General features: G+C 74.2%; 57 protein-coding genes, 1 pseudogene and 2 riboswitches (1 of these 60 running past the window's edge). Of the genes and pseudogenes, 28 read left to right on the forward strand and 30 right to left on the reverse strand.

From position 1 onward, the window contains the following. Both ACSNN8_RS20480 and fsxC read left to right on the forward strand, forming a co-directional pair. Positions 1-342, forward strand: a pseudogene (locus ACSNN8_RS20480) (hypothetical protein); the annotation flags it as partial. After that, positions 339-1,457, forward strand: a complete 1,119-nt coding sequence (gene fsxC, locus ACSNN8_RS20485) for an FxsC protein (RefSeq protein WP_436650882.1) — start codon at positions 339-341, stop codon at positions 1,455-1,457. The pseudogene ACSNN8_RS20480 and the gene fsxC, both read left to right, overlap by 4 nt. Here fsxC and ACSNN8_RS20490 read toward each other — a convergent pair whose 3' ends face one another. The 9 genes from ACSNN8_RS20490 to mgrA form a co-directional block, all read right to left on the reverse strand. After that, on the reverse strand, positions 1,458-2,348 hold the full coding sequence (locus ACSNN8_RS20490; RefSeq protein ID WP_436650883.1) for an AraC family transcriptional regulator: 891 nt from the start codon (positions 2,346-2,348) through the stop codon (positions 1,458-1,460). A 1-nt stretch (position 2,349) separates the two neighbouring features. Then, positions 2,350-3,030, reverse strand: coding sequence for an alpha/beta hydrolase (locus tag ACSNN8_RS20495; RefSeq protein WP_436650884.1), 681 nt, complete (start codon positions 3,028-3,030; stop codon positions 2,350-2,352). A 16-nt stretch (positions 3,031-3,046) separates the two neighbouring features. Beyond that, positions 3,047-3,715, reverse strand: coding sequence for a response regulator (locus ACSNN8_RS20500; RefSeq protein WP_436650886.1), 669 nt, complete (start codon positions 3,713-3,715; stop codon positions 3,047-3,049). Between the two features lie 635 nt (positions 3,716-4,350). After that, positions 4,351-6,834, reverse strand: a complete 2,484-nt coding sequence (locus ACSNN8_RS20505) for a DEAD/DEAH box helicase (RefSeq protein ID WP_436650887.1) — start codon at positions 6,832-6,834, stop codon at positions 4,351-4,353. A 19-nt stretch (positions 6,835-6,853) separates the two neighbouring features. Further along, positions 6,854-7,498 carry a nucleotidyl transferase AbiEii/AbiGii toxin family protein gene (locus tag ACSNN8_RS20510; RefSeq protein WP_436650888.1) on the reverse strand — a complete coding sequence of 215 codons (645 nt, stop codon included), beginning with the start codon at positions 7,496-7,498 and terminating at the stop codon, positions 6,854-6,856. Between the two features lie 169 nt (positions 7,499-7,667). Then, positions 7,668-8,030, reverse strand: a complete 363-nt coding sequence (locus ACSNN8_RS20515) for a hypothetical protein (protein ID WP_436650889.1) — start codon at positions 8,028-8,030, stop codon at positions 7,668-7,670. 383 nt (positions 8,031-8,413) lie between these two features. Then, the gene (locus ACSNN8_RS20520; protein ID WP_436650890.1) at positions 8,414-9,166 is read right to left on the reverse strand and encodes a nucleotidyltransferase domain-containing protein; all 753 of its coding nucleotides are present in this window, start codon (positions 9,164-9,166) and stop codon (positions 8,414-8,416) included. After that, positions 9,163-9,837 (reverse strand): nucleotidyltransferase domain-containing protein, encoded by a 675-nt coding sequence (locus ACSNN8_RS20525; RefSeq protein WP_436650891.1) that lies wholly within the window; start codon positions 9,835-9,837, stop codon positions 9,163-9,165. The genes ACSNN8_RS20520 and ACSNN8_RS20525 overlap by 4 nt, the downstream gene beginning before the upstream one ends. Before the next feature lie 40 nt (positions 9,838-9,877). Further along, entirely contained in the window at positions 9,878-10,873 is a 996-nt protein-coding gene (gene mgrA, locus ACSNN8_RS20530) for an L-glyceraldehyde 3-phosphate reductase (RefSeq protein ID WP_436650892.1), read from the reverse strand. A gap of 51 nt (positions 10,874-10,924) precedes the next feature. Next, positions 10,925-11,017, forward strand: a riboswitch (glycine riboswitch). 75 nt (positions 11,018-11,092) lie between these two features. On the opposite strand from mgrA, the gene gcvP reads away from it, so the two are divergent. Further along, positions 11,093-13,897, forward strand: a complete 2,805-nt coding sequence (gene gcvP / locus ACSNN8_RS20535) for an aminomethyl-transferring glycine dehydrogenase (RefSeq protein WP_436650893.1) — start codon at positions 11,093-11,095, stop codon at positions 13,895-13,897. A gap of 194 nt (positions 13,898-14,091) precedes the next feature. Here gcvP and ACSNN8_RS20540 read toward each other — a convergent pair whose 3' ends face one another. Continuing rightward, positions 14,092-14,292: a DUF5999 family protein gene (locus tag ACSNN8_RS20540; RefSeq protein ID WP_436650894.1), complete on the reverse strand. Its 201-nt coding sequence runs from the start codon at positions 14,290-14,292 to the stop codon at positions 14,092-14,094. A 166-nt stretch (positions 14,293-14,458) separates the two neighbouring features. On the opposite strand from ACSNN8_RS20540, the gene ACSNN8_RS20545 reads away from it, so the two are divergent. The 6 genes from ACSNN8_RS20545 to def all read left to right on the forward strand — a co-directional run bounded on the left by ACSNN8_RS20545 (position 14,459) and on the right by def (position 19,005). Then, on the forward strand, positions 14,459-15,763 hold the full coding sequence (locus ACSNN8_RS20545) for a chorismate-binding protein (protein WP_436651086.1): 1,305 nt from the start codon (positions 14,459-14,461) through the stop codon (positions 15,761-15,763). After that, positions 15,760-16,149, forward strand: a complete 390-nt coding sequence (locus tag ACSNN8_RS20550) for a DUF2255 family protein (protein ID WP_436650895.1) — start codon at positions 15,760-15,762, stop codon at positions 16,147-16,149. Before ACSNN8_RS20545 ends, ACSNN8_RS20550 begins: the two co-directional genes overlap by 4 nt. A gap of 40 nt (positions 16,150-16,189) precedes the next feature. Continuing rightward, positions 16,190-16,963 carry a maleylpyruvate isomerase N-terminal domain-containing protein gene (locus ACSNN8_RS20555; RefSeq protein ID WP_436650896.1) on the forward strand — a complete coding sequence of 258 codons (774 nt, stop codon included), beginning with the start codon at positions 16,190-16,192 and terminating at the stop codon, positions 16,961-16,963. Positions 16,964-17,103: 140 nt separating this feature from the next. Beyond that, positions 17,104-17,985 carry a hypothetical protein gene (locus ACSNN8_RS20560; protein ID WP_436650897.1) on the forward strand — a complete coding sequence of 294 codons (882 nt, stop codon included), beginning with the start codon at positions 17,104-17,106 and terminating at the stop codon, positions 17,983-17,985. After that, complete coding sequence (locus ACSNN8_RS20565; RefSeq protein WP_436650898.1) at positions 17,982-18,473, forward strand: SigE family RNA polymerase sigma factor; 492 nt, start codon at positions 17,982-17,984, stop codon at positions 18,471-18,473. Before ACSNN8_RS20560 ends, ACSNN8_RS20565 begins: the two co-directional genes overlap by 4 nt. A 43-nt stretch (positions 18,474-18,516) precedes the next feature. After that, a complete protein-coding gene (gene def / locus ACSNN8_RS20570) occupies positions 18,517-19,005 on the forward strand; it encodes a peptide deformylase (RefSeq protein WP_436650900.1) in 489 nt (162 codons plus the stop codon). Here def and ACSNN8_RS20575 read toward each other — a convergent pair. Next, positions 18,966-19,493 carry an Lrp/AsnC family transcriptional regulator gene (locus ACSNN8_RS20575; RefSeq protein WP_436650901.1) on the reverse strand — a complete coding sequence of 176 codons (528 nt, stop codon included), beginning with the start codon at positions 19,491-19,493 and terminating at the stop codon, positions 18,966-18,968. The two genes, def and ACSNN8_RS20575, sit on opposite strands and share 40 nt — an antisense overlap. Before the next feature lie 66 nt (positions 19,494-19,559). On the opposite strand from ACSNN8_RS20575, the gene ACSNN8_RS20580 reads away from it, so the two are divergent. Next, entirely contained in the window at positions 19,560-20,399 is an 840-nt protein-coding gene (locus ACSNN8_RS20580) for an EamA family transporter (RefSeq protein WP_436650902.1), read from the forward strand. 55 nt (positions 20,400-20,454) lie between these two features. On the opposite strand, the gene ACSNN8_RS20585 is transcribed toward ACSNN8_RS20580, so the two are convergent. Next, positions 20,455-21,123 carry a uridylate kinase gene (locus ACSNN8_RS20585; protein ID WP_436650903.1) on the reverse strand — a complete coding sequence of 223 codons (669 nt, stop codon included), beginning with the start codon at positions 21,121-21,123 and terminating at the stop codon, positions 20,455-20,457. Between the two features lie 38 nt (positions 21,124-21,161). Continuing rightward, on the reverse strand, positions 21,162-22,166 hold the full coding sequence (locus ACSNN8_RS20590) for a GlxA family transcriptional regulator (RefSeq protein ID WP_436650904.1): 1,005 nt from the start codon (positions 22,164-22,166) through the stop codon (positions 21,162-21,164). A 52-nt stretch (positions 22,167-22,218) separates the two neighbouring features. Between ACSNN8_RS20590 and ACSNN8_RS20595 the strand changes: the two genes are divergently transcribed. The 4 genes from ACSNN8_RS20595 (at position 22,219) to ACSNN8_RS20610 (ending at position 24,054) form a co-directional block, all read left to right on the forward strand. Continuing rightward, entirely contained in the window at positions 22,219-22,593 is a 375-nt protein-coding gene (locus ACSNN8_RS20595; RefSeq protein WP_436650905.1) for a cupin domain-containing protein, read from the forward strand. Positions 22,594-22,641: 48 nt separating this feature from the next. Continuing rightward, positions 22,642-23,274 (forward strand): hypothetical protein, encoded by a 633-nt coding sequence (locus tag ACSNN8_RS20600; RefSeq protein ID WP_436650906.1) that lies wholly within the window; start codon positions 22,642-22,644, stop codon positions 23,272-23,274. A gap of 53 nt (positions 23,275-23,327) precedes the next feature. Further along, positions 23,328-23,495 (forward strand): hypothetical protein, encoded by a 168-nt coding sequence (locus tag ACSNN8_RS20605; protein ID WP_436650907.1) that lies wholly within the window; start codon positions 23,328-23,330, stop codon positions 23,493-23,495. A 310-nt stretch (positions 23,496-23,805) separates the two neighbouring features. Then, complete coding sequence (locus ACSNN8_RS20610; protein ID WP_436650908.1) at positions 23,806-24,054, forward strand: hypothetical protein; 249 nt, start codon at positions 23,806-23,808, stop codon at positions 24,052-24,054. 99 nt (positions 24,055-24,153) lie between these two features. Here ACSNN8_RS20610 and ACSNN8_RS20615 read toward each other — a convergent pair whose 3' ends face one another. Next, a complete protein-coding gene (locus ACSNN8_RS20615) occupies positions 24,154-24,504 on the reverse strand; it encodes a hypothetical protein (protein ID WP_436651088.1) in 351 nt (116 codons plus the stop codon). Here ACSNN8_RS20615 and ACSNN8_RS20620 point away from each other — a divergent pair. Then, on the forward strand, positions 24,418-24,615 hold the full coding sequence (locus ACSNN8_RS20620) for a hypothetical protein (RefSeq protein ID WP_436651098.1): 198 nt from the start codon (positions 24,418-24,420) through the stop codon (positions 24,613-24,615). The two genes, ACSNN8_RS20615 and ACSNN8_RS20620, sit on opposite strands and share 87 nt — an antisense overlap. 53 nt (positions 24,616-24,668) lie before the next feature. Here ACSNN8_RS20620 and ACSNN8_RS20625 read toward each other — a convergent pair whose 3' ends face one another. Genes ACSNN8_RS20625 through ACSNN8_RS20635 form a run of 3 tightly spaced genes read right to left on the reverse strand, consistent with a single transcriptional unit; the run spans position 24,669 to position 28,790 of the window. Beyond that, a complete protein-coding gene (locus ACSNN8_RS20625) occupies positions 24,669-25,784 on the reverse strand; it encodes an alanine racemase (protein WP_436650909.1) in 1,116 nt (371 codons plus the stop codon). Continuing rightward, on the reverse strand, positions 25,771-27,249 hold the full coding sequence (locus tag ACSNN8_RS20630) for an IucA/IucC family protein (RefSeq protein WP_436650910.1): 1,479 nt from the start codon (positions 27,247-27,249) through the stop codon (positions 25,771-25,773). The genes ACSNN8_RS20625 and ACSNN8_RS20630 overlap by 14 nt, the downstream gene beginning before the upstream one ends. Then, positions 27,246-28,790: an IucA/IucC family protein gene (locus ACSNN8_RS20635; protein ID WP_436650911.1), complete on the reverse strand. Its 1,545-nt coding sequence runs from the start codon at positions 28,788-28,790 to the stop codon at positions 27,246-27,248. Before ACSNN8_RS20635 ends, ACSNN8_RS20630 begins: the two co-directional genes overlap by 4 nt. 205 nt (positions 28,791-28,995) lie before the next feature. Between ACSNN8_RS20635 and ACSNN8_RS20640 the strand changes: the two genes are divergently transcribed. The 6 genes from ACSNN8_RS20640 to ACSNN8_RS20665 all read left to right on the forward strand — a co-directional run bounded on the left by ACSNN8_RS20640 (position 28,996) and on the right by ACSNN8_RS20665 (position 34,973). Further along, positions 28,996-29,610 (forward strand): chemotaxis protein CheB, encoded by a 615-nt coding sequence (locus ACSNN8_RS20640; protein WP_436650912.1) that lies wholly within the window; start codon positions 28,996-28,998, stop codon positions 29,608-29,610. Positions 29,611-30,055: 445 nt separating this feature from the next. Next, a complete protein-coding gene (locus tag ACSNN8_RS20645; RefSeq protein ID WP_436650913.1) occupies positions 30,056-31,594 on the forward strand; it encodes an ABC-F family ATP-binding cassette domain-containing protein in 1,539 nt (512 codons plus the stop codon). Between the two features lie 12 nt (positions 31,595-31,606). Next, positions 31,607-32,536 carry a tyrosine-type recombinase/integrase gene (locus ACSNN8_RS20650; RefSeq protein ID WP_436650914.1) on the forward strand — a complete coding sequence of 310 codons (930 nt, stop codon included), beginning with the start codon at positions 31,607-31,609 and terminating at the stop codon, positions 32,534-32,536. 54 nt (positions 32,537-32,590) lie between these two features. Further along, positions 32,591-33,427, forward strand: coding sequence for an undecaprenyl-diphosphate phosphatase (locus ACSNN8_RS20655; RefSeq protein WP_436650915.1), 837 nt, complete (start codon positions 32,591-32,593; stop codon positions 33,425-33,427). Next, a complete protein-coding gene (locus tag ACSNN8_RS20660; RefSeq protein WP_436650916.1) occupies positions 33,424-34,374 on the forward strand; it encodes a DUF3626 domain-containing protein in 951 nt (316 codons plus the stop codon). The genes ACSNN8_RS20655 and ACSNN8_RS20660 overlap by 4 nt, the downstream gene beginning before the upstream one ends. Before the next feature lie 89 nt (positions 34,375-34,463). Then, a complete protein-coding gene (locus ACSNN8_RS20665) occupies positions 34,464-34,973 on the forward strand; it encodes an NUDIX hydrolase (RefSeq protein ID WP_436650917.1) in 510 nt (169 codons plus the stop codon). A 45-nt stretch (positions 34,974-35,018) separates the two neighbouring features. Here the strand turns inward: ACSNN8_RS20665 and ACSNN8_RS20670 are convergent, their stop codons facing one another. The 5 genes from ACSNN8_RS20670 to ACSNN8_RS20690 all read right to left on the reverse strand — a co-directional run bounded on the left by ACSNN8_RS20670 (position 35,019) and on the right by ACSNN8_RS20690 (position 40,643). After that, on the reverse strand, positions 35,019-35,375 hold the full coding sequence (locus ACSNN8_RS20670; protein WP_436650918.1) for a GntR family transcriptional regulator: 357 nt from the start codon (positions 35,373-35,375) through the stop codon (positions 35,019-35,021). After that, positions 35,375-36,754 carry an MFS transporter gene (locus ACSNN8_RS20675; RefSeq protein WP_436650920.1) on the reverse strand — a complete coding sequence of 460 codons (1,380 nt, stop codon included), beginning with the start codon at positions 36,752-36,754 and terminating at the stop codon, positions 35,375-35,377. Before ACSNN8_RS20675 ends, ACSNN8_RS20670 begins: the two co-directional genes overlap by 1 nt. A 78-nt stretch (positions 36,755-36,832) precedes the next feature. Next, positions 36,833-37,348, reverse strand: a complete 516-nt coding sequence (locus ACSNN8_RS20680) for a hypothetical protein (protein ID WP_436650921.1) — start codon at positions 37,346-37,348, stop codon at positions 36,833-36,835. After that, complete coding sequence (locus ACSNN8_RS20685) at positions 37,345-39,150, reverse strand: dynamin family protein (RefSeq protein ID WP_436650922.1); 1,806 nt, start codon at positions 39,148-39,150, stop codon at positions 37,345-37,347. Before ACSNN8_RS20685 ends, ACSNN8_RS20680 begins: the two co-directional genes overlap by 4 nt. Beyond that, on the reverse strand, positions 39,147-40,643 hold the full coding sequence (locus tag ACSNN8_RS20690; protein WP_436650923.1) for a dynamin family protein: 1,497 nt from the start codon (positions 40,641-40,643) through the stop codon (positions 39,147-39,149). Before ACSNN8_RS20690 ends, ACSNN8_RS20685 begins: the two co-directional genes overlap by 4 nt. Before the next feature lie 193 nt (positions 40,644-40,836). Here ACSNN8_RS20690 and ACSNN8_RS20695 point away from each other — a divergent pair, with 193 nt between their 5' ends. Together ACSNN8_RS20695 and ACSNN8_RS20700 are read left to right on the forward strand one after the other, a co-directional pair. Then, on the forward strand, positions 40,837-43,758 hold the full coding sequence (locus tag ACSNN8_RS20695) for a LuxR C-terminal-related transcriptional regulator (protein ID WP_436650924.1): 2,922 nt from the start codon (positions 40,837-40,839) through the stop codon (positions 43,756-43,758). A 27-nt stretch (positions 43,759-43,785) separates the two neighbouring features. Beyond that, positions 43,786-44,325, forward strand: a complete 540-nt coding sequence (locus tag ACSNN8_RS20700) for a LuxR family transcriptional regulator (RefSeq protein ID WP_436650925.1) — start codon at positions 43,786-43,788, stop codon at positions 44,323-44,325. A 36-nt stretch (positions 44,326-44,361) separates the two neighbouring features. On the opposite strand, the gene ACSNN8_RS20705 is transcribed toward ACSNN8_RS20700, so the two are convergent. Continuing rightward, positions 44,362-45,516: an erythromycin esterase family protein gene (locus ACSNN8_RS20705; RefSeq protein ID WP_436650926.1), complete on the reverse strand. Its 1,155-nt coding sequence runs from the start codon at positions 45,514-45,516 to the stop codon at positions 44,362-44,364. 59 nt (positions 45,517-45,575) lie between these two features. Between ACSNN8_RS20705 and ACSNN8_RS20710 the strand changes: the two genes are divergently transcribed. From ACSNN8_RS20710 to ACSNN8_RS20725, 4 genes are all read left to right on the forward strand, one after another. Then, positions 45,576-46,301 (forward strand): TioE family transcriptional regulator, encoded by a 726-nt coding sequence (locus tag ACSNN8_RS20710; protein WP_436650927.1) that lies wholly within the window; start codon positions 45,576-45,578, stop codon positions 46,299-46,301. Between the two features lie 644 nt (positions 46,302-46,945). Next, complete coding sequence (locus tag ACSNN8_RS20715; RefSeq protein ID WP_436650928.1) at positions 46,946-47,545, forward strand: shikimate kinase; 600 nt, start codon at positions 46,946-46,948, stop codon at positions 47,543-47,545. Between the two features lie 69 nt (positions 47,546-47,614). Beyond that, positions 47,615-48,466 (forward strand): phosphotransferase enzyme family protein, encoded by an 852-nt coding sequence (locus ACSNN8_RS20720; RefSeq protein ID WP_436650929.1) that lies wholly within the window; start codon positions 47,615-47,617, stop codon positions 48,464-48,466. 148 nt (positions 48,467-48,614) lie between these two features. Continuing rightward, on the forward strand, positions 48,615-49,397 hold the full coding sequence (locus ACSNN8_RS20725; RefSeq protein ID WP_436650930.1) for a lysophospholipid acyltransferase family protein: 783 nt from the start codon (positions 48,615-48,617) through the stop codon (positions 49,395-49,397). Between the two features lie 89 nt (positions 49,398-49,486). On the opposite strand, the gene ACSNN8_RS20730 is transcribed toward ACSNN8_RS20725, so the two are convergent. The 6 genes from ACSNN8_RS20730 to ACSNN8_RS20755 all read right to left on the reverse strand — a co-directional run bounded on the left by ACSNN8_RS20730 (position 49,487) and on the right by ACSNN8_RS20755 (position 53,416). Continuing rightward, on the reverse strand, positions 49,487-50,206 hold the full coding sequence (locus tag ACSNN8_RS20730) for a hypothetical protein (RefSeq protein ID WP_436650931.1): 720 nt from the start codon (positions 50,204-50,206) through the stop codon (positions 49,487-49,489). A 104-nt stretch (positions 50,207-50,310) separates the two neighbouring features. Then, positions 50,311-50,625, reverse strand: a complete 315-nt coding sequence (gene sugE, locus ACSNN8_RS20735; protein WP_436650932.1) for a quaternary ammonium compound efflux SMR transporter SugE — start codon at positions 50,623-50,625, stop codon at positions 50,311-50,313. A gap of 18 nt (positions 50,626-50,643) precedes the next feature. After that, positions 50,644-50,711, reverse strand: a riboswitch (guanidine-III (ykkC-III) riboswitch). 8 nt (positions 50,712-50,719) lie between these two features. Further along, a complete protein-coding gene (locus ACSNN8_RS20740) occupies positions 50,720-51,448 on the reverse strand; it encodes a VOC family protein (RefSeq protein ID WP_436650933.1) in 729 nt (242 codons plus the stop codon). After that, on the reverse strand, positions 51,445-51,798 hold the full coding sequence (locus tag ACSNN8_RS20745; RefSeq protein ID WP_436650934.1) for a hypothetical protein: 354 nt from the start codon (positions 51,796-51,798) through the stop codon (positions 51,445-51,447). The genes ACSNN8_RS20740 and ACSNN8_RS20745 overlap by 4 nt, the downstream gene beginning before the upstream one ends. 208 nt (positions 51,799-52,006) lie before the next feature. Beyond that, positions 52,007-52,300 carry a hypothetical protein gene (locus tag ACSNN8_RS20750; protein ID WP_436650935.1) on the reverse strand — a complete coding sequence of 98 codons (294 nt, stop codon included), beginning with the start codon at positions 52,298-52,300 and terminating at the stop codon, positions 52,007-52,009. A 384-nt stretch (positions 52,301-52,684) separates the two neighbouring features. Beyond that, on the reverse strand, positions 52,685-53,416 hold the full coding sequence (locus ACSNN8_RS20755) for a VOC family protein (protein WP_436650936.1): 732 nt from the start codon (positions 53,414-53,416) through the stop codon (positions 52,685-52,687). 547 nt (positions 53,417-53,963) lie between these two features. On the opposite strand from ACSNN8_RS20755, the gene ACSNN8_RS20760 reads away from it, so the two are divergent. Beyond that, on the forward strand, positions 53,964-54,920 hold the full coding sequence (locus tag ACSNN8_RS20760) for a tyrosine-type recombinase/integrase (RefSeq protein WP_436651089.1): 957 nt from the start codon (positions 53,964-53,966) through the stop codon (positions 54,918-54,920). A gap of 3 nt (positions 54,921-54,923) precedes the next feature. Here ACSNN8_RS20760 and ACSNN8_RS20765 read toward each other — a convergent pair whose 3' ends face one another. Further along, positions 54,924-55,097, reverse strand: the final stretch of a protein-coding gene (locus ACSNN8_RS20765; RefSeq protein WP_436650937.1) for an organic hydroperoxide resistance protein. It continues 252 nt past the right edge of the window; the window shows 174 of its 426 coding nt (coding positions 253-426); its start codon lies beyond the right edge, outside the window; it ends in the stop codon at positions 54,924-54,926.

The following is a 55,097-nucleotide window of genomic DNA, read 5'->3' on the forward strand; positions in this document are numbered from 1 at the left end:
CCGTCCACGGCGTACCTCACCGGCAACCGGCGGTGCGCCCGCGAGGTCGAGCTGTTCGGCCGGCGGCCGGTGGTGCCGCGGCACGGGACCGCCCGCCCCGGCGAGACGATGATCGTGCCGGTGCTGTGGACGCCGCCGGCCGTCGCGCTGCCCGCCGAGATCGCCCGGGCCGGCGTTTTCGTGCCGTCGCAGCTCAGCGGGGACCACCGCGCCGGATACCGGGCGGCGGGGCTGCTCGGGCTGCTGCGCAGTGGCAAGGAGCAGGTGTTCCAGGCGATCGTGTGGCGCCTGGCGCAGCACGTCGACGCGCTGTGGCGCGACCACCGGGTGGAGCCGCTGTGACGGGGCGGTGCTACTTCTACCTCAGCTACGGCCACTCGGTGCGGCTGCGCGCCGACGACCGTCCCGGCGGCGACCACTGGGCCGGCAAGCTGTTCACCGAGCTGTCCGTCGAGGTGGCGCGGCTGGTCGGCGCCGACCGGCGCGCCCCGGTCGGGTTCTGCGACAACCTGCTGCCGCCGATGACCGACTGGCGCACCGCGCTGCCCGCCGCGCTCGGCCGCGCCGACGTGTTCGTGGCGCTGTGCTCGCCGGACTACCTCACCAAGGGGTGGCCGCTGCGCGAGCGGGCCTCGTTCGCGGGCCGCTACGCCGACCCGGGCACCGCCGAGCGGTTCCAGGTGCCGGTGTTCTGGGTGCCGTGGCCGCGCGGGGAGCACCCCGGCGAGCGGGCGGCCGCGCTGCGGCTGGGCGCCGGCATCCCCGAGTACGCCGACGAGGGCCTGCAGGCGCTGACCCGGCTCGCGATGCACCGCCGGCCGTACCGGGCCGTGCTGCGCCGGCTGGCGTACCGGATCGTCACGCTGGCCGCCGAGGCGCCCCGCCCCGCGCCGCCGGCCGTCGCGTTCGACCGGGTCACCGCGGAGCCGGGCGTGCCCACCGGGATCTTGTTCACCGTCGCGGTGCTCGCCCCGCAGCGCAGCGACGTGCCGCCGGGCCGCTCACCCCGGGCGTACGGGCCCGCGCCGCGCGCCTGGACCCCGCATCGCACCGGGCTGCCGGTCGCCCGCTTCGTGGCCGACGTCGCCGAGCGGCTCGGTCAGCCCGCCCGCGTGGTCGACCGGCCCGGCGACCTGGCGCTGCTCGCCGACGGCGCGGCGCTCGTGCTGATCGACCCGTGGTCGGCGGCCACCCCGGACGGGCTCGAACGGCTCTCCGGGCTGGCCACGCGGATCCCGGCGTGGGCCACCGTGCTGCTGGTCGCGGACCGGACCGACCCCCAGTACGCCGCCCGGGGCGCCCGGCTGCACCACACCGTCGCCGACACGCTGGTCGCCGCCGGGATCGCGCGGCAGCGCATCGCCCTGCTGCGCGACGCCGACCGGCTGGTGGAGCGGGCGCCGTCGCTCATCGACCGCGCGTGCGCCGCGTACCGCCGTACGGCATGGTGCTGGTAGTCAGAGGGCCTTGGCGCGCGTGCCGGGGGTGAAGCGGGCCCGGTAGTCGGTGGCGGTCAGCCCGTAGTGGGCGCGGAAGCGGCGGGCGAAGTAGTTCTGGTCGGGCCAGCCGACGTCCTCGGCGATCGCGCGGACCGTGCGGTCGGTGTGCAGCAGCATCTCGGCGGCCAGCTCGACGCGGTGCCGCGACAGGAACGCCATCGGGGGCAGGCCGGTGGCCGCCTTGAACAGCCGCACCAGGTAGCCGGGCGCCAGGTGCAGGCCGTCGGCCAGGTCGGCCAGCGTCCAGCCGCGGGCGGGGTCGCTCTCGATGCGGCGCATCACCTGCATGACCGCGGGATGCAGGGGCTCGGCGCGCACGCCGGCGCCCAGCGCGCGGGCGACGCAGCCCAGCGCGAGCACCACCCGGGCGATCAGGTCGGCGCGGTGCAGGTGCTGGGGGCGGTGGCGCAGCTCGGCGATCGTGTCCAGGTGCCCGACGTACGCGTCCCGCTCGTCCGCCGGCAGGTGGACGCTCAGCAGGCCGCGGCGCCGCTGCGCGTACGGGCCGGTCCACAGCAGGTGCCCCAGCAGCGGGTCGTCGCGGGTCCAGGCCAGCTCGCGGCGCAGCAGCTCGGCGGAGAAGCAGAAGTTGTAGACCTCCAGCGCGTCGCTGTCCTCGTAGCCGTGCCAGACGCCCGGGCGCAGCAGCACGACGTCGCCGACGCCGATCGGCTGCCGGCCGGTCAGGCTGTGGTGGACCGCGCGGCCGCGGGTCACGACGGCCAGCTCCACGAAGCTGTGCGTGTGCACCGCCATCCCGTCGTCGTGGGCGTGCCGGCCGGCGTACACGAACGAGTCGTCGCCGAAGTAGACGAGCGTGTACTTCTGCTCGATCGTGGCGCCGGTCATGTCAGAGGTCGCGCAGCAGGCCGAGCACCCGGTCCGGGCCGTCGCGCAGCACGTTGTGGCTGACCGGCCATTCCTCGTAGTGCCAGTCGGGGTCGTCGCGCAGCCGCTCCATCGTCACCGGCGCCTGCAGCCCGCCCGGGGTGTCCAGCGCGGCCGCGTACCGCTTGATCGGGACCTGCCGCCACGCGCCGGTCAGCCGGCTCTTCTCCAGCAGCGTCGCGAACGGGTGCGGCTTGGCCCGCTCGTCGAAGAACGGCATCGGGGCCAGCCCCAGCCCGTCGCCGCCGACCGACTCCAGGAAGTACTGCTTGTTGGCCTCGGTGCTGACGTCCCAGCACGACTCGCCGTCCTCGACGATGTCGCTGTCCAGGTGCACCAGCGCGCTGACCCGATCGGGATGCCGGTCGGCCGCCCCGTTGATCACCAGGCCGCCGTAGCTGTGCCCGACCAGCACCACCCGGCCGCCGCCCGCGGTGAGGTCCTCGACCAGCTCGCTGACCTGCTCGACGTGGGTGGTGAGGTTCACCGGGCGGCGGGTCAGGTCGTCGTCGGGCCACAGCCCCGCGAGCGTGACACAGTGCGCCCGGTGGCCGAGCTTCTCCAGCTCGGCGGCGAGCGGCTCGTACCACCACCCGCCGTGCCAGGCGCCGGGGACGAGGACGAAGGTGCTGGCGTCGGTCATCCCAGAAGTATCGCCTTCACGGCTGGAAACGGTAGCCCATCCCCGGCTCGGTGATCAGGTGCCGCGGGCGGGCCGGGTCGTCCTCGAGCTTGCGCCGCAACCGGGCCATGTACTGGCGCAGGTAGTTGGTCTCGGTGCCGTACCGCGGACCCCACACCTCCTGCAGCAGGCTGCGCTGGGTGATCAGCTTGCCCGGGTTGCGCAGCAGCCGTTCGAGCAGCTGCCACTCGGTCGGCGTGAGCCGCTGCTCCGGGGTGATCGTGTGCCCGGTCAGGTCGACCGTGTAGCGGCCCACGGTGACCGGCCCGGCCGGCGCGTCGGACGGATGGATCCGCCGGGTGACCGCCCGGATGCGGGCGAGCAGCTCGTCCACCCCGAACGGCTTGGTCACGTAGTCGTCCGCGCCCGCGTCGAGCGCGCCGACCTTGTCGCTGCCCTCGGCCCGCCCCGACAGCACGATGATCGGCACGGTGCTCCACCCGCGCAGCCCGCGGATCACGTCGGTGCCGTCCATGTCCGGCAGCCCCAGGTCGAGCACCACCAGGTCGGGCGCGTGGGCGGCCGCCGCCGCGAGCGCCTCCGCGCCGTCCGCCGCCACGTCCACGTCGTACCGGCGGGCGCGCAGGTTGATCCGCAGCGCCCGCAGGATCTGCGGGTCGTCGTCGACCACCAGGATGCGGGTCACGGCCTGCCCATCGGCAGTGTCAGCAGCATGGTGAGCCCTCCTCCGGGCGGTGGTCCGTCGTGTGCCGCCGCGCCCGTCGGTGTCGCGTCGGCGGGCCGGGCCGTCGTGAGCTGTCTCGTCTTCCGTCGCGGCGATGCGGGGCGCACGCCCGCGCGCCCTGCGCCGACAGCCGCCCCGCCCAGCAGCCGGCCGGCCCGGCTCCGGACAGTCGCCCCGCCCGGCGGCACCGGACAGAACGGCCGGCTCGGCAGGTCGTTCGCGCCGCCCCGCCAGGCACTGGACAGCCTCCCCGCCCGGCAGCCGCCCCGCCCGGCGGCACCGGACAGAACGGCCGGCTCGGCAGGTCGTTCGCGCCGCCCCGCCCGCCACTGGACAGCCTCCCCGCCCGGCGGCACCGGACAGAACGGCCGGCCCGGCACGTCGTACGCGCCGCCCCGCCCGCCAGCCGCCCCGGCTGGCGGAGCCTGTCGGCAATCGGACAACCCAGCGCCCCCGCCGCGGCGCTCCTTGCCTGTGGATAGTCCGGTTTGTCCGCGCTGCCGGGCGTAGATTCCGCTGCACCCGGATGGGTGGGGGAGGCGGTGGCGCACTACCAGAAGATGTTTCACGTGAATCGGAAATGTCGGAAAAGGGGCTCAGTGCGGGCCGACGGCGGTGACGACGATCGCCGCCGCGCCGATCTCGTCGGAGGCGGCCAGGTCGACGGTGGCGTCGATGCCCCAGTCGTGGTCGCCCTCCGGGTCCTCGAAGACCTGCCGGACCACCCAGGCGCCCGGGCCGGCGTCGATGTGCAGGAACGCGGGCCCCCGCGCGGACGGCCCGGTGCCCAGTGAGTCGTACTCGTCGAAGTAGTCCTCGATCGCGTCCTGCCAGCGCTGCGCGGTCCAGCCGTTCTCGCCGTCGAGCTCGCCGAGCTCGTCCCAGCGGCGCAGCGCGGCCAGCTCGACGCGGCGGAACATGGCGTTGCGTACGAGCACCCGGAACGCGCGGGTGTTGCGGGTGACCGCGGGCGGCTCGTCGAGGCGTACCTCGGGGGCCTCGTCGCCGGGGTTGCGCAGCCGCTCCCACTCGTCGAGCAGGCTCGAGTCGACCTGCCGGACGAGCTCGCCGAGCCACTCGATCAGGTCGGTGAGCTCCTCGGTGCGCGAGTCCTCGGGCACGGTCTGGCGCAGCGCCCGGTACGCGTCGGCGAGGTAGCGCAGCACGAGTCCCTCGGAGCGCGACAGCCCGTAGAACGAGACGTACTCGGTGAAGGTCATCGCCCGCTCGTACATGTCCCGCACGACGCTCTTGGGCTTGAGCTCGTAGTCGGCGACCCACGGGTGACCGCGCCGGTAGGTCTCGTACGCGGCCTCGAGCAGCTCGACCAGCGGCCGCGGGTGGGTGACGTCCTCGAGCAGCTCCATCCGCTGCTCGTACTCGATGCCCTCGGCCTTCATCGCGTTGACGGCCTCACCGCGGGCCTTCTGGCGCTGCGCGGAGAGCACCTGCCGGGGATCCTCCAGCGTCGACTCGATCACCGAGACGACATCGAGGGCGTACGCCGGGTCCTGCGCATCCAGCAGCTCGAGGCACGCGAGGGCGAAGGGTGACAGCGCCTGGTTCAGCGCGAAGTCCAGCTGCAGGTCCTCGGTCAGGCGGTACGTGCCTTCGGGCGTCCGTTCGATGACCCCGCCGGCGACGAGCGCGCGCGCGATCGCGATGGCCCGCCGGATGTGGCGGCGCTGGGCCGCCGGGTCCTCGTGGTTGTCGGTGAGCAGGTGCCGCATCGCCGCGAACGGGTCCCCGCCGCGCGAGATGACGTTGAGCAGCATCGCGTGCGACACCTGGAACGAGCTGGTCAGCGGCTCGGGGTCGGCGGCGACGAGCCGGTCGAAGGTGGGCTGGCCCCAGCCGATCGAGCCCTCGGGCGGCTTCTTGCGGACGACCTTGCGCCGCTTCTTGGGGTCGTCGCCCGCCTTGGCCAGCGCCCGCTCGTTGTCGATCACGTGCTCGGGCGCCTGCACGATCACGGTGCCGAGCGTGTCGTACCCGGCGCGGCCGGCGCGCCCGGCGATCTGGTGGAACTCGCGCGCCTTGAGCAGGCGGGTCTTCACACCGTCGTACTTGGAAAGGCCGGTGAACAGCACCGTACGGATGGGAACGTTGATCCCGACGCCGAGTGTGTCGGTGCCGCAGATCACCTTGAGCAACCCGGCCTGGGCGAGGGTCTCCACCAGGCGGCGGTACTTGGGCAGCATGCCCGCGTGGTGCACACCGATGCCGTGCCGCACGAGCCGCGACAGCTGCTTGCCGAAGCCCGCGGTGAACCGGAAGCTGCCCAGCGCGGTGGCGATCGCGTCTTTCTCGGCGCGGGTGGCCATGTTGATGCTCATCAGCGACTGCGCCCGCTCCAGCGCGGCGGCCTGCGTGAAGTGCACGATGTAGACCGGCGCCTGGTGCGTCTGGAGCAGCTCCTCGATCGTCTCGTGCAACGGCGTCATCGCGTACGAGAAGATCAGCGGGACCGGCCGCTCCACGCTGCTCACCACCGCGGTCGGCCGGCCCGTACGGCGGGAGAGGTCGTCCACGAAGCGGGTGGTGTCGCCCAGCGTGGCGGACATGAGGATGAACTGCGCCTGCGGCAGCTCGATCAGCGGCACCTGCCACGCCCAGCCGCGGTCGGGCTCGGCGTAGAAGTGGAACTCGTCCATCACGACCTGGCCGACGTCGGCGTCCGCGCCCTCGCGCAGCGCCAGGTTCGCCAGCACCTCGGCGGTGCAGCAGATGATCGGCGCGTCCGCGTTCACGCTGGCGTCGCCGGTGAGCATGCCGACGTTGTGCGCGCCGAAGACCGCGCACAGGGCGAAGAACTTCTCGCTGACCAGCGCCTTGATCGGGGCGGTGTAGAAGGTCGTGCGGCCGTCGGCCAGCGCGACGAAGTGCGCGCCGGTCGCCACCAGGCTCTTGCCCGAGCCGGTCGGGGTGTTCAGGATGACGTTCGCCCCGGTGGCGATCTCGATGAGCGCCTCCTCCTGATGGGTGTAGAGGGCGAGGCCCTGCTCGGTCGCCCACTTCTGGAAGGCGTCGAACACGGCGTCGGGCTCGGCGGTGCCGGGCAGGCGGTCGGTCAGCGTCATGATGCGTTCACTATATGGATCAGCTCCGTGGCCATTGCGCGAGGCGTTGCCGCAGCTGGCCGATCTGCTGCGGGGAGAGGCCGTACAGCGCGAAGCGCGCGTCGTCCAGCCGGTCCAGGTACCGCCCCGCGTCCGCCACGTCTTCCGGGTCCAGCGCCGGGTCCGCCGCGCGGCCCAGCGCCAGCACCTTCTCCAGCGGATAGCGCTCCAGCGCCGCTGCCACGTCGATGTAGTCGCGCACCTCGCGCCGGTTGACCAGCGCCGCGACCTTGGTGGCCACCAGGTCGTCGAGGTGCATCACCGGCCCGAGCCCCATCACCACCGGCTTCTTCGAACGGTCCAGCCGGCACAGCGTCAGCCGCAGCGCCTGGTGCTCGCTGGCCACCAGGAACTCGCGCAGGTCCTCGTCCATGCCCTCGAAGAGCTCGTCGCCCTCCTCGCGCACCACCCGGTAGCCCGCCGCCCGCAGCGCCGCCGTGACCTCCCCGGCCGCCGCCGCCACGCCCCCGGCCGTGTCGGTGAACAGGTCGACGTCCTCGGTGGGGCGCTGCACCAGCCCGTTGACCAGCCAGGCGAACCCGCCGCCCAGCACGAACCCGTGCTTGGTCGCCACCGCGAGCGCGATGCGGGCCACGTCGGAGTAGAAGTCGTCGACGCTCGCCACCGGCCCAGGCTATCCCGCCCCTCCACGCCGGCTGTTTCGTCGATCACCGCTGTCGATCACCGCTGTCGATCACCGGTGGGGCCATCCCTACCCCCCACCCACCCGGGGAGCTGTGCGGCGAGCCTACGCCGCCGGCCCGCCCGGCGCGCCGCGTTGTCCACAGGGTGCGCTATGCGCAGACGGCTCTGTCCACAGCCCGCCATGCGTGCCGCAGCTGGGCGTGGCGAGCCTCCCAGGCGGCGCGCACGCCGCGGGGGAGGTTGAGCTCCGGCCAGATGCGCACCAGCGTCGGGCCGTGCAGGTAGGTGCGCAGCTCCTCGACGCGGATGGCCTCGCGCAGGACGTTCTCGTACATCCAGGCGAGCATCGTCGGCTCTTCCAGGTCGAACGCCCGCCGCGGGCCCCACCACAGCCGCAGCGGGAGCTCCACGAGCCCGTGGGTGGGGCCGGCCAGCTCGACCAGCGTGCCCGCCACCAGCACCGGCCGGTGGGGCCGGGCGAGGTGCACAGCGGCACGGGTGGCGGTGGTCATGCGATCAGCGTAAACCGACATGCCGCTCCCACCGAGTTCCTAGCCTCCTAGGATGCTCTAGCGGCGGAGCCGCAGACCGCAGAACTGACGCCTTCGGCGACTCACCAACCACAAGCGGAACCGGCACCGGGGACGGTACGGCCGGTGCCTGCGGCGTGGCGGCGGGCGGCGGGCGGTGCGGCCGGGAGTCGGCGCGGCGGCGAGCGGGGGTTGGAGCAGCGCCGGGCGGCGGGCGGGAGTCGGCGCGGCGGCGAGCGGGGGTTGGGGCGGCGGCGGGCGGAGTCGGCGCGGCGGCGTGGCGGCGGGCGGGAGTCAGCGCGGCGAGGGGGCGCCGGGCGGCGTGGCCGGGCGTCGACGCAGCGGGGGCGCCGACTCCCCACTGCCTACACGGTCGCGAGGCGCGCCGCGACCACCAGATCGTGCAGCTCGGCAACGGCGGACGGCGCCGGCCGGGCGGGCAGCCGCGAGGCGTCCCGGTCCTCCTCGAGCCCGGCCCGCAGCGCCGCGGCGTCGGCGTACAGCCGGTCGAGCAGTTCGGCCGGGAACGGCGCCTTCTCGGCGGAGCGCTTCAGCTCGATCAGCGCCGGCACGTACGGCACCTGCGCTCCGAGCACGCCGAGGTCGGTCTCCAGCTCCCCGGTGCGCATGAGGTGGCGGCCGGTGAGGAGCACGCGCAGCCAGTACAGCGCGGCCTTCAGGCGGCCGGTGCGGGCGAACAGCCGTTCCTGCGAGGTGGCGAAGCCCAGGTAGTGGTGGGCGTGCCCGGAGGTGACGAACGACGGCGCCAGGGCCACGAGGTCGCGGTGCAGCGAGGTGGTGGTGACCACCAGCGGGGAGAGCAGCTGTTCGAGGACGTAGCCGTTGCGGCTGTTGAGCAGCCGGGCGAACTTGTGCAGGTCGTGGCTGACCACGTCGAGTTCGACGCCGTCGCGGACGCCGCCGGTCTGCAGCGTCGACGGGCCGGTGTGCAGGCCGACGACCTCGGCTACGGGCAGCACGTGGGCGGCGCGCAGGTCGAGGTCGGAGTCGACGGAGGCGAAGCCGTAGAGGTGGGCGCCGCTGACCGTCGCGAACACGACCGGATACGGCAGCTCGGCGACGACCTCGGCGGACCAGGCGGGCACTGTCGTGGTCACTGCAGACCCCTTTCCCGTACGCCGGAGAGCAGTCGGTCGACGGCGGCCCGGTCCGGCGAGGCGGGCAGCGTGGTGGAGGCGAGCGCGGCCGCGAGATCTTCCTGCAGGTCGCCGGCCCAGCCGGTCACGGCGTCCCAGGTCAGCGCGCCGTTGCGGACGTCGAGCAGCCGGGTGCGCAGCGGCCGCACGTCGACGAGCACGTCGCCGGTGCGCAGCACGTGCGCGCCGGCGATCAGCAGCCGGATCATGTGCATGGCCTGCTTCCAGTTGGTCTCGCCGGTGCGGGCCCGGCGGGCGGCGACCCGGGCGAGCTGGTCGCGGGCGTACTCGCCGTACGTGTCGCCGACCCGGCGGGACAGGAACGCGTGCCGGGCGGCGAGCAGCTCGGCGCCGTCGGGGGTGAGCCGTTCGACCACGGGCGACCAGAGCACTTCGAGGACGGTCGGGTTGGCCTGCAGCGCGAGCGTGCAGAACCGTTCGATCTCCCACGAGAACTGTTCGGGCTGCGGGCCGTCGAGGTGGGTGGGCGGCTTGTCGAGCGGGAAGAACAGGCGGGTCGGGGCGGCGTAGACGCCGCGGCGGTCGTGGTCGGAGGCGGGCCCGGACAGTCCGTAGGCGCGCGACCCGACCACGACCCCGAGGATCGTGTGCCGCTCGACCAGTTCGATCATGCGGCGACGATACGGAGAACGGGGCGGCGCCGCCGCCGATTTACAGGTCGAGCACGGTGCCGTCGATGTCGCCGAGCTCGGCCTCGCTCAGCGCGAGGTTGCCGATGGCGGCGACGTTGTTCTCGAGCTGCTGCACGCTGCTGGCGCCGATGATGAGGCTGGTCATCCGCTCGTCGCGCAGGCCCCAGGCGAGCGCCATCTGGGCGAGCGACTGCCCGCGCCGCTGGGCGATGTCGTTGAGCGCGTGCAGCCGGGCGAGGGTCTGCTTGTCGAGGTCGCTCTCGTTGAGGAAGGTGCTCGTGCGCACCCGGGAGTCGTCGGGGATGCCGCCCAGGTAGCGGTCGGTGAGCAGGCCCTGCTGCAGGGGGCTGAACGCGATGCAGCCGGCGCCGGCGTCGGCGAGCGTGTCGAGCAGGTTGTCCTTCTCGATCCAGCGGTTGAGGATCGAGTACGACGGCTGGTGGATCAGCAGCGGCGTACCGAGGTCCTTGAGGATCTTCGCCGCAGCAAGAGTCTGCGCGGACGTGTAGTTGGACAGACCGACGTACTGGGCCTTGCCCGCGCGGACCACGGCGTCGAGCGCGCTCATGGTCTCCTCGAGCGGGGTGTCCGGGTCGGGCCGGTGGTGGTAGAAGATGTCGACGTAGTCGAGGCCGAGCCGCTTGAGCGACTGGTCGAGCGAGCTGACCAGGTACTTGCGCGAGCCCCATTCGCCGTACGGGCCGGGCCACATGTAATAGCCGGCCTTGGTGGAGATGACGAGCTCGTCGCGGTGCGCCCGGAAGTCGGTGGCCAGGATGCGGCCGAAGTTGCTCTCCGCGCTGCCGGGCGGCGGGCCGTAGTTGTTGGCCAGGTCGAAGTGGGTGACGCCCAGGTCGAAGGCGCGGCGCACGATGTCGCGCTGGCGCTCCCAGGGCCGTCCGTCGCCGAAGTTGTGCCACAGGCCGAGCGAGATGACGGGCAGGCGCAGGCCGCTGCGCCCGGCGCGCCGGTAGGGCATGGTGTCGTAGCGGTCTTCCGCGGGGGTGTAGGTCACAACCCCACCCTAGAGACACGGGTCCGCACCATGATCGCTGGTAGGTTGGGTGCCAGCCATGCGGGAGAGACCGAGGGTTCACCTCGGCGCCGAAGGGGCAAATCCTCCCCGGAACCTCTCAGGCAAAAGGACCGCGTGGGCGAGCGACTCTGAAGCCGTGCGCGTGCGCGCCGGTGACAGAGGGGGAGGCCGCCTTGTCGACCTCTCTAAGGAGCCGTCATGACGTTCGCTGACCGGCACATCGGACCGGACACCGACGAGCAGACCCACATGCTCAAGACCATCGGCTACGCGTCGCTCGACGCGCTGATGGACGCCGCGATCCCCGAGGTGATCCGGTGGCACGGGTCGCTGAACCTGCCTGACGCCGCCTCCGAGGAGGAGACGATCGCGGAGCTGCGCGAGATCGCGGGCCGCAACCAGGTCACCACCTCGATGATCGGGCTGGGCTACTACGGCACGCACACCCCCGCGGTGATCAAGCGGAACGTGCTGGAGAACCCCGCCTGGTACACGGCGTACACCCCGTACCAGCCGGAGATCAGCCAGGGCCGGCTCGAGGCGCTGCTGAACTTCCAGACGATGGTGACCGACCTCACCGGCCTGACCACGGCGAACGCGTCGATGCTCGACGAGGGCACCGCGGTCGCGGAGGCGATGACGCTCGCTAAGCGCGCCTCCAAGTCCAAGTCCCAGGTGTACGTCGTGGACGCCGACACGCTGCCGCAGACGCTGGCGATCCTGCGGACCCGCGCCGAGCCGCTCGGCATCGAGCTGCGGCTGGTGGACCTGGACGCCGGCGACGAGCTGCCCGGGAAGTTCTTCGGGCTGCACCTGCAGTACCCGGGCGCCTCCGGAGCCGTACGGGACCACGCCTCGCTGGTCGCCGCGGCGCACGAGAAGGGCGCGCTGGTCACGGTCGCCGCGGACCTGCTGGCGCTGACGCTGCTGCGCGCGCCGGGCGAGATCGGCGCGGACATCGCGGCCGGCACCACCCAGCGGTTCGGGGTGCCGCTGGGCTTCGGCGGCCCGCACGCCGGCTACCTGGCGGTACGCGCCGGGCTCGAGCGCTCGCTGCCCGGCCGGCTGGTCGGGGTGTCCAAGGACGCCGACGGCGCCCCGGCGTACCGCCTCGCCCTGCAGACCCGCGAGCAGCACATCCGCCGCGAGAAGGCGACCAGCAACATCTGCACCGCGCAGGTGCTGCTGGCCGTGATGGCGAGCATGTACGCGGTCTACCACGGCCCGCGGGGGTTGCGGGAGATCGCCAAGCGGGTGCACGACCACGCCCTCACGATCGCCGGCAGCCTGGGCGCCGCCGGTGTCGAGGTGGCGCACGACGCGTTCTTCGACACGGTGACCGCCGTGGTGCCGGGCCGCGCCGCCGAGATCGTCGCCGCGGCCGCCGGCCAGGGCGTCGACCTGCGGCTGGTGGACGCCGACCGGGTCTCGGTCTCGGCCGACGAGACGACCACCGCCGCGCACGTCGCGACCGTGCTGGGCGCCTTCGGCGTGCCGGTGGCCGCGCCCGCGGCGTGCGGCGCGAAGCCGCTCGGGCGCACGAGCGATTACCTGACCCACCCGGTGTTCAACACCCACCACTCCGAGACCAGCATGCTGCGCTACCTGCGCAAGCTGTCCGACCGTGACTACGCGCTGGACCGCGGCATGATCCCGCTGGGCTCCTGCACGATGAAGCTCAACGCGACCACCGAGATGGAACCGGTCACCTGGCCGGAGTTCGCGAACATCCACCCGTACGCCCCCGCGTCCCGCACCGCCGGCTACGAGCAGCTCGTGGCCACGCTCGAGGGCTGGCTGGCCGAGATCACCGGGTACGACGCGGTGAGCGTGCAGCCCAACGCGGGCTCGCAGGGTGAGCTGGCCGGGCTGCTGGCGATCCGCGGCTACCACCGCGCGCGCGGCGAGGAGCACCGCACGGTGTGCCTGATCCCGTCGAGCGCGCACGGCACGAACGCGGCCAGCGCCGTGATGGCCGGCATGCGCGTGGTCGTGGTGGCCTGCGACGACGCGGGCAACGTCGACATGACCGACCTGCACGCCAAGATCGAGGCGCACGCCGCGAACCTGGCGGCGATCATGGTGACCTACCCGTCGACCCACGGCGTGTACGAGACCTCGATCGCCGACCTGTGCGCCGCGGTGCACGAGGCCGGCGGCCAGGTGTACGTGGACGGCGCGAACCTCAACGCGCTGGTCGGCTTCGCCCGGCCGGGCAAGTTCGGCGCGGACGTGTCGCACCTGAACCTGCACAAGACGTTCTGCATCCCGCACGGCGGCGGCGGCCCCGGCGTCGGCCCGGTCGCGGTGCGCGCGCACCTCGCCGAGTTCCTGCCCGGCGACCCGCTCGAGCCGGGCGAGCACCACGCGGTGTCCGCGGCGGCGCACGGCTCCGCGGGGATCCTGCCGATCTCGTGGGCGTACCTGCGGATGATGGGCCCCGACGGGCTGGCCGCGGCGACCGGCACGGCCGTGCTGACGGCCAACTACGTGGCCGCGCGGCTGCGCGAGCACTACCCGGTGCTGTACGCGGGCAACAACGGGCTGGTCGCGCACGAGTGCATCCTCGACCTGCGGCCGATCACCAAGGCGACCGGCGTCTCGGTCGACGACGTGGCCAAGCGGCTGATCGACTACGGCTTCCACGCGCCGACGATGTCGTTCCCGGTGGCCGGCACGCTGATGGTGGAGCCGACCGAGAGCGAGGACCTGGCCGAGCTCGACCGGTTCATCGCCGCGATGATCGCCATCAAGGGCGAGATCGACCAGGTGGCGGCGGGGGTGTGGCCCAAGGGCGACAACCCGCTGTCCAACGCGCCGCACACCGCGGCGGCCGTGTCGGCCGACGAGTGGGAGCACCCGTACCCGCGGTCGGTGGCGGGCTTCCCGGCGGGTGTGGACCGCACGGCCAAGTACTGGCCGCCGGTGCGCCGCATCGACGGCGCCTACGGCGACCGCAACCTGGTCTGCTCGTGCCCGTCGCCGGAGGCGTTCGAGGACTGAGCTGTTCAGGACCGGGCGAGTGCTGGGGCCGTCGCTGCTGCGGCGGCCCTTTTCGCTGGTCGTCCGGCCGCGCGGGGCGTCGTCGTCCGCGCGGGCCGGTGGGAGCGCGACCACCGGATTCGATCAACTACGATGGGTGACGACCTCGTCCGGTGGCGAGCCCGTTCGCGACGGCCCCGCGGGGGCCGTGCGGATCAGGCGGCGAGCGCGTGGCGGGCGGGGCCCCGGTGCGGCTCGATCATCGTGCCGTCGGGCAGGATCTCGCCGGTGTCCTCGAAGACGATGACACCGTTGCAGAGGAGGCTCCAACCCTGCTCCCGGCAAGAAGCAACGGTTTTGGCGGCCTCGCGGTCGATGGCGTGTGAGCTGGGGCAAGGAGTTGCGTGCTGGCACATCGGTGGTTCTCCGGTCGGGGGTTTGTGTGATGACTCACAACAACGGTGACGGACGTTACCTCACATCGAACGACGACGGTTCAACCCGGTGACGGTGTCCCCGTTGACAGAGTCCTCGTCTCCGATGGTCCACGGAAGCCGGTCGTTCGGCCACTTCCCGTCACCCCTGTCCGTCGCGGCGCCGGCGTCTCCGGCGTCCTGCCTGGGCCGTCACCGTCCGTCGAACTTCTTCCAGTGGTCCAGGTGGGACGGCGGCGACCCCGCAGAGCTTGTCGCCGAGTACCTCGCCGCCAACGGACTAGGCGTGCGAAATATCGGCCGAACGGCCAGTGAGATCCACCCGACCGGCGCGGGGTCGCTCTGCGGCGCCGCACTGTATGTGTCCGCCGATGCCGCCTGCGTGATGGCCGGCGGCGCCCCCGGAGCCCCGACCCCGATCCCCGCCGTCCCGGACGTCTACGCCGTCGTCTTCGAGCACTACGACCCCGACGGTGGGCTGCCGGGAGGTGCGGGAGCTGGTAGTCAGCCGGGTTCCGCCGCCGGCCGGTCGCCGGATCCTGCCGCCATCCGTCCGGGCCCCCCGCCGGGTTCCACGGCCGGCTGCCCGCCGGGTTCCGCGGCCGACTGGGTGCCGGATTCCGCCGCGGCCGGTTGGTGGCTGGGGGAGTGGACGCCGAGCTGGTCCGAGGCCGAGCACGCCGCTGCCGTCGAGGCCGCCCGGCGCGCCATCGGGCGTGGCGACGTCTACCAGGTCAACGTCGTGGGTCATGCCTCGGCCCCGTACGCCGGTGACCCCCTTGCGGCCCTGCGGCGGGTGGCCGCGCTGCCCGGCGCCCGCTACGGCGGCGTGCTGGCGGGCCCCGGCTGGGCGATGGCCACCGCGTCCCCGGAGACCCTGGTCGAGGTGCGCGACGGCCGCGTGATCACCCGGCCGATCAAGGGCACGCGGCCCGCCACCGAACGCGGTCGCGCGGAGTTGCTGGCGTCGGCCAAGGAACGGGCCGAGCACGTCATGATCGTCGACCTGTCCCGCAACGACCTCGCCCGCCTGCCCGGCGTGGGCGCGGTCGAGGTGGACGAGCTGTTCGCCGTACGGCGCTGGTCCGGTCTGTGGCAGGCCGAGTCGGTCGTGTCGGCGCCCGTGGTGGGCGACCTGCCGCTGCCGGAGCTGCTGCGCGCGCTGGTGCCCGGCGGTTCGGTCACCGGCGCCCCGAAGCTGGCCGCGCTGGCCGAGATCGCCCGCCTCGAGCCGGTCGGCCGCGGCGTGAGCATGGCCGCGGTCGGCTGGATCGGGCCCGGCCGGTTCGACCTGGGCCTGACCATCCGCACCGTGGCCGTCGACGGCCACCGCGTGCACGCCTGGGCCGGCGGCGGCATCACCTGGGACAGCGACCCGGCCGCCGAGGTGGCCGAGGCCGCCGCCAAGCTGGCTCCGATCAAGGCCGCCTTGGCCGGAGGGGACCCCGCATGACGTGGACGACCGGGGAGCTGCAGCGGATCGCGGCCGCCGAGGAGCTGGAGATCGCGGCGCGGCGGGCCGACGGGACCCCGCGCCGTCCGCTGCCGATCTGGGTCGTGGTGGTCGGCGACGCCGTGTACGTGCGCACCTGGCACCGGCGCGGCACCGGCTGGTTCGGTCACGTGCTGGCGACCGGACGGGCCGGCATCCGGGTGCCCGGCCTGGCAGCCGACGTGGCCGTCGAGGACGTCGGCGCGGGACCGGACGAGCTGCGTGCCGGCATCGACGCCGCCTACCGCGCGAAGTACGGCCGGTACGGGGCGGGCGCGGTGAGCGCCATGGTGTCGGACGCGGCCGCCGCGGCGACCCTGCGGCTCGACAAGCAGCCGCGCGAATAAGCGTTGGCGGCCGGCCCGGCCCGGTGGTAGACAGCCCGACGTGGAAGAGATCCTGGAGTTTGCCGACCGGCTGCGGCTGATCGACGAGCGGTCGGCCGCGTTCCGCGCCGCGGTGGCCGCCGCGCCCGATCCGGGCGTACGGGTGCCGTCCTGCCCGGACTGGACGCTTGCCGACCTGGTGCAGCACCTGGGGGAGGGGCGGCGCAGGTGGGCTGCCACCGTCGCGGCGGGGCCGGCCGAGGCGCCGCCCCCGAAGCCGGTGTGGGCGAGCGCCGCGCCGCAGGGCCGGGAGGCGCAGCTGGAGTGGCTGGCCGAGGGGACGCGGCAGCTGCTGGCCGCCCTGCGCGAGGCGGGCCCCGGCCGCGGGGTCTGGGCGTGGTGGGACGAGGTGCAGTCCCCGCGCACCTGCGCCACGGTGGCCCGGCACCAGCTGCAGGAGATCGCGGTGCACACCTACGACGCGCAGCTCGCCGCGGGCGCGCCGCAGCCGCTGCCGGTCGAGGTGGCGCTCGACGGGGTCGAGGACTTCCTGCTCACCTGCGTCGCGACGACGTCCGCGTGGCCGCACGAGCCCGCCGTGGTGCACTACCACGCCGCGGAGGGCCGCTCCTGGCGCATCGAGCTGTCCGCCGACGGCGCCCGCTCCCGCCGCATCGCCCCGCCCGGCGCCGACGCGCCGCCCGCCGACGCCACGGCCGCGGGCACGGCCGGCGAGCTGGTGCTGTGGTTCTACGGCCGGATCCCGACGGACGCGCTGAAGCTCGACGGCGACCGGCGGGTGTTCGACCGGCTCATCGCCTGGGAGCCCGCCTAGACGGAGCGCGGGACCTGGCCGTGGGCGGGGTGAGCGGGCACCATGGGTGGCCACCGAGCGGGCCGGCTTGGAGGTCGGAGCCGTGAGGCGGTCACCGGATGGCCCGGCCGGCTCGTCTAAGGGTGCGGGAGGGTTTGCCGGTGACTGAGGATCTGCGGGCGCTGCTGCGCGCCGAGCTCGACGAGCAGCGACCGCCGCCCGTCGGCGACCTGGTGGGCGCGGCCCTGCGCGACGGCCGGCGGATCCGTCGCCGCCGGCGGCTCGGCGCTGCTGGAGCCGGCGCGGCGGGCGCGCTCGCGGTCGTGCTGTTCGGCAGCCTCGCCGCCCATTCGGAGCCGCGCCGCGCGCCGGGGCTCGAGGTCGCCGCCCCGGCACAACCGGAGTCCGCCCCGGCCGCCGGGCCGGAGTCCGCCCGGCCCGAGCCGGCCGCGCCCGGCCGGGCCGAGGCGAAGGGGGTCGCCGCGTCACCTCCCGGATCTGTGCCGTTCCGCACGACTGCCCCCACGGCGGGCGCCCCGCCGCGTACTTTGACGGTCCTCAGCGGCGATCACCGAGCCGCCGGACCGCAGAAGAAAGCGACGACGGGGGCTATGCTTCATCTTCTGACCGAACTCCTGCCGCCCGGGCGCATCAGCCACCGGGCCGTCGCCGGCACCGGCGACCTCTCCGTCCGGCTGCACCTCGACCAGGGCGACGGGCCGGGCCTGCTGCAGGTCACGCTCGGCCGGCTGCCGGTCGAGGGCGCCCGCCCGCCGCGCGGCGACACGGCGACCGTGACGTTCGCCTCGGCGCCGGGCAACTGCCGCCAGCACGCCGTGGTGATCTCGCGCTGGCCCGACGGCACCGCCGTGCAGATGGACCTCGCGTCGTGCCTGACCGACGGCACGGACGGCACGCCGCCGCTGGACCTGGACACGGCGGCGAGGATCGCGGCCGACCCGCGGTGGGGCGTGGTCATGGACGCCGGGCTGGTCGAGGCGGGCGCCCGGGAGTTCCGCGGCACGCCGGAGTTCGCGTCATGACCGACGACGAGCAGTTCGCCGAGTTCGCGGGGGCGCACGCCGAGCGGCTGCGCACGACCGCGTTCATGCTGTGCCGCGACTGGCACCTGGCGCAGGACCTGACGCAGACGGCCCTGACCAAGCTGTTCCTGAGCTGGCGCCGGGCCGTGCAGTCCGACAACCTCACGGCGTACGCGCAAAAGATCTTGTTCCGGGTGTTCCTCGACCATCGCCGGCGGCGCTCCTCGACCGAGACGACGCCCGGGGTGCTGCACGAGCCGGCGTACCGGGAGAGTCCCGAGCTGCGGCTGACGATGCTCGACGCGCTGGGCCGGCTGCCCGAGCGCGACCGGGCGATCGTGATCCTGCGCTACTTCGAGGACTACAGCGTGGAGCGGGTCGCCGACGTGCTCGAGCTGCCGGTCAGCGTCGTCAAGAGCCAGACCCGGCGGTCGCTGGCGAAGCTGCGCGAGCTGCTGGCGGAGGAGCAGCTCGCCCTGTTCGCGTGACCTCGCGACCCGGCCGCCGTAACGGGCCGATAGCCTGTCGGGCATGACAGTCCGGCCCATCAGGATCTTCGGCGACCCGGTGCTGCGCACCGAGGCCGACCCGGTCACCTCGTTCGACGCCGAGCTGCGCGCGCTGGTCGACGACCTGGAGGACACCGTGCGCGAGCCGGGCCGGGCCGGGGTGGCGGCGCCGCAGATCGGCGTCAGCCTGCGCGCGTTCTCCTACAACGTCGACGGCGTGGTCGGGCACCTGATCAACCCGGAGCTGTCGGACTTCGAGGGCGAGCAGGACGACGACGAGGGCTGCCTGTCGATCCCGGGCCTGTACTTCCCGACCCGCCGGGCGCTGTCGGTGACCGCGCGCGGCGTCGACCGCAACGGCGAGCCGCTGACCCTCCACGGCACCGGCTTCCTGGCGCGGGCGTTGCAGCACGAGACCGACCACCTGGCGGGCACGCTTTACATCGACACGCTGACCGGCGACGTACGCCGTCAGGCCCTGCGCGAGATCCGCCGCATCCCGCGCCCCTGATCGTCCGGCGCGGGCGCGCGCGGCGCCACCGGGGTGGCGACCACGAACGAGCTGTGCGTCTGGCCGTGGATCAGGAACCGGTCGAGCACCGTCTCGAGCGCCTCGATGCTCGCGACGTGCACCTTGAGCAGGAAGCAGTCCTCGCCGGAGATGCGGTGGCACTCGCTGACCTGCGGGGTCCGCTCGGCCAGCTCGGCGATCTTGGGGAGCTGGCCGGGGCCGGGCCGGATGCGCACCCAGGCGGCGACCGGCAGCCCGTACGCGGCGGGGTCGATGTCGACGTGGTAGCCGCGGATCACGCCGGAACGCTCGAGCCGGCCGAGGCGTTCGCGCACCGCGGGCGCGGACATGCCGATGCGGCGGGCCAGCGCGGCGGCGGTGGCGCGGGGGTCGCCGGCGAGGGCCGCCAGCAGCCGCCGATCGGTGGCATCCAGCGGTGACTTTCCCGCGGGAAAGCCGGACGGGGTCGCGCTTTCTCGTACGGCCATGGCAGGCCTCCGCAGTCGTCGATCGCGTATGGTCGCGGGGCGCGTCCTTTGTCGAGACTAGGGGGCGTGCCGGCGCATGTGTACTTCGTCGTCAGCGCGGTCTTCCACTATCTGGGGCCGGCGCTGGCGGTGCTGCTGTTCGCGCGGATCGGCGCGCTGGGTGTGGCGTGGCTGCGGATCGTCACGGCCGCGCTGGTGTTCCTGGCGGTGCGGCGCCCGCTGCGGCTGTGGCGCGGCCTGGACCGCCCGGCCCGGTGGCTGTTCGCGGGGTGGGCTGCCGTGCTCGCGGCCATGAACAGCGTGTTCTATCTGGCGATCGACCGGTTGCCGCTGGGCACGGTCGCGGCCATCGAGTTCCTGCCGGTGATCGTGCTGGCCGCGTACGCCGCCCGCTCGGCCCGTAACGTCGCCGCGCTGGTCGCCGCCACCGCCGGGGTGTATCTGCTGACCGACGTGCGGCTGGTCGCCGAGCCGCTCGGGTTCGTGTTCGCGGGCCTCAACGCGGTGCTGTTCGCGCTCTACATCGTGCTCGGCCACCGGGTGGCCCGCAGCGAGGCGGACGGCATCGACGGCCTGGCGCTGTCCATGGTGATCGCCGCGGTGCTGGCGCTGCCCGCCGGGATCGGGCAGGCGCTGCCCGCGTTCGGCGACCCGGTGCTGCTGGCCGCGGCGGCGGGCGTGGGCGTCTGCTCGTCGGTGATCCCGTACGTGTGCGACCAGCTCGCGATGAGCCGGCTGCCGCGGTCCACCTACGCGCTGATGGTGTCGCTGCTGCCCGCCGTCGCCACGGTCATCGGCGTCCTCGTGCTGGCCCAGGTCCCCAGCGTCCTCGAGATCGCCGGCGTGGTCCTGATCGTCGCGGCCGTCGCCGTCCACCGGCCCCGCACCCGCGAGCATTCATCCTAGGATGCTCTAGAGGCGGAGATCAACGGCACAGCGGAAGAGCGACCCTGCGGGCCGCTCACCACTTCGACAAGACCGGACGCAAGGCATCGTCGTTGTGCACGACGATGTCGGCGCGCTCGTGCGGGCGGACCGTGGCGAAGTAGAGCTGCTGCGCGGGGAGGTAACGCTCGCGCCAGCGTCGTTCGACCTCGGCCCGGGCCGACACCCGGCGCTCCCGGATCACGGCACGATCGACGGTCCTCCCGGGCGCGGCCGACACGAGGACGCGCAGGTCCCACCGGTCGACCAGTTCCGGGCGCATGAGGAAGACGCCGTCGAACAGCAGCACGGCGTCGGCGGGAGCGGTGGCGACCGGCGGCAGCACGGCGGCGTCCGTCTGGTGGTCGTAGGCGGCGTGCCGGAAGCGCCGGCTCCCGCCCGGGCCGAGCGGATCGAGCAGGACCCGCTGCAGCGCCCCGTGGTCGTGGGCGTCGAAGTAGCAGCCCTCGGCCGAGAGTTCGCCGCGCCGGTAGCGCTGCGCCCGGGGGACGAGGAAGTCGTCGATCGTCGCCCGGACGACGTGGCGGCCCCGGGCGCGCAGGACTCCGGCCAGCTCGTCGGCGAGGGTGGTCTTGCCGGCCGCGGGCGGTCCGTCGACGCCGACGCGCGTCGGGTGGGCGACGGGAACGGCCTCGACGGCGTCGGCCAGGCGGCGGAGCAGCTCGCCCCGGGTGGTCCGGTCCATGTGGTGCCCCGATCTCGTCGAGCCGGGCCCCGAGTGAATCAGATCGCCGCACCCGGCGGCCCCGGGCGGCCTGGTGGGGCGGCCGGGCCGCGGCCGAAGCGGCGGCGGTACTCGGTCGGGGTGAGGCCGGTCTCGCGGCGCAGCAGCGTGCGCAGGTTGGTCGCCGTGCCGAGGCCGCTGCGGCGGGCGACCACGTCGAGCCGGGACTCGCCGCGCTCCAGCAGGCGGCACGCGAGGGTGACGCGTTCGCCGGTCAGCCAGGCCAGCGGCGTCGTGCCCAGCTCGGCCCGGAACCGCCGGTGCACCGTCGCCGGGCTGACCGCGGCGTGCCCGGCCAGGTCGGCGACGGTCAGCGGGCGGTCGAGGTGCTGCTGCACCCAGGCCAGCAGCGGCCCGAGGGAGTCGTCCGGGACGGCGGGGATGGGGCGCTCGACGAACTGCTGCTGGCCGCCGTCGCGGTGGGCGAACACGAGCCGGCGGCTGACCGCGTTGGCGATCTCGGCGCCGTGGTCGCGGCGCACCACGTGCAGGCCCAGGTCGAGGGCGGCGGCGCTTCCGGCGGCCGGGAGGATGTCGCCGTCGTCGACGAACAGGACGTCGGTCTCGAGGCGTACGCGGGGGAAGCGGGTGCGGAACCGGTCGGTCCACTGCCAGTGGGCGGTGGCCCGTCGCCCGTCGAGCACGCCGGCCTCGGCCAGCGTGAAGGCCCCGCTGCAGAAGCCGATGAGCCGGGCGCCGCGGGCGTGGGCGCGGCGGATCGCGTCGAGGACGGCGGGTCGGCGCGGGACCTCGACGTCGGGGCGGTTCGGGACGATGACCGTGTCGGCCTCGTCGACCGCGTCGAGGGGGGCGACGCCGGTGAGCTGGAAGAAGCCGTCGCGCATGCGGGTGGTGCGGGTGGTCGCGCAGAGGCGGAAGTCGTACAGGTCGCGGCCGAGCTCGGGGCGGCGCAGCCCGAACACCTCGGTGGCGCAGCCCAGCTCGAAGGGGTTGGAGCCGGCGTCGACCAGGGCCACGACGCGGTGCAAGGATTCTTGCGTCATGTGCGATTCCTAGCACTTCCGGCGGGCTCGTGGCAGGCCCGACGATGGGGACGTGACCGAACCGATCTCCCTGACCGCCGCCCTGGCGTCCTTCGAGCAGCTGTGGAGCCCGCGCATCGTGACGCGGGTCAACGACTACGACATCCGCGTCGCCAAGGTGCGCGGCGAGCACCTCTGGCACAGCCACGAGCACACCGACGAGTTCTTCCTGGTGCTCGACGGCGAGCTGACGATCTCGCTGCGCGACCGCACCGTGGTGCTGCACCGCGGCGACGTCTTCACCGTGCCGCGCGGCACCGAGCACAAGCCGTCGTCCGAGGCGGGCGCGTCGATCCTCATGGTGGAGCCCACCGGCACCCCGACCGTGGGCGACCGGCACGAGGACGTCCCCGCCCACGTCGACGCGACGACCGGGCACGCCCTCTAGCACGACCCGCCGCGTGGTCCCGGCTCCGCCCCGGGGGAGGATCACAGGGTGACCATGCTCTGGCGCGATGTCTTCCTCCCCGACCACGTGGTGGGCAGCGACGAGTTCACCGCCGAGGTCGGCGGCCGGGTGGAGATGCCTCTGGCGTTGTACTGCCAATTCCGCACCGGGGCGAGCAGGGATGACCTACGCCGGCCGGCGGTGAGCTCGATGCCCGGTGATGCCGGGCACCCTGACCGCCGCAGCGTCCACGACCTCGTCGGCCGGGCCGTCGCCATGCAGAGCACGGTCCGGGCGGCCGGTTGGATGCTCGACGTCGACGGCCTGGGGATCTATGTCAGCGAGGCGGACGCGGGGCCGTCGCCCGGCTTCCCGAGCGCCGGGGTGTACCGGGAAGCCGGCTCGGATCCCGCCGCGCCGGTTCCGGAGCCGGGCACGTGGACGCGCGTGCGGGGCCGGCTGAGCATCGCCGAGCCGTACGAGACCGGGGCCTACCAGCCCGAGGCCGACCTGCTGCGTCACGCCGTACGGACGTGGGTCGTCCGCCGGGCCGTCCGGCTGGACGGCGGGCCCGGCAAGGGCCGGGAGGTCGCGGTCGTCCGCCCGGCGGCCCGTCGCGGCAAGGCCGCCCGGATGACCTTCGGCTACCTGCTGGATCTGGAACCGGTCGGCCGCGCCTGACGGGCGGCGGTCAGCGGCTGTCCTTGAACCCGAACCGTCGCGGATTGCAGAGAATGCGACCTCGCGACGACGGAATCATCTGCCCCCGCTGCCACCTCACCGAGAAAACGACGGCAGTCCGGGACGACGGCACCGGCCGGGTCGCGCCCGCCCTGGCCACCTTGGACGCGCATCCATCGCCGCAGACGGCGAAGCAGCTGCGCGACATGCTGATGCAGTAGCACCCTGGTCCTCGACATGCCCCCAGCCATCGCGGCACAAGCTCTCGGCTACACCCCCGAATGCGCCGAAGACCACGACGCCCCCGCCGAGCAACCTGGGCAAGCTGCGCCGCCCACCGATGACAACGCAATGGCTCTGAGGCCTGCCAGCTACAGGCAGGCGACGACGCAATTGCGGATGCTTACCGTCTGAGGCTGGTGAGATGATCACGGCATGCACGCAAGACCGCTGACCCAGCGAGAGCGAGCTGTGCTCGACGCGCTTCTGGCGGTTGACTTCCCTGACGTTGCAACTCTGGGGCGCTAGGCGATGGAAGTAGCCGTCGTCGACACGTGCGGCTGCGGGTGCCCTTCCATCGACTTCCAGCAGGGCCGCGGGCTCGGGATGACGATACGAGTCAACGCCGGCGTCCGAGGCTCCGATAACGGTCTGTTCCTCTACACGATCGAGGACTCGCAGCGCGGTGAAGTCCTCGGCGGCATCGAGTGGGTCGGCGTCGAGGAGACGGATCCGGACGAACTCCCGTCGCCGGAGCTACTCGACATCAAGGCTGCTTGATCGAAGAGCCCGCCAACCGCCCGCAGGCAGGTTCCGATGCCCTCTGGGCTGAGACCGACACGCCGCGGCCCATCTCGAACACTTCAATACGCGATGCCGTCAGTATTTCCGCGGGCCAGCTCTCGGAGGATCGCCATGTCGGCGATGTCCTTCTGCCGACATGGCTGGCCGTTGCGCAGACGGGGGAACTGCTCCTTCATGGCGAGCATGCCGGCGGCGCTCATGGCCAGGACCGCCGTGCCGTCGAGCGTCACGGGCTCCTCGTCGAATGATCCTGGTGGGAACAGCCAGTCGGAGAACCGTCCCAGGGGCTGACTGAACGATTCGTCCGGCTCCTACGAGAAGTGTCTTCGAGCGTTCGGCATGGATGCGCTCGACCCAGAACTCCACATCGCCGTGCTTGCGTGTGATCCGGCCGAGCCTCGCATCGAGGCCCCAACCGCCGAACAGCCATGCCGGGACATCACCGGCCCGCAGGACTGCGGCGACCTTGCGGATGACGCGCAGTTGCGCTTCGGTCTTCTCCTCCATGCTTGTGACCCTGCCAGGCATGAACTGTGATGTCGGCCCAGGCGATGGGGACTTCGGCGTGCTCGGGGAGGCGGGACAGGCGCTCAGAGGATGACGAACTGCGGGGGGTCGTGGCGCAGGAAGTCGTGGTGGGAGATGTCCCAGCCGTAGGCGCCGGTGCGGCCGAAGACGAGCAGGTCGCCGGCGCGGACGCGGCGGACGTGACGGCCCCGGCAGAGCACGTCGCGGGGAGTGCAGAGCTCGCCGACGGCGTCGACGGGGGTGTCGAAGGCGGCGGGGCGGGGGTAGGGGTGGGGCCAGTCGTCGACGGGGACGACGGTGAACGGGTGGTCGTAGCCCCAGGCGGCGGGCAGCCGGAAGTGGTGGGTGCCGCCGCGCAGGACGGCGAAGGTGCGGCCGTGGGTGGTCTTGACGTCCAGGACGGTGGCGGCGTACCAGCCGGCGTCGGCGGCCAGGTAGCGGCCGGGCTCGAAGATCAGGTCGATGCCGCGCGGGACGTCGATGGCGCGCAGCGGATTGAGGTCGATGGCGGCGTCGCCGAGGTAGTCGACGCCGAAGCCGCCGCCGACGTTGACCACGCGCGGGTCGATGCCGGTGGCCACCGACCAGCGCAGCGCCTCGCGGACGAAGGCGGCGTGGGCCCGCCCGTCGAGGTTGTTGGAGACGGCGTGCAGGTGGAAGCCGATGATGCGGACGCCGGGGACGGCCAGCGCCTGACCGAGCTGGGCCTCGTCGACGCCGAACGGGGTGGGGGCGCCGGTCATGCTGTGGCTGCCGGTCAGGGCGGCGCCGGCGCGGTTGACGCGCAGCACGACCTCGGCGCCGGGGCGCAGGGCGGCGATGCGGTGCAACTCGTGGATACTCTCGGCGTTGATCTGGGCGCCCGCGTCGAGGGCGGCAGCGAGCTCGGCGTCGGTCTTGGCGGGGCCGCCGAACACGATGCGCCGGGCGCCGGCGCGCAGCGCGAGGGCCAGTTCGCCGCCGGAGGCGACTTCGAGGCCGTCGCACGCGCGGGCGAGGGTGTCGAGCACCGACGGGTGGCCGTTGGCCTTCACGGCGTACAGCAGGGAGGCCGCGACCGGCAGGCTCTGCCGGACCGAGGCGGCCCGCTCCCGCAGCGCGGCGGTGTCGTAGACGTAGGCGCAGGCCGGGCCCGGCAGCGCCCGCAGCGCCCGGACGACGTGCTCAGGCGGGCGCATGCAGCGGGTTCCGGACGGGCACGTAGATGTCGCCCGCGCCGGCCAGGCGCATCCGCACGAGGGCCTTGTGCGCGGCGGTGGGGGCGGTGAACGCGGCGTGGTCGTCGCCGGTGGCGTGCTCGTCGACGACCTCGCGCACGATGCGCCAGGCGTGGTCCTCGTCGAGGTCGAGGCGCATGACCAGTTCGCCGAGGTGGGCCTGGAACAGCGTGTAGCCGAGCTTGGCGCGGAACACGTCGAGGTCGTCGGTGCCGACCACGGAGCCGGGCCACAGCTGGAGGGTGTGCCCGGCGGCGGCCAGCCGGGGCAGGTGCAGCCGCAGCCCGGCGAAGTCGCGCAGGGCGAGCCGGTGGGGGCGGCCGTCGACGAAGGTGGGCAGGCAGTTCTGCAGGTGGGCCTCGAGCGCGACGCCGCGGGCGGCGAGCCGCAGCAGCGGCGGGACGACCAGTTCGGCGTACGCGCGGAGCCAGTCGGCGGGGTCGCCGGTGACCAGCTCGTCGAGCAGCAGCGGCAGCGCGCCGCCGGGGATGGCGCGTTCGCCGGGTTGCAGGCGCCCGGCGAGGCCGTCGCGGCGGATGGCGGACAGGTCGCGTCCGGAGCCCACGGGCACGGCGGCGCCGGCGGTCTCGGCCATCAGCAGGATGCGGTCGTCGTCGACGAGGCGGTGCAGCAGCGCGGAGACGGCCGGGCCGTTGCGGGTGCTGGCCACGCTGATGCTGCGCCGGGTGGAGGTGACCTGGATGTCCAGCGACACCTTCAGGTACTGGCCGGTGCCGGGCAGCAGCAGCGTGCGCAGCGCGGCGGTGGGGATGGCCTCGCGTTCCTCGTCGAGGATGATCAGGGCGCGGGAGCGCAGCAGGTCGCCGTGGCGTTCGGGCAGGACGTTGTCGCGTTGCCAGGCGTGCACGGGCTGCACGGCGTACCCGGCCGGTTTGTCGATCTCGGGGAACACGTCGTCGCCGACCAGCAGGTCGCCGCGGACGGCGACGAACCCGATGCGGGTGCGGGGCGTCTCCAGGTCGTGGGCGAGCACGTCGCCGGTGTCCCAGCCCAGGCGGGTACGCCCGCAGGGGTGCAGGTTGTGCCCGGCGACCGCGAGCCGTTCCAGGCCGATGGCCTGCTCGTCGGGGTCGTCGCCGACCGGCGGGCGGGGCCGGGCCAGCGCGATCGCGAGGTTGAGCACGGCGTTGCGCAGCTCGGCGGCGAAGCCGGGCGCGTCGAGGTCGCCGAGCAGCTCGACCGGGTCGGCGACGCCCGCGGTGGCGTACTCGACGCGGTCGAAGCCGTGGCGCAGGCCCGGCCCCATGTCCTTGAGGCCCTCGCGGACCAGCGCGGCGCGCAGCCGCCGGCCGACGGTGTCGGCCGCCTCGGGCAGCGCGGCGAGGAAGCCGGGCACCAGCTCGGGCGCGTGCACGGCCAGGGCGGCCTCGGTGCGCGCGTCTGCCGGGCGCAGGGTCTTGTTCATGCGTGTGCCGCCATCGGGTTGGGGATCGTGGCCCAGAGGTCGTCAAGGGGGTGGGCGGCCAGCCGCATCGCGGTGGTGGCCTTGACCGGCAGGGGGTCGGTGAGCAGGTGCGGGGCGTCGGCGGTGCCGGTGGCGCGCACGGCGCGGGCGACGATGCCCCACAGCCGGTGCGGGTCGGCGCCGCGGGTGCGGGCGAACGCGGCGATCAGCTCGGCGGCGACGGTGCCGAACGCGGCGGCGGCCAGTTTGGTGCGCAGCTCGGCCGGGTCGTCGCTGGGCAGGTCGCCGTGCAGGGCGGGCGCCTCGACGCCGGCATCGCGCAGCCGTCGGGCGCTGACCCGTACGCCGCCGAGGTCGCGGTAGAGGATGCGCCGGGGCCGGCCCCCGCGCAGCACGACGAGGGTGTTCTGGCCGTGCGCCTCGAGCGCCACCCCGCGGGCGAGCACGGTGGTGACCGGGCCGAACAGCAGGCCGGACAGGTCGCTCATCCACCGGTCCGGGTCGTCGGGGGTGATCAGGGCGGGGACGGCGGCCAGCGGCACGGCGAGCTCGTCGGGGCGCAGCCGAGGGGCTTCGCGGACGACGTGCGCGAGGTGGCGCTGCGGGGCGCCGTCGACGAGCACGGCGCCGGCGGCGGTCTCGGCGAGGATGTCGACGGGCAGGTCGGCGGTGAGCCGGCGCAGCAGCCGCGACAGCAGCGGGCCGTTGTGCACGGCGGCGGGCGAGACGGTGCGCACGGCGCTGGTCATCTGCACGTCGACCGCGGTCTTGACGTGCGGGCCGCCGTCGAGCGGGGCGACGGTGCGCAGCGACATCAGCGGGCGCACGGGACCGGTCTCGCCGTCCGGGGTGAGCCAGGGGTGCGCGGCGGCGAGCCGGTCGGCCTGCCAGGGGTGGGCGTAGAGGACGGGCGCAGCGGTGCCGTACCAGCGGTCGGGGGGCACGCGCAGGCGGCGGAGCCGGAGGACGGGGGAGTGTTCGGGGGCGTACGCGAGGACGTCCGCCACGGTCATGCCGCCTCGGGTGCGGCAGCAGGGGTGCAGCGGGTGGCCGTCGGTGACCTGCTGCTCGATGCGGCCCAGCGCGTCGGGGTCGCCGGGGGCCGGCAGGGTGTGCCCGGGGCGGTTCGCGCGGGCGAGCGCCAGGTTGGCGACGCTGTTGTCGATCTCGGCGGCGATGGGGACGGCCCCCCAGAGCAGGCGTACGAGCTCCGCGGGGTCCGCGATCGCCGCCGCGTGTCCCGTCGCGGTGACCGTCAGCCCGGCCTGCGCGGTGGCGAAGGGCTGCGCCGCGTCCGGCGGATAGCGGACGGTCGTGCCGCCCGCGAAGGTGGCCTCGCCCGGGCGGCGGCCGCTCAGGCCCGGCAGCGGCTCGCGGTCGACCGCGCCGAGCAGCCGCGCCAGGACCGCCGCGCGGGCGCCGGGCAGCGCGGCGTCGTAGCGGGCGATCAGCTCCGGCCGCAGGCCCGCCAGCTCCGCCCTGGTCCGGACGGGACCGGCGGTGTGCCGGTGCGGCGGGTCGCTTCCGTGGGATCGCGGCACGGCGTCAATTCTCCGCACCGCCCCGACAAGATCCATCAGGGGTCGCCCGGCGTGAGCTACATCATCCTAGGACGGCTTACACGGTGTGCGCCCCACCATCGGCGCACCCGGAACCCAGAACCCAGAAGATCAAAGGCAAAAGGAATCAACGACATCCACCGATTGCTCCCGGCGCAGGACGGCGGCCGCCGGATACAGTGCGGGGGTGAGCGGTCACCCGATCGTCGCGCTCGTCTGCTCGGCCGGCGGTCTCGACGCGTTGAGCAGGGTACTGGCCCCGCTGCCGGCTGATCTGCCCGCCGCGGTCGTCGTCGTGCAGCACGCCGCGCCCGACGCGCCGGACGTGCTCGCCGGCATCCTGGACCGGCGCACCGCGCTGCCGGTCGGCATGGCGCAGGAGGGTGACCGGCTCACCCCCGGCCGGGTGCTGGTCGCCCCGCCCGGCCGGCACATGCTCGTGACGCCCGGCGACACGGTGGCGTTGATCCCCGCGGGTGACCGCCCGCCGTACCGGCCGTCGGCCGACCTGCTGCTGACCACCCTGGCCACGTACGCCGGCCCGCGCGTCATCGCCGTGGTGCTCTCCGGCAACGGCAACGACGCCGCCACCGGCGCCACCGCCGTGCACCACTTCGGCGGCACCGTGATCGCCGCCAGTCCGCAGACCTCCGCCGCGCCGGGCATGCCGCAGGCCACCATCGGCCGCGACAACGCCACCGACCACGTCGTCGCCCTCGACGAGGTCGGCGCGCTGCTGCTGGCCATGACGACTGTGCCCACCCTGGGGGCCGGCGATTCCGCCCCGGACGGCGCGGCCTGAGTCCGTTCAGGTGAGCGTGCGGGGGTCGTGCGGCGTAGCGGTGGGGAACCTCGACGGGCGGACTTCGCCGAACTCTCCGAGAGCGCCAGGGACGACTGCCTGCGTGCGGCGGAGCGCTGTCCGCGGTGGCGAGCGGGTCTTCACCCTTCTGCGCGACCGGATGCCGCCGGGCACGAGCCTGCATGTCGTGCTGTTCGAGGAGCAGGGCCGCGACGGACGTGGAGGTAATCCGGTTGCGTCCGGTGCGGTCGCGGGGCAGGGTGGGGCCGGATCCGATGCCTGCTGCGAGGAGTGCCTGCTTCATGTGAGAGCGACCCGGCCCTGGTGAGTGCCTCGCCGCGCGGTGTGTGCGGCTGGGAGGCGTGCCCCTGTCGGTGTCTCGTGTCGTGGAGTGTGGCTCGTGTTGAAGGCCGTCGGTCTGGGTTGTTCGTATGACGGTGAGCCGTTGTTCGCCGGGTTCGACCTGGTGGTCGGCGACGGTGACCGGATCGGTGTGGTGGGGCCCAACGGGGCGGGCAAGTCGACGTTGTTGCGGGTGCTGGCCGGTGAGCTGGCGCCGCAGTCGGGCAGCGTGGTGCGCGCGGCGGGCACGCGGGTGGCGCATGTGGCGCAGCAGATGCCGGATCCGGATGCGACGGTGGGCGCGTTCCTGACGGCGGGGCTGGGTGAGCTGGCCGAGGTGAGCGCTGCCCTGCGGGTGCTGGAGGCTCGGCTGGCCGCGGGTGAGGACGTGCTGGCCGAGTTCGGGGCGGTGCAGGAGCGGTGGACGGCGTTGCGGGGGTGGACGGCCGAGTCGAGGATCGCGGAGATCCGGCAGCGGCTGGACATCGCGGATGTGCCGGACGGGCTGGCGTTGCACGAGGTCAGCGGCGGGGAGCAGGCGCGGCTGTTGCTGGCGCGGGCGTTGCTGGACGAGCCGGACGTGTTGCTGCTGGACGAGCCGACCAATCATCTGGACGCCGAGGGGGTGGCGTGGCTGCAGCAGTGGTTGGCGGGGTATGCGGGCGGGGTGCTGACGGTCAGCCACGATCGGGCGTTCCTGGACGCGGTGGTGACGCGGGTGCTGGAGCTGGACGGCATCGACACCGAGGTGCAGGACTATCCCGGTGGCGGGTTCACGGCGTACCGGGCGGAGAAGCAGCGGCGCTGGGAGCGGTTGTTGCTGGCGTTCGAGGCGCAGGAGAAGGACCGCCGGCGGTGGGAGGCGGACATCGAGCGGACCAAGCAGCAGGCGCGCGGGGTGGAGAACTCGGTGCGCTCGGGGGCGGAGGCGCCGCATCTGCGGCGGGTGGCGCGGCTGGTGGCGCGCAAGGCGAAGGTGCGTGAGCGGCGGTTGCGGCGGCAGATGGAGTCGGTGCGGTGGATCGCGCAGCCGCGGACGCGGCCGCCGTTGACGCTGGCGTTCCCCGAGGATGCCGGCGATCCGGGTGAGGTGGTGCTCGAGGCGAAGGGGCTGCGGGTGTGCGCGGGGCCGCGGGTGCTGCTGGACGGGGTGGATCTGCAGGTGCGGCGCGGGGATCGGGTGCTGGTGACCGGCCGCAACGGGGCGGGCAAGACGTCGTTGCTGCGGGCGTTGCAGGGTGCGGACACCGCGGTGCTGCCGCAGACCACCGACGGGTTGCGCACCGGGGTGTCGGTGATGGAGTTCTTCCGGTCGCGGGTGCCGGTGTACGTCGACGACGCCGAGACGCTGTTGCGGGGGCATCAGTTCGGGCCGGATCAGTGGGGGGTGCCGGTGCGGACGCTGTCGGCCGGTGAGCTGCGGCGGCTGCTGCTGGCGACGCTGGTGAACAGCCCGGCGCGGGTGCTGCTGCTGGACGAGCCGACGAACTTTCTCGACCTGGACGCGCTGGAGGTGGTGGAGGAGGCGTTGCGCCGCTATCGGGGGACGGTGGTGGTGGTCACCCATGACCGGTATTTCGCCCGGGCTGTGGGGTTCGGGCGGCGCTGGCATGTCGCGGGCGGGGAAGTGATCGAGACCTGACACGATGGGCCCATGCAGGTGGTGCCGAGGCAGGTCGGGCAGGTGGCGGCCGGTGGGGCGGCCGAGCAGGTCACCGAGGTGTGGCTGGCGAACCGGCGGTTGTCGGAGCACACCCGGGCGGCGTACCGGCGTGACGTCAACGGGTGGCTGGCGTGGTGTGCGCAGCGCGGGGCTGATCCGTTGCGGGCGTCGTTTCTGGACGTCAACGCGTACGCCCGGGGTCTGGAGGCGCAGCAGCTGGCGCCGGCGACGGTGGCGCGCAAGCTGTCGGGCCTGTCGAGTTGGTACGACTTCCTGGTGAAGCTGCGGGCGGTGGAGGCCAACCCGGTGTCGGGGGCGGACCGCCCGTACGTGTCGCGGGATCATTCGGCGACGCTGGGGCTGACGCCGCAGGAGGTGGACGCGCTGCTGGCGGCGGCCCGCGACGCCGGGGTGCGGCACCATGCGGTGATCACGCTGCTGGCGGATCTGGGGTTGCGGGTCGGCGAGCTGGTGAGCCTGGATCTGGCGGATCTGGGCTGGGAGCGCGGGCACCGGACGGTGCGGTTCGTGGGCAAGGGCGGCAAGGCGCGGCGGCGGGCGCTGACCCCGGACGCGGCGGCGGCGCTGGACACGTATCTGCAGACGCGCGGGGAGCAGCCGGGGCCGCTGTTCGTGACGTCGTCGGGGTCGCGGCTGGACCGGCATGCGATCTTCCGGCTGATCCGGCGGCTGGCGGGGGTGGCGGGCATCGCGGAGGCGGAGCGGTTGTCGCCGCACTCGTTGCGGCACGCGTTCGCGACGGCCGCGCGGGCCGAGGGGGTGCCGCTGGAGGACGTGCAGGACGCGATGGGGCACGCCGATCCGCGCACGACGCGGCGCTACGACCGGGACCGGCACAACCTGGACCGTGATCCTGCCTACACGATCGCCGCGGCGCGTGCCCGCCGCGCCGGGGGGTGAGCGGGCCCCCTATGCTCGTCCGCGGTAAAAAGCGGATCAAAGAGGCGGTCGGGTTTGAACATCATCCAAGCGGTGCTGCTGGGCGCCGTCGAGGGCTTCACGGAGTTCCTGCCCGTGTCGAGCACCGGCCACCTGACGATTCTCGAGAAGCTGATGGGGTACCGGCTCGACGATCCGGACATCACCGCGTTCACGGTGATCATCCAGTCGGGGGCGGTGCTCGCCACGATCATCTTCTTGCGCAAGGACATCGCGCGGGTGGTTCCGGCGTTCCTGCGCGGGCTGCTCAGCAAGGATCGGCGTGACGACCCGGACTTCCGGTTCGGGTGGGCGGTGCTGCTGGGCGCGATCCCGATCGTGATCGCGGCGCTGTTGTTCAAGGACCAGGTGGAGACGACGCTGCGCAGCCTGTGGTTCGTGGCGGGCGCGCTGATCGTGTGGTCGGGGGTGATGGCGTTCGCCGATCACGCCGCCACGCAGGTGCGCCACGAGGACGACGTGACCTGGAAGGACTCGCTGATCATCGGCGTGGTGCAGTGCCTGGCGCTGATTCCGGGGGTGTCGCGGTCGGGGGCGACGATGTCGGCGGGTCTGCTGCGCGACTTCGACCGGGTGACGGTGACGAAGTTGTCGTTCTTCCTGTCGATCCCGGCGCTGCTGGGCGCGTCGGTGCTGCAGGGCGTCGAGGAGGCCGGCAACATCGCCGACGGGGTGGGCTGGGTCAACACGCTGGTGGCGACCGTGGTGAGCTTCGTGGTGGCGTACTTCTCGGTGAACTGGCTGCTGCGGTTCATCTCGCGGCACTCGTACAGCATCTTCATCTGGTACCGGGTGGCGCTGGGTGCGGTCCTCATGCTCCTGCTGATCTTCGACGTGATCGACCCGCAGTGACCTCGCCCGCCGACCGGGCGCTGGCGCACGTGCGCACGCTGTTCCCGGCGCCGGGCCCGGCGGTGCTCGACGCGCCGATCACGGTGAACTTCCATCCCGATCGGCTGCTGCCGGACGGCTCGACGGTGGCGCAGCGGCTGGCCGCCGGCGGCGTGTACCGCAGCCAGTTCGAGACCGGCATCTCCAACGGGGGGCTGACCGCGTACGCCGGGGGTGAGCGGGACCGGTGGGAGCAGCGCATGTTCGCCGGCGCCTACGCCGGGCTGGTGCGGGGCCGGCCGGTGTACGGCGCGCTGAACCTGGCCGGTCATCCGGACGGGGCGGCGCCGCGGTTCGGCAGCTGTCATCTGGTGCTGGACGTGTCGGTGTCGGCGCGGGCCACGTTCAGCCACGGCGACAGTGTCACCGAGCCGCGGGTGGTGGGCACCGCGGACACGTTCGGCGCGGTGTGGCAGGCGCTGCTCGACGAGGTGGCCGGCACCGGCCGGGCGTTGCACGTGGCTGCGGACTCGCCCAACGCGTGGGCGGCGGCCTTGCGGAAGCCGCGCACGGCGGCGGGGCGGGTGATGGACGGCTACGTCGAGGCGCAGGTGCACGGCGGGGTGACGCTGAGCGAGGACGTCACGGCCGTCGTGGCCGACCCGTCCTTCCGCGGTACGCCGACCGGGGCGCTGCTGCGCGGGCTGAGCCCGCGGCTGCTGTGGTCGCCGGGGTTCGAGCTGCCCGCGGACGCCTTTCCCGAGGACCTGCGCGGCCCCGACACCCCGCGGATCGCCGCCGCGGTGGCCGCGCACTTCGGCCGGGACGTGGTGGACGCCGAGCTGGTCGGCCGGGCCACGCACGAGCCGGGCCGGTGGGCGGCGTTCGGGTCGCCGCCGGAGGTGCTGCAGCTGCTCAAGTACGTCTGGCACGTGCTCGTGCTGCGCGGCGCGCCCGCCTGTCCGTAGCGTGGAGGCATGGCTTCTGGCCGCCGTGCTCGGCTACGCCGGGTGGATGGTGGCGGGCCGCTACCGGCCGGACCGGTAGGTTGCAGCCCATGGCGATCTCTCCCTACATCACCGGGCTGCGCGCGCACGTCGGGCACGACCTTCTGCTGCTGCCGGGCGCCAGCGGGGTGGTGCGCGACGGGCAGGGGCGCATCCTGCTGCAGCGGCGCGCCGACAACGGGCAGTGGTCGCTGCCCGCGGGCATGATCGACCCGGGGGAGCAGCCGGCCGAGGCGGCGCTGCGGGAGATCTTCGAGGAGACCGGCGTACGGGCGGAGATCGAGCGTCTCGGCGGGGTGGCGATGCACGCCGCGCAGTACCCCAACGGCGACCGGTGCGAGTACCTGGCCGTGTGGTTCCGCTGCCGGGCGGTGGGCGGCGAGGCCCGCGCCGACGGGGAGGAGTCCCTGGAGGTGGGCTGGTTCGCGCCCGACGAGCTGCCCGAGGTGGGGGAGCTGACGAAGCTGCGGATCGAGACCACCGCCGACCCGGACGGGCCGCCCTGGTTCGCCCGCCCCGGCGAGCTGCACGCCGCCCTCGGCCACCGGCACGGCCTCTGAGCAGCCCGCCCACCGGACAGGGGCCGGCCCGCGGGGAAGACCCGGTCAGAGGCCGAGAGCGGCCCGCACCAGCGCCAGGGCGGCCTCGGGTGGCACCCCCAGGGCGCGCACCTTCTCGGCGTACGCGGCCGCGGCCTTCTGCGCCTGCGCGGAGGTGCCCGCAGCGCGGGCGGTGACGACCGTCCCGGCCCGGCCGCGGGTCTCGACCAGGCCGGCCAGCTCCAGCTCCCGGTAGGCGCGGGCCACCGTGTTGGCCGCCAGCCCGAGGTCGGCGGCCAACGCCCGTACGGGAGGAAGCTTCTGCCCGGCGGCCAGGGTGCCCGCGGCGGCCAGCGCGGCGATGCGCAGCCGCACCTGCTCGTAGGGCGGGGTGGCCGAGCCGGGGTCGATGGTGATGTCCATCAGAGCAGTCTGGGGGGTGTGTTGCCCGCGGCGGTGATGGCGCGGCGCAGCGGCACGAGGGCGAGCAGGATGCCGCCGGCGACGAAGAAGACGACCAGGCTCACGATGCCGATGCGGTAGCTGTCGGTGAGCTGGAAGATCAGCCCGAACAGCAGCGGGCCGAGCCAGCTGGTGCCGCGGTCGCTGATCTCGTAGAAGCCGTAGTACTCGCCCTCCTTGCCGGCCGGGATGAGCTGGGAGAACATGCTACGGCTCAGTGCCTGGCTGCCGCCGAGCACGACGCCGATGAGCGCGCCGAGCAGCATGAACGGCACGGGCTGCCCGGCCGGCAGCCAGAACGCGGCGACGACCACGACCAGCCACAGCACCAGGCTGAGCAGCACGGTCCTGCGGGCGCCGATGCGGGTGGCGAGCGCGCCGAGCAGCAGCGCGCCGCCGAACGCGAGGAACTGCACGATGAGGATCGTGATGATCAGCGTGGACTGGCCGAGGTCGAGCTCCTCGGTGCCGTACTGGCTGGCCAGCGTGATGACGGTCTGGATGCCGTCGTTGTAGACCAGGTAGGCCAGCAGGAAGAACAGGGTGAGCGGGTAGGCGCGGATGCCGCGGATGGTGTGGCCGAGCTGGGTGAACCCGTCGGTGAGCACGTTGCCGCGCTCGGTGGTGGCGGCGGCGCTGGGGTGCTCGCGCAGCCGGCGCAGCGGGACGAGGGTGAACACGGCCCACCAGACGCCGGCGCTGACGATGCAGAACCGGGCGAGGTCCAGGGTGCGCTGGTCGTCGCCGTCGACCGACAGCAGCATGACGGCGACCAGGTTGGCCGCCAGCAGCAGCCCGCCGCCGAGGTAGCCGATGGCCCAGCCGCGGCTGGACACCTTGTCGCGGTCGTCGGGGGCGGCCAGCAGCGGCAGGAACGAGTTGTAGACGACGATGGCCGCGCCGAAGGAGATGTTGGCGATCAGGAACAGCAGCCCGCCGAGCCAGTACCGGTCGCCGGTGACGAACGCCATGCCGATGGTGGCGGCGGCGCCGGTGAACGCGGCCGCCGCGAGCAGCGGCTTCTTGCGGGGGGCGCGGTCCGCGACGGCACCCATGATCGGCAGGACGAACACGGTGAGCAGGACCGACAGCGAGACCACGTACGGGTAGAAGGAGCCCGCGGCGACGGTGATGCCCAGCGGGTGGACCCGGCCGGTGCAGTCGTCGGTGCCCAGCGGGCAGCCCGCGGCGATCTCGGTGACCGTGGTCAGGAACGGGCCGAGGAACACGGTGATGACGGTGGTCTGGAAGGCCGAGTTGGCCCAGTCGTAGAAGTACCAGCCGGTGCGTTCCCGGCGCCCGGAGGCGGGAAGGCTGGTGGCGGTGCCGGGTGCGGCCATGTGTGTCGGCTCCCAGGTGTGGTGGTGGCGGGCGAAACTATGCCATCCACAGCGGCGCCGCGGGGAGAGGGCGCGTACTCAGTTCTGCTGCCACCACCGGGCCAGGGTGCTGGTGGCCGGGTCCTCGTCGGCGGCGAGCGCGGCCCACGGGTCCTGGGCGTCGGTGAGGTCGGCGCCGGCGTAGGCGGCGAGCTCCTCCGGCCGTACGGGGTCGGGGGTGTCCGCCAGTGCTTCGGCCGGCACGACGCCGAGGCTGCCGGTGTCGATCCACGGCCACCCGTCGACCGGTTCGGGGAGTTCGCCGACGTCGACGGACGGCGGGAACACGTCGGGCGCGCCGTCGGTCAGGTCGTCGTCGCCGGCGTCGACGGCCGGCGTGTGCGGGTCGTCGGGGGTGGTGTCGTCGACGGTGTACGGGTCGTGGTGGTCCTCGGCGTAGCCGGGCTGCTCGAGCCAGTCGTGCTCGTCGGCGTCGTCGAGGTGGTGGTCCTCGTACGCGGAGGTGCCGTAGTCGTCGGCGTGCTCGGGCGACTCGTACAGCGGCAGGTCGTCCGGGGTGTGCTCGTCGCCGAAGTCGTGGTGGTGGTCGCTCACGAGTCCTCCTCGTCGTGCGGCACGGGCGTGAGAGCCCGCGCCCGGGTCAGGGCCGCGTCGAGGGCGCGCAGCCGGGCGCGGACCCCGTCGAGTTGCTGCTGGGCGGCGGCGCGCCGTTTCGCCCGGCCGGCCGCGTCCTCGGCGGCGGCCGCGTCGATCTCGGCGATGTGCGCGTCGAGGTCCTTGAGCCGTTTCTCCACGGCGTCGTCGACGGCCACGCTCAGCGCGTACTGCAGGTCGGTGAACCGGTTGGCGATCTCGTCGGCGAGCGCGGCGCGGGCCTCGCCGAGCACGTCGCGCAGCCAGATGCGGGCCTGCTGCCGGTCGGTCTGCACCCGCCGCCGGTACAGCACGTAGCCGCCGGCGGCCAGGCCCAGCCCGATCCCGGCGACCGGCACGAGCAGGCCGCCGCCGACGGCGAGCACGGACGCGCCGAGGATGGCGCCGCGGCCGGCCATGAACGCGATGCCGCCGGCGGACAGCGCGATGAGCAGGTTGTCGGCGGAGCCGTCGCGGGGCGGGGCGGCGTCCATGGCGTGGCGCAGGGTGGCGTTGAGCCGGCCCAGCATGGCGGCTCGTTCGGCCGGGTCGAACACCGACGCCAGCACCTTCTCGCCGACCTGCGCGAAGGTTTCCTCCAGGCGCTGCGACAGCTGCACGGCCACGGCCTGCAGCTCGGCGTCCAGGCGTTCGGGCAGCTGGGCCAGGGCTTCGCCGCGGCCGGTGTCGATGCGCTGCGAGAACTCCTGCTGGACGGCGGCGATGCGGGTGCGCAGCTGCCCGACGGTCTCGACGCGGGCGCGCTGGGTCTCGGTGGACAGCAGCAGCGTCCACTGGCGGCTCTCGGTGCGTTTGCGGGCTGCCAGCGCGGCGCGTTCGGCGCGCAGCTGCGCGGTGCGGGCCGGGTCGGCGTCGGCCGCGCGGACCCGCTCGGCGGCGGCGGCCTCCAGCCGGACCAGCTCGCCGCGGGCGACGCGCAGCAGGTTGGCCTGTTGCAGCTGGTAGCCGCGGCCGGCCAGCTCGACCAGGGCGTGCTGCAGTCCGGCGATCCGGGACGCCTCGACCAGCGCCGCCTGTTCGCCGGGGCCGGCGGTGACGGCCAGCTCGGCCAGGGTGGACGACACCGCGTACCAGGCGGCGTCGGCGAAGCGGGGGGCGTGGGCGTGCAGCAGCGCCTGGTTGTCGTCGAGAATGCGCCGCCACCCCGGATAGGCGTCGATCTTGGTGAGGGCGAAGATGACGGCGTCGACCCGTTCGCTCGCCGCGACCAGGAAGTCCAGCTCGGGCCGGGACAGCGGGGCGGAGGCGTCGGCCACGAACAGCAGGGCGGTGGCCCGGTCGACGGCGGCCAGCGCGACGGTGGTGTGCGCCGGGTCGAGGCCGCCGACGCCGGGGGCGTCGAGCAGGCTGACGTAGCGCAGCAGCGGCGCCCGGTGACTGACCTCGATGCGGCGGGCGCGCTGGGCGCCGGTGGCCCACTCGGTGAGCCCGTCGACCTCGACCGGGTCGGCCGCGCCGGGCAGCCACGCCCGCGCTCCGGGCGGGCCGGGCACGAACTGCAGGTAGGTGTTGGTGGCGACGGCGGCGTCGACCGGGGACAGGCCGGGCACGCCCAGCAGCGCGTTGACCAGCGAACTCTTGCCGCGTTTGGTCTCGCCGACCACGACGATCTCGGGGCGGGTGAGCCGGCGGTGGCGCAGCTCGGCCAGTTCGGCGCCGGCGTCGGGGTCGGCGGTGCGCACATAGGCCACGGCTTCCTTGACGGCGATGCTGAGCACCGAGGCGAGGTCGGCGGTGCTCATCGGCGCACCTGCTGGGCGAGCAGGTGGAAGCCGCGGTGGGCGACCTGCGCGATCCGCGACTGGGCGGGCCCGGCGCCGGCGACCGCGTACACCCGCCACCGGTTGGCCGCGGCCATCGCGGCGCGGGTCAGCTCGTCGGCGCCCGCGTCGGGCAGCCGCAGGATCCAGCGCGGGTCCTCCGAGGTGGCCAGCCGGGTCAGCTCCTGCTCCCACTCGACCGGCAGCGGCACCACGCCGGTGGCGACACGCTGGGCGGCGTCGAGCAGCCGCAGCCGGTGGTAGGCGGGGTCGCGCAGCAGCCGTTCCACCGCGTCGCGCAGCCGCTCGCGGTCGGTCTCGTCGCGGGTGTGCCCGGCGAGGCGTTCCAGGCGGGCCAGCGCCCACCCGGCCTTGATCGCGTCGGCGCGCCAGCGGAACGTCTCCTGCAGCGTGTTCTGCAGCCGGGGGAACCCGGACGCGGCGACCAGCCGGCGCACCAGCTCGCCGGTGGACAGGCCGGGCTCGGCGCTCAGGTGGGCCAGGGCGAAACCGATGCCGTACAGGTCGAGCAGCTGCAGCAGCCGTTCGCGCTGCTCGGCGCCGACCGGGGCGGGCCGGGAGCGGAACAGGTCGACCGAGGCCAGCAGCAGCTTGAGCTCGGCGGCGCCGAGGCCGGCCAGCCGCTGCATCGCGTCGCGATCGGCGCCGGTGAGCCGGCCCGCCTCGCCGGTCTCGGCGAGCAGCCCCACCACCGGCACCACGTCGGAGACCGTACGGGCCAACAGCTCGGCCTGCTGCCCGGCCAGCGGCGCGGCCACCGGCCACGGATCGCCCGCGCCGCCGACCAGCGTGTCGATCTTGCCGAGGACGCCGAGCGCGTTGATCGGGCTGGTGGCCAGCCGGGCGGAGGCGTCCCGGAAGGCCTCCAGGGCGTGCAGGTCGTCGGCGCGCACGGCCTGGGTGAACACGTAGACGACGGCCTCGGCCGCGGCGACCTCCCCGGCGGAGTCGGCGTCGATGTCGGCGTCGAACGGGGCCGCGGACACCCCGACGGCCTGCTCGGCGCGGGCGCTGACCACCGTGTCGGTGGAGGCCAGCCCGGGGGTGTCCACGACGGTCAGGTCGCGCAGCTTCTCGCTGGTGAGGGTCACCTGCACGTACGCGATGCGGTTCGCGGGCACACCGAGCCGCTGCGGGATCATGCCGTCGTCGTCCAGCGGCAGGCTGCGCCGCTCGCCGTCGCGGCACACCACGTCGACGCGGTCGGCCGGCCCGTACCGGAACCGGGTGACCACCCGGGTGCACTCGCCGACCGCGGTGGGCGCCACCCGGCGCCCGATCAACGCGTTGACGAGTGTCGACTTTCCGGCTTTCAGACGCCCCGCGATCGCTACCCGTAACGGCTCACCGAGACGGTCGTGGATCTGTCTGACCTGGCCAGCGGCCTCCGGCCCCAGCCGCACGGCCAGGTCGTCACAGAGCGTCGCCACCCCGGTGCTGAGCGGGCCACCCATCACGGCTCGTCAGCCGGGCACACTGTCGGGGAGAATGTGCTGACCACGGCCGGTGTCACTGCGGTCCTCCCCATCATCGTCGGGGCGGGCCGAGGTTCGCCGCCCGCCGCAGCACAGCCTACGGACCGCGCACGGGGTGCGGATCCCGTGTTCGTGCCACACACACCGCGCCGGCGCGGGGGAAGGGGATCGAGTGGCGGAAGCGCTCCGTCAGGCCGCCGCCATGCTGCAACGCCCCGGTCTTGTCGTGCTCAGCGGCCCGCCCGGCTGCGGCCGCAGCACGGCGCTGCGCGAAACGGCCGCGGCCGCGCCCGGCCCGGTGTACGCCGGGGGTGGGCTCGCGATGCTGCAGACGGTGCCCGCGCTGGCGCTGTCGCGGGCGGTGCGGGCCAAGCTGCCCGCCCACGACGTGCACCTGCTGGCCGAGGCCGTCCGCTCCCGGGTGCGCGGTGGGCTGCTGGTGCTCGACGACCTGCAGTACGCCGACCCGGCCACCCTGGCCGCGCTGCCCGCCCTGGCCCGGTTCTGCCGCGTGCTGGTGGCGCTGCGCACCCCGCACCGGCTGCCCGCCACGGTGGCCCAGGCGCTGCGGTCGGCGGCCACCGCCTGGGTGGAGGTGCCGCCGCTGACCCGCGAGGCCGCGCTGGAGCTGGCGCGGCGCACCGCCGGTCACCTCGAGCCGCACGTGCTCGACGCGGTGGCCGCCCGGGCCGGCGGCAACCCGCTGGCCGTCACCGCGCTGGCCCGGCAGGCCGCCGCCGCCAAGCCCGGCGCGGGGCCGGGCATCGACCAGGTCGCGTACGCCATCGCCACCGCCCTGGCCGACCTGCCCCGCCCGGCCCGCACCGCCCTGGCCGCGCTCGGCCTGCTCGGGCGCCCCGCCCCGGCCGCCCTGCTCGGCCCCGGCGTCACCGACCTGCTCGCCGCGGGCCTAATCACCCCGGCCGCCACCGCCCTCGACGCCTCCGCGGGACGCAGCGCCTCCGCCGGTGCCGGGTCTCCCGGTGGCCCAGCCTCCTTTGCCGGCCCCTCGCCGAGCCACGCGCCCTCCGCCCGGCTCGCCCCTTCTGCCGAGGCCGCGCCGTCCGCCCGTGCCGCCTCTTCCGCCCAGCCCACGCCCTTCGCCCGGCCCGCCACGTCGGCCCCGCAGGCGCCGTCCGCCCGACCGGCCCCTCCCGCCGGCGAGGAGCTCATGGTGCCGGTGTCGACGTACGTGGCCGAGACCGCGGCCGGGCTGCTGGACGGGACGGCCCGCGTCGAGCTGCACACCCGGCTGGCCGAGCTGACCCCGCCCGCCGAGGCCGCCCGGCACCTGGCCGCCGCCGGGGACCTGCCCGGCGCGCACCGCAGGGCGCTGCAGGCGGCCGACGCGACCACCGGCGGCGACCGGGCGGCGCTGCTGCTGTTCGCCTGCGAGCTCGACGTGCCGGTCGACCCGCGGGTCCGGCTGGCCGCCGCCGACGCGCTGCTGAGCGCGGGACGGCCCGCCGCCGCGGCCCGCGTGCTTCCGGCCGGCGCGCCGGGGCCGGAGGCCGACGTGCTGCGCGGCGAGGCGCTGCTGCAGGCCGGCGACCCGGCCGCAGCCCGCGCCGCCGTGCGGGCCGTGCCCGACGCCGCCACCGGGCCGGTGCTCGCCGGGCGCGACCGGGTGCTGCTGCTCGCGGAGCTCGCCGCCGACCCGGCCGCCGCGCAGGACCTCGCCGACAAGATCAGCGCCCGGCATCCGCAGCCCGCACCCGGCGTGGCGGCGGCGCTGGCCGCGGTGCAGGCCCGGCACCGCACGCCCGGCTGGGACCAGGCGCTGGCCGCGGCCGCGCGCAGCGCCGACCCGCTGATCGCCCGCTGGTCGGCGTGGCTGCTGGTCGAGCACCTCGCCGCCGACGGGCGCCTCACCGAGTCCGCCGACGCCGCCCGGGACGCCGCCCGCGACTGCGCCGCCGACCTCGCGTACGGCTGGCAGACCCGGTTCACCGCCGCCGCCGACTGGGCCCTGGCCCTGCACGGCTCGCTGCCAGCCACCTCCGGCTCCGCCCCGCAGCAGGCCGGCCCCCTCGCCGGCCCGGTTCCGTCCTCGGCCGGCGCCGGACCAGCCGCTCCCGATCCGCTTTCGTCCTCGGCCGGCGCCGAACCAGCCGCCTCCGGCCCGGCGTGGTCCTCGGCCGACGCCGGACGATTCGCTCGCGGAGCCATTGCGCCGTCCGCGCCCTCCGGAGGGGGCGCCCTCTACGGCTCCCCGGCTGCGTCGGCCGGCCTGCCGCCCGCGGAGCCGGCGCGGTCGTCCGCGCCGGAACAGGCGCCGCCGGGTGAGGGCGCCGACGCCGTGCTGCGCCGGGCCGGCAACCTGACCGACCGGGCGGTGCCCGAGGAGGCCCGCGGCTACGCCACCGCGGCGACCGCGCTCATCGAGGCCGACACCGGGCTGCTCGCCGCCGCCCGCGCCCACCTCGACGCGGGCCCGCCGCACCCGGCCACCGCCTGGGTGGCGCAGGAGACGGCGTGGCTCGACGGGCAGCCCGAACGGGCCGCGCACCCGGCCGGGCCGGGCGAGGCGGGCGGGCTGCTGGCCGGGCTGCACGCGATCACCGCCCGGTGGGCGGCCCACGACCTGGGGCAGCAGTCGGCGCCGCCGATTCCGGGCGGGCTGCCCGGCGCGGCCCGGCGTACGCTGACCGCCTGGGCCACCGGCACCGGCTTCACCGCCGCCGCCGAGGGCTGGAAACCGGTCGCGCTGCGCGAACAGATCCGCTGCCTGCTGGCCGCGGGGCTGACCGACACCGACCCGGCCCGCGCCGTCGCCGCGCTGCTGAACGCCGAGCAGCTCGCCGACGCCGCCGGGCTGACCGTGCTGGCCGGGCGGGCCCGCCGCGGGCTGCGCCGCCACCACGTGCACCGCGACACCCGCAGCCCCCGCTCGGGGCAGCAGCTCACCCGCCGCGAGACCGACGTCCTGCGGCTGGTCGCGGCCGGCGAACCCACCCGCCGGATCGCCGGTCAGCTCGGCATCTCCGCCGAGACGGTCGACACCCACATCCGCGCCGGCATGCGCAAGCTCGGCGCCCGCACGAGAACGGAAGCAGCCGCCCTGGCCTTCGCCACCCTCGCAGAAGAGAACTGACATGTCTGACACGCACAAGGATGGCCGGTGACCAGACAGCCCGACGCTCCCCGACATGTCGTCGCCACCCCCGGCGACGCCGACACCGTGCTGCGCCGCCTCACCCGCGACGGCTGGGTGACCCGCGAAGGATTCGCCCTGCCCGACCCGGCCTGGGACGTCACCGGCAGCCGGCTGGTCCTGCACGGCCGCATAGCCGACCCCGACACGCTGCAACTGGCCGTGCTGGCCGCCGCCCGCGGCGCCGGCATCGTCGCCGTCTGCGACACCAACTCGCCGCTGGGCCGGGCGCTGATCGACGACCTGGCCCGGCTCGGCCCCGTGCACCAGGGCGTGGCCGAGGCCGGCGACAACGCGGTCGCCGAGCTCGTCCCGGAGCAGCGCGCCCTGCTGGACCGGCTGGCCGCCGGCGACACGATCGCCGCCGCGGCCGCCGCCGAGTTCCTGTCGCTGCGCACCGCGAACCGGCGCATCGCCGAGGCGCGCGCCCTGTTCGGGGTGCGCACCACCCGCGAGGCCGTGCTGGCCTACCTGCGCCAGCGCGGCGCCCCACCCCGCCCGCACTGAGAACCCCGACCGGCCCCGCTCGGCCGCCACCGAGCGTCACGGCCACCACTGCGGGCCCGGGCTCCGCGGCACGTCCCTGACGAACACGACCGCGTCGATGCCCGCCAGCTGCGCCGGATCCAGCGGCGCGTACCCCCGCCACGGCGACACCCGGGCAGTCAGGCCCGCCGCGTCCAGCCGCCGGGCGTCGAGCACGCAGCGCTCCTGCCCCCGCCCGTACAGCAGCCCCTCGATCGTGTCCGCCGGTGGCGTGCCCACGCCGCGGTGCTCCATCGTGCCCAGCGCCATGGCGACGACCGCGTACCGCTCACCCAGCCGCTGCGCCACGATCGCGCCGGCGCTCCACCAGTGCACCGGCTCGCCGCCCAGCCGCATGCTGCTGCGCCCGCGCTGCAGGTGGGCGGTGCCGGCGTGCACCAGCGCCGGGCCGCGCTCGGCGAGCGCCAGCAGGTTCGCGGCCATCATCGCCGCGCGCTGCCCCAGCACCCCGGCCGGCCGCCCGGCGGAGGGCTCGGCCATCCAATGGTGGTAGCGCAGCAACCCGACGGCGGTACGCCCGTACAGCCGCGCCCGTTCGTCGCCGGGCTGCATGGCGAGCAGCGCGACCAGGTCGTCGGCGAGCAGCCGCAACCGGCGGGCCTCGGGCGACCGCCCGGGCGAACGGGACGGGTCGCGCTGCGCGGCCGGGTCCGACCACCGCCGGTCGGCGCCGAGCAACTCGTCGAGCTGCGCCGCGGTGCACGGCAGCAGGTCCGCGTCGACGCGGGCGGCCAGCCACCCGTACAGCTCGGTCAGCGCCTGCCGGGGGCTCGCCCCGCCCGCGTTCTCCAGCGGGCCGTCGAACCCGGCGAAGCGCACCTGCTCGGCCGCGGGCCGGTCCCGGTTGTACGCGCGCATCCAGCGCACCAGGTCCCGGTTGGCCGGCGACGCGCCGAACCCGTGGCTGAACCCGTCGCGCATCACCTCGTCGAGGCTGCCCGCGCCCGAGGTCACGTAGTCGTCCACCAGCAGGCCGCGCAGGCAGTCGCTCTCCAGCGCGACGGTGCGCAACCCCTCGTGCTCGATCAGGTGCCGGGCCAGCTCGTTGCGCGGCTCGAGCAGCGCGTCCTCGCCGTGGGTGGGCTCGCCCAGCGCCAGCAGCCGCGGCCGGCCCGGCACCACGCGCCACACGTCATGCATAGCAGCAGTCATGCCCCTACACAGTATCGTTGAACTATCCATTGAAACTTCTGCGGTCCAACGGCGGGTTCATGCGAACAAAGCTTCAAACCGGTGGGCAGCTGCGGCCGGTCGACCTGGCCCGCCGGCACGGCCTGTCCACCCAGGCCGTGCGCAACTACGAGGCCGACGGCATCCTGCCCGCCGCCGCGCGCAGCCCGTCCGGCTACCGCGTCTACACCCCCCGGCACGCGCTGGCCCTGCGCGCCTTCCTCGCCCTGGTACCCGGCCACGGCCACCGCACCGCCACGGCCATCCTGCAGGCCGTGCACCGCGACGCCGTCGAGGAGGCGCTGCGGCTGATCGACGACAGCCACGCCCAGCTGCTCGACGACCGGCGCACCCTGCACGCCGTCGCCGCGGCCCTGGTGGAGCTCACCCCCGTCGAGCAGGGCCGCGGCGACACCTTCGTCGGCCCGCTGGCCCGGCGGCTCGGCCTGCGCCCCGCCACCCTGCGCAAGTGGGAGGCCGCCGGCCTGGTGCAGCCGCGCCGCGACCCGAAGACCGGCTACCGCGTGTACGGCCCCGCCGACGTCCGCGACGCGCAACTGATCCACCAGCTGCGCCGCGGCGGCTACCGCCTCGACCAGATCGCCCCGCTGCTCACCCAGGTCCGCACCGCCGGCGGCGTGGCCCCGGTCGCCGCGATGCTCGAGAACTGGCACGCCCGCCTCACCGCCCGCGGCCGAGTCCTGCTCTCCGGCGCCGCCGCCCTCGACGCCTACCTGACCGACTCCGCGCCGCCGACGCATCCCTGACGACTCCGGCAAGTAAACCGGGAGCAGCCGGCTCCGCGCCGCCGACGCCGACCTGTCCGAATCGGGCAGACGCGAGAGAGCCGCCGCCCTCGACGCCACCTGACCGACTCGGGCGGCTGCCCGGATGCCGTCGCCTCCGCGCCGCCGAAGCCGACCTGACCGGATCGAGCAGTCCGCGGGGAGCCGCCACCGTTCCGCCGCATCCTCTTTGACCTGCCCCGGCAGATGACCGGACGCCGCCGCGGCCGGCCACGGTAACGTCGGGCCGCGTGACGGACGATCCACGGCGAGCCCGCCCTCCCGGCGCCGCGGCCCGGCCGTCCGGGGATCCCGCGCCTCCGAGCCGCCGGCCGCGCGCCCCGGCGCTCCCGGAACAAGAACACAACGACGCTGCGTACCGGCCACCCGAGGACCCCGCACCTCGGACTCAGCAACCACGCGACCCGGCGCTCCGGGAACAAGGACGCAACGACGCCGCGTACTGGCCATCCGGAGACACCGCACCCCCGACTCAGCGACCACGCGACCCGGCGCTCCGGGAACAAGGACGCAACGACGCCGCGTACTGGCCATCCGGAGACACCGCACCTCCGACTCAGCGACCGCGCGACCCGGCGCTCCCGGAACAGCAACGCAACGACGCCGTGTACTGGATCGGCGGTGGCAGCGGGGCCGGGAAGAGCACGGTCGCGCGGCGGCTCGCCGCACGGCACGGGCTGCACCTGTACGACACCGACGCCGTCATGCGCGAGCACGCCGCCCGCAGCGACCCGCGCACCAGCCCGCAGCTGGCGGCGTTCATGGCGATGAGCATGGACGAACGCTGGCTGCGCCCGCCCGCGACCATGCTGGAGACGTTCCACTGGTTCCGCGGCGAGGCGTTCGACCTGATCCTCGACGACCTCGCCCGCACGCCCCGGCCGGTGATCGCCGAAGGGTTCCGGCTGCTGCCCGAGCTCGTGCCGCGCCCGGCGCGCGCCGTCTGGCTGCTGCCCGCCCCGGAGTTCCGCCGGGCCGCGTTCGACAGCCGCGGCTCCACCTGGCACATCGCCGCCGGCACCAGCGACCCCGAGCGGGCCCTGGCGTACCTGCTGGAACGCGACCGGCTGTTCACCGACCGGCTGCGCGCGGACACCGCACGCCTGGGACTGGCCACCGTCGAGGTCGTGCCCGGCATGACCGAGAACGACCTGACCCGCACGGTCGCGGCAATCCTGGGGCTCGACGAAAGGTCTGATTGCTGACACCATGGCGGGCGCCCGGCCGCTAGGGTCGGGCGCGCACGTGTACGTCGTCACCGGGCGGGGGCCGATGTGACCGAAGCCGTCCACCGCGCGTGGCCCCGATCGGCCCGCCTGGACGCACCGCAGATCATCGAACGGATCGCCGACATCACCGGCGTCCGGCTCACCCTGGAGGGCCCGGCCCCCGGCGGTGAGGTCGGCGCCGCGTACGTGCGCTGGCCCGACGGGCGCCGCTCGGTGCTCACCGAGGGCCGCTCCCGCAGCGGCCCGCTGGTCGACCGGGCCCGCTGCGCCGGGGTGCCCACCGCCCGCCACGAGCTGGCCGCGCGCGTCGACGGCTCCCGCGTCATCGTCCAGCAACGGCTGCCCGGCGCCCCGCCGCGCACCGTCACCCCCGAGCTCGTGCGCCAGCTGGTGGCCCTCAACGACCGGCTCGCCGGGCTGCTCGCCGACGAGCCCGCGCCCCGGCCCACCGAGCTGTACCTGACCGGCGACGGACCCGGCTTCTGCCTGCACGACCCGCTCGCCGAGCACAGCGCCCGCAGCGCCGCCCTGCTCGAGCGCATCCACCGGGTCGGCGCGGACGGGTCGGTGATGGTCGGCGACGACCTGGTGCACTTCGACTTCCACCCCGGCAACGTGCTGGTCGACGGCGCCCGCGTCACCGGCGTCGTCGACTGGGACGGCGCCACCCGCGGCGACCGCCACTTCGACCTGGTCACGCTGCGCTTCTGGCTCACCGGCCGCGACCCCGCCCTGCTCGCCCCCGTCGACGAACGGCTGGCCGGCATCTCCGAGCGCCGCCGCACCACGTACTGGGCGCACATCAGCCTGCGGATGGTCGACTGGTCGATCCGCCACCACGACCCCGCCACGGTCGAGCACTGGCTCGACGTCGCCGAGTCCGGCTTCCCCCGGTGACGCGGCGCCCCTGGCCGGCGAAGGATCTCACCGCGCTCGCCGGCAACGATCTCCGGAAAGCCGGCCCGCCCACGACGACGCCCCCTGACCCCGTGCCCGGTCGGATGATCCGGGACGCGGGCGGGGGCGTGCGATCATTGGCGGCCTGATGGACATCCCCGCACCCCGGACGCCGCTGATGTGGCGGCTCATGCTCGCGCTGGCCCGGCTGGCGGTCTTCCCGCTGTGCCGGCTGCGGGTCTGCGGCGACGTGCCCGCCGAGCTGCGCGCCGGGCCGCTGATCCTGGCCGCCAACCACGTCAGCCCGATCGACCCGGTCGTGATGACCGCCGCCTGCCACAAGGCCGGCATCGCCCCGCGCATCCTGGCCACCGGCGGGCTGTTCGACGCGCCCGTCGTGGGCGCCGCCATGCGTGCGGCCGGGCACATCCGCGTCGACCGCAACACCACCCGCGTCGCCGACGCGCTGCCCGCCGCGGCGCAGGCCCTCAAGGACGGCGCCCTCGTGCTCGTCTACCCCGAAGGGCGCATCGGCCTCGACCCGTGGATGTGGCCCGAACGCGGCAAGACCGGCGTCGCCCGCATGGCCGCCCTCACCGGCGCGCCCGTGCTGCCGGTCGCCCAGTGGGGCGCGCACGCCGTCATGCCGTACGAGACCCCCAAGCACCTGCTGCGCTCGGTGCTCCGGGCGATGCGCCGCCGCCCCGTCGTGCACGTGCGCTTCGGCACACCGGTCGACCTCTCCGGTGTCAGCGGCACCGCGGGCGCCCAGGCCATGCAGGCCACCCGCCTGATCATGGACGGCATCCACGACACCCTCGTCCCGCTGCGCGCCACCGAGATGCAGACCCCGCACTTCGTCGACACCACCCGCGCCGAGGACCTCTCCCGGGTACGCCCGCGCCGCCCCGCCGGCAACCGCGTCACGTAGGACGCGGCGGCAACGCCGAACGCCGCCGCCGCGGCGCCGGCTGCGGTCGTCGCTGCATCACCCCGCGACCGCGGCGGGAGGCGGCCCGCTCACGGCTTCTCGGCCAGCTCCGCCAGCCGCGCCTCCACCTCGGCGAGCTCCGCCCGTAACCGGCGCGCCTGCTCCTCGGCCTCGGCCCGCTCGGCCGACAGGATCTGCTCCACCGCCTCCTGCACGCCGGGCACGTCGACCAGCGACACCATCCGCAACGCCTCCGCGGGCCGGATCACGTACGGCTTGGCCAGCACCTTCGACCCCTGCGCGGCCGCCACCGTCCACTCGCCCTCGCCGTAGGCAAGCGTCACCGTCAGCCCCGGCGCCGGTTTCGGTTTCGCCGGCCGCCCGGACGCCTTGCGCGCAGCCGGAGCCGTTGCGGGGCCAGGAGCGGCGGTCGCGGCCGGCGTGGTGTCACCGCCGTCCTTGCGCGGAGCCGGGGCGGGCGCAGCCTTGACCGGCGCGGGCTGGTCCAGCACGAACGCCGGCCCCGCCGGCACGACAGGCTCCGGCGCCGGCGGCGGGGGAGCGGCAGCCTTGCGCGCCGCCGCACCCCGCGGCGCCACCCGCAGATCACCGGGGGAGAAGGGCAGCTCGTCACGGCCGAACCGCACCACCACCCACTCGTCGCTCTCGGCCGGATCACCGAGCCCGACCACCTGCCCGATCTGCCCGGCCATCTGCCCGGCCGCCTCGGTGAACTGCACCCGCGGCTTGCGCCCGGCGCCCAGCCCGTCGCGGATCACCTGCAGCTCGTCGGTGCTCAGCCCCGCCATCACGCCACCCCCAGCAACCTGTTCGAACGTTTGTATGACTCTTCTACCAGGAGGCACCGACACTTTCGCGGCGGGGGAGCAGAAAGATCAGCGTGGCGCGGCGCTCAGTGGAACAGCTTGAGCCCGATCACCCCGGCGACCACCAGCAGCAACGACAGGATCCGCAGCAGGCTCGCCGACTCGCCCAGCAGCACCATCCCGGCCACCGCCGTGCCCACCGCGCCGATGCCCACCCACACGGCGTAGCCCGTACCGATGGGAATGCTCTTCAAGCTGTAGGCCAGACCCACCATGCTCAACCCGAGCGCGACCACGAACACCACGCTGGGGAGCAGACGGGTGAAACCCTGCGAACGGCCCAGAGCGACAGCCCACACGCTCTCGAGCACACCGGAGGCCACCAGAACCAGCCAAGCCATGACGACGCACCAACCCTCACGCGGTCGTCTTCGCCTGCCGGGTACGACACGTCCTCGTCCGGGGTGAACCGCGTCCGCGGCACCACCACCCAGGCTAGCAAGACTGCGGCGAACGCCCCGTCACGCAATACTCGCGCCCGGCCGGATCCCGCAGCGTCGTCCAGTCACCGGCCACCCGCCGCACCACCACGGCCCCCAGCCCGACGTGCCGCGCCACCTCACGATCCACGTCGTCACACGCCAGATCCAGGTGCATGCCCGGCCCGCCCGCTCCCAGCCGCTGCACGAGCAGCTTCAACGGCATCCCCGCGCCGCGCTCCAGATGCTCGAACTGCGGCAGATCCGACGGCCGGCGCTCCCACCCGGTCAGCCCCGACCAGAACGCCACCTCACGATCAAAAGCGGTCCCCGGTACGTCCACACACAGTTGATCCACGAGGCTGCGCCCGCCGTCGTGCCACCGCACCGGCCCCGGCCGTACGGCCTCGCCCTGCCACGTCACCAGGCAGAACACCACGCCGGCGGGGGAGCGCAGCACCACCAGGTCACCCTCGTCGACCAGCACCGACGCCCCCAGCCCCACCGCCTGCTCGACCGCCGCCGGCAGCGCCACCACATGAAGATCACAGTGGGTCCGCGGGGGAGAGCCCGGCAGAACCTGAAAGCGCAGGTACGCGTCCCCGTCACGCGGCAGCACCGTCACGAACTCACCACCCGAGCCCCGCCGCGGCGACAACGAACCACCCGTCACCGCCAGCCAGAACGACTCCGCCACCCGCGACGGCGTGTCCAGGAACCCGGTGACCCACCTGACGTCCGTCACGCGTCCACCAGCTCCCGCAGCCGCGCTACCGACCGCAACACCTCGCCCCGGTTGCCCGCCGCCTTCACCCACAACGGCAACCGCGCCACCATCGTCAACCCGCTCGCCGGCACATCACGCTCCCGCACCCCCGCCGCGACGTAGCCCTCCAGCAGATCCAGATGCGCCACGTTGAACGCCCACAGCATCCGCCCCCGCCGCACGGAGGTCCGCAACCACAACGGCAACCCGAAGTACGGGTCGACCGGCCCGCCCCAGCAACTCAACGACCCGCGCGGCGACCACTGCACCGAGGCCACACAGCCGGCACACGTGAACCGCCGCGGCTCGCTCAGCGGCGAACCCGCCACCGCCCCGACGACCGCCCGGCCACCACACCGCGGACACCGCACATCGACAGCGTCCCCGGCCAGCTGCCACAGCCGCACACCCGGATCCCGAAACCGCCCACCCATGCCGATCAGGGTCGCAGAGCCCGCCCGCCCCGGCATCCCCAATACCGCCGCCGTCGGCTCACCTCTCCGCTGCCGCTGGCTCACCCCTCCGCTGCCGCCCAGCTCAGCCGGAGCCGGCACGGCCACGCAGCTCATCGGCCCACAGCCGGATGTCCCGGAAGTCGGCAACCGCCAGCCGCGCGGCACGAACCAGCGCCGCCAGGTCACCGCCGCCCACCACCAGAACGTCATCGAGCACACGATCAGGCACGGCCAGCTCCCGCGGCCCGTAGCAGTCGTGCCACGCCATGTCCGCCAGCGCCAGCAGATCCAGCGCCGCCTCCACCTGCTCCGCCGCGAACTGTGCCGCAACCCGCGGCCGCCGCTCCGCACGCCTCTGCTCGCTGCCCAACGCCACCCGCGACCGCCCCCTCGCCCCGATGCCGTCCCCAGGCTGCACCGGCCGCGCAACCCCCGGCGCCCCGAGCTCGCGGCGGCCCAGCCATTCGACCCCAACTCACGGCCCACCCACCCGGGGGGCCGCCACCCTACCGCGGGGCGCCGACCGGCAGTGGGTTGTCCACAGGCCGCGATGAGCGGGCGGCGCTCCTCCCGAGGGCCGCCACCGTACCGCGGGCCGCCGACCGGCGACCGGTTGTCCACAGTCGGCCGCTGTCCACAGGCCGCGATGCGCCGGCGCCGCTCGTCGGATACAACTCCATCTGGCCACGCACACCGGGTGCACGGCGCGGGAAGGAGTTGACGATGCGGCTGCGGACGTCGGTCCACGACAACTGTGGAGTCAGGCCGGCGACAGGAGGCAGAACTCGTTGCCCTCCGGGTCGGCGAGAACGGTCCACGGGACGTCGTGCGGGCTCAGATCGATGACGGTGGCGCCGAGCGTCCGCAGCCGGGCCACCTCGGCCTGCGGGTCGTCGCCCGGGTAGGGGCGGACGTCGAGATGGACCCGGTTCCACCCGGTCTTCGCGTCGGGGGTGCGCAGGAACTGCAGGTACGGGCCGACGCCCCGGGCGGAGCGCAGGACCGCGCTGTAGTCGGTCACCTTGTGCAACGTCCAGTCCGTGGCCTCGCCCCAGAAGCGGGCCATGGCCTGCGGGTCGGCGCAGTCGACCACCACCGAGGCGATCGGGCCGGTCTGCTCGTACAGCGAGTCCAGCACGCAGAACTCGTTGCCCTCCGGGTCGGCCATGACGGTCCACGAGACGTCGCCCTGGCCGATGTCGACGAGCGTCGCGCCGAGCTTCCGCAGGCGCTCGACCAGTTCGGCCTGGTGCGCCGGCGAGGTGGTGGCCAGGTCGAGGTGCACGCGGTTCTTGACCGTCTTGGGTTCGGGGGAGGCGACCAGGTCGATGCAGACGGCGCCAGGGTCCGGGTAGACGAAGCCCTCGGGTTCGAGGTTGGTCACGCCGGGGGCCTCGCTCGAGATCGTCCAGCCGAGCGCCTCGGCCCAGAAACCGCCGAGCGCGGAGTCGTCCCGGGCCTTCATGTTGATCTGAACGAGCCGCGTCGCCATGCCGACGATGCTAACGGCAGATCGAACCGTGGGGATTACGGCAGTAAAAGGGGTGCGCAGGCGCCGGACGCCATCGAAGAAATATCAGGTCGAGAATGTATCTTATGTCAACTAGGTCGCGGAGGGAGCGGGAAGAGAGGGCGGCCGGCGTCGCTGTGGAACGAGTTTGGGCCATGCAGACATAGGTGCGTCGGTCGGCGGCTTGAGTGTCAGCCATGCAGACCAAGGCGCGCTTGAGTGCCGGCCATGAAGATATAGGCGGCGGCGCCAAGGCTCGAAACGACGCCGAACCAGCGGAACTGTCAATGGCCACGCTCCCAATGCCGCCGAAATCGACGCCGCACGCCAAGGCCCCATGGCTCGCTGCGCGTGTGAGCACGAACCGGCGCCGGTGGCGACCGTGGTGAGCTTCGTGTCGAGCACCGCGGGGCCCGGCGCCGGGAACAGCGTGCGCACGACAACCGACCGCGATTACCCGCGGCGCGACGGCCAACGTCCGCTACGACCGCCTTCCGGTAACCAGCATGAACCATGCATAATAGTGCTTATGCATGACGAAGGGCATTATCCGGTCACCGAGCTCATCGCGGATTTTCTCGCGGCCCGCGCGGTGCGCAAGCCCTCCGCGCACACCCTCAAGGCGTACGAGCGGGACCTCATCGCCGTCGTCGAGCTGGTCGACGCCGAGCCGGTCACTCTGGGTGACCTCTCCCCTCGTTCGTTGCGGCTGGCGTTCGCGCAGTTCGCGGGCAGCCGGGCGCCGGCGTCGGTGGCGCGGGCCTGGTCGAGCTGGAACGCGTTCTTCACGTTCCTGGTGACCGAGCAGGTGGTGGCCGGCAATCCGATGTCAGCGGTGGACAAGCCGCGGCTGCCGGCCCACTCCCCTAAGCCGTTGCGCGGCGAGGACACCCCGGAGCAGTTGCTCGACGCGGTGAGCCGGGCCGACGAGCGGCAGCGTGATCCGTGGCCGGAGCGTGACGTGGTGGTGCTGGCGCTGGCGTTGTGTGCCGGTTTGCGGCTTTCGGAAGTGCTGGCGCTGCGGGTGGGGTCCTTTCACGGGCGGGCCGGTGAGCGGCGGGTGGAGGTGGCGGGCAAGGGTGGCCGGCCGCGGACGGTGCCGATCGAGCCGGAGCTGGACGCGGTGGTGCAGCGGTACGTGGACAGCCGGCGGGTGCGGTTCGGGCGGGTCTCCCCCGGTGACGCGCTGATGGTGGATCGCCGGGGTGCGCCGTTGCAACGGGGTGGGCTGCAGTATCTGGTGCAGTCGTGTTACCGGCGGGCCGGGGTCAACGACCGGGTGCCGCGGGGGGCGCAGCTGCATGCGTTGCGGCACACCTTCGCGACGCGGCTGGCGGAGGACGGGGCGAACGCGAGCGAGATCATGCGCCTGCTGGGGCATGCGTCGCTGGCGACGTCGCAGAACTACATCGAGGTGACGGCGGAGCAGCAGCGCGCGGCCGTGCGGGCGAACCGCACGAACCGCGCGCTGGGGCGGCTGGCGTAGGGCTCAGGCCAGGGCGAGCTTGACCTCGATGTTGCCGCGGGTGGCGTTGGAGTAGGGGCAGATCTGGTGGGCGGCTTCGAGCAGCTGCTGGGCGGTGGCCTCGTCGACGCCGTTGATCTCGGCTTCGATGGTGGCGTTGAGCTGGAAGCCGCGGGTGCCGTCGGTCTTGGGGCCGAT

Source organism: Actinoplanes sp. URMC 104 (assembly GCF_051386375.1).
GTDB lineage: Bacteria > Actinomycetota > Actinomycetes > Mycobacteriales > Micromonosporaceae > Actinoplanes.

What these genes read in the sequence shown, in the direction of transcription:
- ACSNN8_RS20490 (WP_436650883.1), bottom strand. Translation starts at nt 2,348, where the DNA reads ATGACCGGCGCCACGATCGAGCAGAAGTACACGCTCGTCTACTTCGGC.
- ACSNN8_RS20495 (WP_436650884.1), bottom strand. Translation starts at nt 3,030, where the DNA reads ATGACCGACGCCAGCACCTTCGTCCTCGTCCCCGGCGCCTGGCACGGC.
- ACSNN8_RS20505 (WP_436650887.1), bottom strand. Translation starts at nt 6,834, where the DNA reads ATGACGCTGACCGACCGCCTGCCCGGCACCGCCGAGCCCGACGCCGTG.
- ACSNN8_RS20515 (WP_436650889.1), bottom strand. Translation starts at nt 8,030, where the DNA reads ATGACCACCGCCACCCGTGCCGCTGTGCACCTCGCCCGGCCCCACCGG.
- ACSNN8_RS20525 (WP_436650891.1), bottom strand. Translation starts at nt 9,837, where the DNA reads ATGATCGAACTGGTCGAGCGGCACACGATCCTCGGGGTCGTGGTCGGG.
- gcvP (WP_436650893.1), top strand. Translation starts at nt 11,093, where the DNA reads ATGACGTTCGCTGACCGGCACATCGGACCGGACACCGACGAGCAGACC.
- ACSNN8_RS20540 (WP_436650894.1), bottom strand. Translation starts at nt 14,292, where the DNA reads ATGTGCCAGCACGCAACTCCTTGCCCCAGCTCACACGCCATCGACCGC.
- ACSNN8_RS20550 (WP_436650895.1), top strand. Translation starts at nt 15,760, where the DNA reads ATGACGTGGACGACCGGGGAGCTGCAGCGGATCGCGGCCGCCGAGGAG.
- ACSNN8_RS20565 (WP_436650898.1), top strand. Translation starts at nt 17,982, where the DNA reads ATGACCGACGACGAGCAGTTCGCCGAGTTCGCGGGGGCGCACGCCGAG.
- def (WP_436650900.1), top strand. Translation starts at nt 18,517, where the DNA reads ATGACAGTCCGGCCCATCAGGATCTTCGGCGACCCGGTGCTGCGCACC.
- ACSNN8_RS20575 (WP_436650901.1), bottom strand. Translation starts at nt 19,493, where the DNA reads ATGGCCGTACGAGAAAGCGCGACCCCGTCCGGCTTTCCCGCGGGAAAG.
- ACSNN8_RS20585 (WP_436650903.1), bottom strand. Translation starts at nt 21,123, where the DNA reads ATGGACCGGACCACCCGGGGCGAGCTGCTCCGCCGCCTGGCCGACGCC.
- ACSNN8_RS20590 (WP_436650904.1), bottom strand. Translation starts at nt 22,166, where the DNA reads ATGACGCAAGAATCCTTGCACCGCGTCGTGGCCCTGGTCGACGCCGGC.
- ACSNN8_RS20605 (WP_436650907.1), top strand. Translation starts at nt 23,328, where the DNA reads ATGCGACCTCGCGACGACGGAATCATCTGCCCCCGCTGCCACCTCACC.
- ACSNN8_RS20610 (WP_436650908.1), top strand. Translation starts at nt 23,806, where the DNA reads ATGGAAGTAGCCGTCGTCGACACGTGCGGCTGCGGGTGCCCTTCCATC.
- ACSNN8_RS20620 (WP_436651098.1), top strand. Translation starts at nt 24,418, where the DNA reads ATGGATGCGCTCGACCCAGAACTCCACATCGCCGTGCTTGCGTGTGAT.
- ACSNN8_RS20625 (WP_436650909.1), bottom strand. Translation starts at nt 25,784, where the DNA reads ATGCGCCCGCCTGAGCACGTCGTCCGGGCGCTGCGGGCGCTGCCGGGC.
- ACSNN8_RS20630 (WP_436650910.1), bottom strand. Translation starts at nt 27,249, where the DNA reads ATGAACAAGACCCTGCGCCCGGCAGACGCGCGCACCGAGGCCGCCCTG.
- ACSNN8_RS20650 (WP_436650914.1), top strand. Translation starts at nt 31,607, where the DNA reads ATGCAGGTGGTGCCGAGGCAGGTCGGGCAGGTGGCGGCCGGTGGGGCG.
- ACSNN8_RS20665 (WP_436650917.1), top strand. Translation starts at nt 34,464, where the DNA reads ATGGCGATCTCTCCCTACATCACCGGGCTGCGCGCGCACGTCGGGCAC.
- ACSNN8_RS20670 (WP_436650918.1), bottom strand. Translation starts at nt 35,375, where the DNA reads ATGGACATCACCATCGACCCCGGCTCGGCCACCCCGCCCTACGAGCAG.
- ACSNN8_RS20675 (WP_436650920.1), bottom strand. Translation starts at nt 36,754, where the DNA reads ATGGCCGCACCCGGCACCGCCACCAGCCTTCCCGCCTCCGGGCGCCGG.
- ACSNN8_RS20685 (WP_436650922.1), bottom strand. Translation starts at nt 39,150, where the DNA reads ATGAGCACCGCCGACCTCGCCTCGGTGCTCAGCATCGCCGTCAAGGAA.
- ACSNN8_RS20690 (WP_436650923.1), bottom strand. Translation starts at nt 40,643, where the DNA reads ATGGGTGGCCCGCTCAGCACCGGGGTGGCGACGCTCTGTGACGACCTG.
- ACSNN8_RS20705 (WP_436650926.1), bottom strand. Translation starts at nt 45,516, where the DNA reads ATGACTGCTGCTATGCATGACGTGTGGCGCGTGGTGCCGGGCCGGCCG.
- ACSNN8_RS20710 (WP_436650927.1), top strand. Translation starts at nt 45,576, where the DNA reads ATGCGAACAAAGCTTCAAACCGGTGGGCAGCTGCGGCCGGTCGACCTG.
- ACSNN8_RS20725 (WP_436650930.1), top strand. Translation starts at nt 48,615, where the DNA reads ATGGACATCCCCGCACCCCGGACGCCGCTGATGTGGCGGCTCATGCTC.
- ACSNN8_RS20730 (WP_436650931.1), bottom strand. Translation starts at nt 50,206, where the DNA reads ATGGCGGGGCTGAGCACCGACGAGCTGCAGGTGATCCGCGACGGGCTG.
- sugE (WP_436650932.1), bottom strand. Translation starts at nt 50,625, where the DNA reads ATGGCTTGGCTGGTTCTGGTGGCCTCCGGTGTGCTCGAGAGCGTGTGG.
- ACSNN8_RS20755 (WP_436650936.1), bottom strand. Translation starts at nt 53,416, where the DNA reads ATGGCGACGCGGCTCGTTCAGATCAACATGAAGGCCCGGGACGACTCC.
- ACSNN8_RS20760 (WP_436651089.1), top strand. Translation starts at nt 53,964, where the DNA reads ATGCATGACGAAGGGCATTATCCGGTCACCGAGCTCATCGCGGATTTT.